Annotated in this window: 55 protein-coding genes, 1 tRNA gene and 3 pseudogenes (1 of these 59 only partly in view); 19 read left to right on the top strand and 40 right to left on the bottom strand. The window is 69.8% G+C overall.

Going from position 1 to position 56,442, the window contains the following annotated elements; all coding sequences use genetic code 11:
* The 7 genes and pseudogenes from PV682_RS34355 to PV682_RS34385 all read right to left on the bottom strand — a co-directional run.
* Positions 1–171: pseudogene (locus tag PV682_RS34355) on the bottom strand (protein-L-isoaspartate(D-aspartate) O-methyltransferase); the annotation flags it as partial.
* 257 nt (positions 172–428) lie between these two features.
* Positions 429–620: a hypothetical protein gene (locus PV682_RS34360; RefSeq protein WP_319735672.1), complete on the bottom strand. Its 192-nt coding sequence runs from the start codon at positions 618–620 to the stop codon at positions 429–431.
* Positions 621–1,128: 508 nt separating this feature from the next.
* A complete protein-coding gene (locus PV682_RS34365) occupies positions 1,129–1,962 on the bottom strand; it encodes a helix-turn-helix domain-containing protein (RefSeq protein ID WP_319735673.1) in 834 nt (277 codons plus the stop codon).
* Positions 1,959–2,480 carry a DUF6879 family protein gene (locus PV682_RS34370; RefSeq protein ID WP_319735674.1) on the bottom strand — a complete coding sequence of 174 codons (522 nt, stop codon included), beginning with the start codon at positions 2,478–2,480 and terminating at the stop codon, positions 1,959–1,961. Before PV682_RS34370 ends, PV682_RS34365 begins: the two co-directional genes overlap by 4 nt.
* Positions 2,464–2,671: pseudogene (locus PV682_RS34375) on the bottom strand (hypothetical protein). Before PV682_RS34375 ends, PV682_RS34370 begins: the two are co-directional and overlap by 17 nt.
* Positions 2,672–2,916: 245 nt before the next feature.
* A complete protein-coding gene (locus tag PV682_RS34380; protein ID WP_319735675.1) occupies positions 2,917–4,590 on the bottom strand; it encodes a fumarate hydratase in 1,674 nt (557 codons plus the stop codon).
* A 64-nt stretch (positions 4,591–4,654) separates the two neighbouring features.
* On the bottom strand, positions 4,655–5,713 hold the full coding sequence (locus tag PV682_RS34385) for a zinc ribbon domain-containing protein (protein WP_319735676.1): 1,059 nt from the start codon (positions 5,711–5,713) through the stop codon (positions 4,655–4,657).
* A 680-nt stretch (positions 5,714–6,393) separates the two neighbouring features.
* On the opposite strand from PV682_RS34385, the gene PV682_RS34390 reads away from it, so the two are divergent.
* Together PV682_RS34390 and PV682_RS34395 are read left to right on the top strand one after the other, a co-directional pair.
* Complete coding sequence (locus PV682_RS34390; RefSeq protein WP_319735677.1) at positions 6,394–7,092, top strand: DUF1707 SHOCT-like domain-containing protein; 699 nt, start codon at positions 6,394–6,396, stop codon at positions 7,090–7,092.
* A 128-nt stretch (positions 7,093–7,220) separates the two neighbouring features.
* On the top strand, positions 7,221–7,595 hold the full coding sequence (locus tag PV682_RS34395; protein ID WP_319735678.1) for a WhiB family transcriptional regulator: 375 nt from the start codon (positions 7,221–7,223) through the stop codon (positions 7,593–7,595).
* A gap of 90 nt (positions 7,596–7,685) precedes the next feature.
* On the opposite strand, the gene PV682_RS34400 is transcribed toward PV682_RS34395, so the two are convergent.
* Positions 7,686–7,760: transfer RNA gene (locus PV682_RS34400), tRNA-Leu, on the bottom strand.
* Positions 7,761–7,942: 182 nt separating this feature from the next.
* Between PV682_RS34400 and PV682_RS34405 the strand changes: the two genes are divergently transcribed.
* The 3 genes from PV682_RS34405 to PV682_RS34415 all read left to right on the top strand — a co-directional run bounded on the left by PV682_RS34405 (position 7,943) and on the right by PV682_RS34415 (position 12,439).
* Positions 7,943–9,328: a class II fumarate hydratase gene (locus PV682_RS34405; RefSeq protein ID WP_319735679.1), complete on the top strand. Its 1,386-nt coding sequence runs from the start codon at positions 7,943–7,945 to the stop codon at positions 9,326–9,328.
* 82 nt (positions 9,329–9,410) lie between these two features.
* Positions 9,411–10,115, top strand: a complete 705-nt coding sequence (gene fomD, locus PV682_RS34410; RefSeq protein ID WP_407705789.1) for a cytidylyl-2-hydroxypropylphosphonate hydrolase — start codon at positions 9,411–9,413, stop codon at positions 10,113–10,115.
* 299 nt (positions 10,116–10,414) lie between these two features.
* Positions 10,415–12,439, top strand: coding sequence for a SpoIIE family protein phosphatase (locus tag PV682_RS34415; RefSeq protein ID WP_319735680.1), 2,025 nt, complete (start codon positions 10,415–10,417; stop codon positions 12,437–12,439).
* Between the two features lie 51 nt (positions 12,440–12,490).
* On the opposite strand, the gene PV682_RS34420 is transcribed toward PV682_RS34415, so the two are convergent.
* Entirely contained in the window at positions 12,491–14,878 is a 2,388-nt protein-coding gene (locus PV682_RS34420; RefSeq protein ID WP_319735681.1) for a transglycosylase domain-containing protein, read from the bottom strand.
* Between the two features lie 246 nt (positions 14,879–15,124).
* Between PV682_RS34420 and PV682_RS34425 the strand changes: the two genes are divergently transcribed.
* Together PV682_RS34425 and PV682_RS34430 are read left to right on the top strand one after the other, a co-directional pair.
* Entirely contained in the window at positions 15,125–16,033 is a 909-nt protein-coding gene (locus PV682_RS34425) for an SPFH domain-containing protein (RefSeq protein WP_319735682.1), read from the top strand.
* Positions 15,979–16,266, top strand: coding sequence for a hypothetical protein (locus tag PV682_RS34430; RefSeq protein WP_407705794.1), 288 nt, complete (start codon positions 15,979–15,981; stop codon positions 16,264–16,266). Before PV682_RS34425 ends, PV682_RS34430 begins: the two co-directional genes overlap by 55 nt.
* 63 nt (positions 16,267–16,329) lie before the next feature.
* On the opposite strand, the gene PV682_RS34435 is transcribed toward PV682_RS34430, so the two are convergent.
* Together PV682_RS34435 and PV682_RS34440 are read right to left on the bottom strand one after the other, a co-directional pair.
* Positions 16,330–16,863 (bottom strand): alkyl hydroperoxide reductase, encoded by a 534-nt coding sequence (locus PV682_RS34435; RefSeq protein ID WP_319735684.1) that lies wholly within the window; start codon positions 16,861–16,863, stop codon positions 16,330–16,332.
* Between the two features lie 2 nt (positions 16,864–16,865).
* The gene (locus PV682_RS34440) at positions 16,866–17,420 is read right to left on the bottom strand and encodes a peroxiredoxin (protein WP_319735685.1); all 555 of its coding nucleotides are present in this window, start codon (positions 17,418–17,420) and stop codon (positions 16,866–16,868) included.
* Between the two features lie 114 nt (positions 17,421–17,534).
* On the opposite strand from PV682_RS34440, the gene PV682_RS34445 reads away from it, so the two are divergent.
* Complete coding sequence (locus PV682_RS34445; RefSeq protein ID WP_319735686.1) at positions 17,535–18,503, top strand: LysR substrate-binding domain-containing protein; 969 nt, start codon at positions 17,535–17,537, stop codon at positions 18,501–18,503.
* Positions 18,504–18,637: 134 nt separating this feature from the next.
* Here PV682_RS34445 and PV682_RS34450 read toward each other — a convergent pair whose 3' ends face one another.
* The 3 genes from PV682_RS34450 to PV682_RS34460 all read right to left on the bottom strand — a co-directional run bounded on the left by PV682_RS34450 (position 18,638) and on the right by PV682_RS34460 (position 22,285).
* Positions 18,638–21,013, bottom strand: a complete 2,376-nt coding sequence (locus tag PV682_RS34450; RefSeq protein ID WP_319735687.1) for an ABC transporter permease — start codon at positions 21,011–21,013, stop codon at positions 18,638–18,640.
* Positions 21,010–21,699 (bottom strand): ABC transporter ATP-binding protein, encoded by a 690-nt coding sequence (locus PV682_RS34455; protein WP_319735688.1) that lies wholly within the window; start codon positions 21,697–21,699, stop codon positions 21,010–21,012. Before PV682_RS34455 ends, PV682_RS34450 begins: the two co-directional genes overlap by 4 nt.
* A 61-nt stretch (positions 21,700–21,760) precedes the next feature.
* Positions 21,761–22,285 (bottom strand): PadR family transcriptional regulator, encoded by a 525-nt coding sequence (locus tag PV682_RS34460; RefSeq protein ID WP_109361341.1) that lies wholly within the window; start codon positions 22,283–22,285, stop codon positions 21,761–21,763.
* Positions 22,286–22,450: 165 nt separating this feature from the next.
* Here PV682_RS34460 and PV682_RS34465 point away from each other — a divergent pair.
* Positions 22,451–23,521, top strand: a pseudogene (locus PV682_RS34465) (MFS transporter); the annotation flags it as partial.
* Here the strand turns inward: PV682_RS34465 and PV682_RS34470 are convergent.
* From PV682_RS34470 to PV682_RS34495, 6 genes are all read right to left on the bottom strand, one after another.
* Positions 23,509–25,110, bottom strand: a complete 1,602-nt coding sequence (locus PV682_RS34470; protein WP_319735689.1) for an AI-2E family transporter — start codon at positions 25,108–25,110, stop codon at positions 23,509–23,511. The pseudogene PV682_RS34465 and the gene PV682_RS34470 overlap by 13 nt on opposite strands.
* A gap of 174 nt (positions 25,111–25,284) precedes the next feature.
* A complete protein-coding gene (locus PV682_RS34475; protein WP_319735690.1) occupies positions 25,285–25,965 on the bottom strand; it encodes an aggregation-promoting factor C-terminal-like domain-containing protein in 681 nt (226 codons plus the stop codon).
* 386 nt (positions 25,966–26,351) lie between these two features.
* Positions 26,352–27,677 (bottom strand): PhoH family protein, encoded by a 1,326-nt coding sequence (locus tag PV682_RS34480; RefSeq protein ID WP_319735691.1) that lies wholly within the window; start codon positions 27,675–27,677, stop codon positions 26,352–26,354.
* 323 nt (positions 27,678–28,000) lie between these two features.
* On the bottom strand, positions 28,001–28,774 hold the full coding sequence (locus tag PV682_RS34485) for an isoprenyl transferase (protein WP_319735692.1): 774 nt from the start codon (positions 28,772–28,774) through the stop codon (positions 28,001–28,003).
* 548 nt (positions 28,775–29,322) lie between these two features.
* Positions 29,323–30,114, bottom strand: a complete 792-nt coding sequence (locus PV682_RS34490) for a methyltransferase domain-containing protein (RefSeq protein WP_319735693.1) — start codon at positions 30,112–30,114, stop codon at positions 29,323–29,325.
* Between the two features lie 74 nt (positions 30,115–30,188).
* The gene (locus PV682_RS34495; protein WP_319735694.1) at positions 30,189–31,028 is read right to left on the bottom strand and encodes an LLM class flavin-dependent oxidoreductase; all 840 of its coding nucleotides are present in this window, start codon (positions 31,026–31,028) and stop codon (positions 30,189–30,191) included.
* A gap of 56 nt (positions 31,029–31,084) precedes the next feature.
* Here PV682_RS34495 and PV682_RS34500 point away from each other — a divergent pair, with 56 nt between their 5' ends.
* On the top strand, positions 31,085–31,447 hold the full coding sequence (locus PV682_RS34500; RefSeq protein WP_319735695.1) for a DUF192 domain-containing protein: 363 nt from the start codon (positions 31,085–31,087) through the stop codon (positions 31,445–31,447).
* Between the two features lie 35 nt (positions 31,448–31,482).
* Here the strand turns inward: PV682_RS34500 and PV682_RS34505 are convergent, their stop codons facing one another.
* The 15 genes from PV682_RS34505 to PV682_RS34575 all read right to left on the bottom strand — a co-directional run bounded on the left by PV682_RS34505 (position 31,483) and on the right by PV682_RS34575 (position 44,046).
* Positions 31,483–32,088: an OmpA family protein gene (locus tag PV682_RS34505; protein WP_319735696.1), complete on the bottom strand. Its 606-nt coding sequence runs from the start codon at positions 32,086–32,088 to the stop codon at positions 31,483–31,485.
* 8 nt (positions 32,089–32,096) lie between these two features.
* The gene (locus PV682_RS34510; protein ID WP_319735697.1) at positions 32,097–32,672 is read right to left on the bottom strand and encodes a hypothetical protein; all 576 of its coding nucleotides are present in this window, start codon (positions 32,670–32,672) and stop codon (positions 32,097–32,099) included.
* Positions 32,673–32,698: 26 nt separating this feature from the next.
* Positions 32,699–33,343, bottom strand: coding sequence for a pilus assembly protein TadG-related protein (locus tag PV682_RS34515; protein WP_319735747.1), 645 nt, complete (start codon positions 33,341–33,343; stop codon positions 32,699–32,701).
* Complete coding sequence (locus tag PV682_RS34520; protein ID WP_319735748.1) at positions 33,340–33,507, bottom strand: Flp family type IVb pilin; 168 nt, start codon at positions 33,505–33,507, stop codon at positions 33,340–33,342. Before PV682_RS34520 ends, PV682_RS34515 begins: the two co-directional genes overlap by 4 nt.
* 121 nt (positions 33,508–33,628) lie before the next feature.
* Entirely contained in the window at positions 33,629–34,372 is a 744-nt protein-coding gene (locus PV682_RS34525; RefSeq protein WP_319735698.1) for a response regulator transcription factor, read from the bottom strand.
* 17 nt (positions 34,373–34,389) lie between these two features.
* Positions 34,390–35,628 (bottom strand): sensor histidine kinase, encoded by a 1,239-nt coding sequence (locus tag PV682_RS34530; protein ID WP_319735699.1) that lies wholly within the window; start codon positions 35,626–35,628, stop codon positions 34,390–34,392.
* Positions 35,629–35,636: 8 nt separating this feature from the next.
* Positions 35,637–36,524 carry a DUF5936 domain-containing protein gene (locus tag PV682_RS34535; protein ID WP_319735700.1) on the bottom strand — a complete coding sequence of 296 codons (888 nt, stop codon included), beginning with the start codon at positions 36,522–36,524 and terminating at the stop codon, positions 35,637–35,639.
* 16 nt (positions 36,525–36,540) lie between these two features.
* Entirely contained in the window at positions 36,541–37,485 is a 945-nt protein-coding gene (locus PV682_RS34540; RefSeq protein ID WP_319735701.1) for a type II secretion system F family protein, read from the bottom strand.
* An 11-nt stretch (positions 37,486–37,496) separates the two neighbouring features.
* A complete protein-coding gene (locus PV682_RS34545) occupies positions 37,497–38,834 on the bottom strand; it encodes a CpaF family protein (RefSeq protein ID WP_055723558.1) in 1,338 nt (445 codons plus the stop codon).
* A complete protein-coding gene (locus PV682_RS34550; protein WP_319735702.1) occupies positions 38,831–39,196 on the bottom strand; it encodes a TadE/TadG family type IV pilus assembly protein in 366 nt (121 codons plus the stop codon). Before PV682_RS34550 ends, PV682_RS34545 begins: the two co-directional genes overlap by 4 nt.
* A gap of 1 nt (position 39,197) precedes the next feature.
* Positions 39,198–39,581 (bottom strand): TadE/TadG family type IV pilus assembly protein, encoded by a 384-nt coding sequence (locus PV682_RS34555; protein WP_109361352.1) that lies wholly within the window; start codon positions 39,579–39,581, stop codon positions 39,198–39,200.
* Between the two features lie 5 nt (positions 39,582–39,586).
* On the bottom strand, positions 39,587–40,831 hold the full coding sequence (locus tag PV682_RS34560) for an AAA family ATPase (RefSeq protein ID WP_319735703.1): 1,245 nt from the start codon (positions 40,829–40,831) through the stop codon (positions 39,587–39,589).
* A 10-nt stretch (positions 40,832–40,841) separates the two neighbouring features.
* Positions 40,842–41,549, bottom strand: a complete 708-nt coding sequence (gene cpaB, locus PV682_RS34565; protein ID WP_319735704.1) for a Flp pilus assembly protein CpaB — start codon at positions 41,547–41,549, stop codon at positions 40,842–40,844.
* Between the two features lie 48 nt (positions 41,550–41,597).
* Positions 41,598–42,512, bottom strand: a complete 915-nt coding sequence (locus PV682_RS34570) for a hypothetical protein (RefSeq protein WP_319735705.1) — start codon at positions 42,510–42,512, stop codon at positions 41,598–41,600.
* 220 nt (positions 42,513–42,732) lie between these two features.
* Positions 42,733–44,046, bottom strand: a complete 1,314-nt coding sequence (locus PV682_RS34575) for an Nramp family divalent metal transporter (RefSeq protein ID WP_319735706.1) — start codon at positions 44,044–44,046, stop codon at positions 42,733–42,735.
* A 198-nt stretch (positions 44,047–44,244) separates the two neighbouring features.
* On the opposite strand from PV682_RS34575, the gene PV682_RS34580 reads away from it, so the two are divergent.
* Positions 44,245–45,597, top strand: coding sequence for a M14 family metallopeptidase (locus tag PV682_RS34580; protein WP_319735707.1), 1,353 nt, complete (start codon positions 44,245–44,247; stop codon positions 45,595–45,597).
* A gap of 4 nt (positions 45,598–45,601) precedes the next feature.
* On the opposite strand, the gene PV682_RS34585 is transcribed toward PV682_RS34580, so the two are convergent.
* Positions 45,602–46,123, bottom strand: coding sequence for a hypothetical protein (locus PV682_RS34585; RefSeq protein WP_319735708.1), 522 nt, complete (start codon positions 46,121–46,123; stop codon positions 45,602–45,604).
* Between the two features lie 84 nt (positions 46,124–46,207).
* Here PV682_RS34585 and PV682_RS34590 point away from each other — a divergent pair, with 84 nt between their 5' ends.
* Complete coding sequence (locus PV682_RS34590) at positions 46,208–47,473, top strand: type III PLP-dependent enzyme domain-containing protein (RefSeq protein ID WP_319735709.1); 1,266 nt, start codon at positions 46,208–46,210, stop codon at positions 47,471–47,473.
* Positions 47,474–47,534: 61 nt separating this feature from the next.
* Here PV682_RS34590 and PV682_RS34595 read toward each other — a convergent pair whose 3' ends face one another.
* Entirely contained in the window at positions 47,535–48,422 is an 888-nt protein-coding gene (locus PV682_RS34595; RefSeq protein WP_055718659.1) for a S1 family peptidase, read from the bottom strand.
* 168 nt (positions 48,423–48,590) lie between these two features.
* Between PV682_RS34595 and PV682_RS34600 the strand changes: the two genes are divergently transcribed.
* The 4 genes from PV682_RS34600 (at position 48,591) to PV682_RS34615 (ending at position 52,859) form a co-directional block, all read left to right on the top strand.
* A complete protein-coding gene (locus PV682_RS34600) occupies positions 48,591–49,802 on the top strand; it encodes a pyridoxal phosphate-dependent aminotransferase (RefSeq protein WP_319735710.1) in 1,212 nt (403 codons plus the stop codon).
* 98 nt (positions 49,803–49,900) lie between these two features.
* Positions 49,901–50,305: an SCO4983 family protein gene (locus PV682_RS34605; protein ID WP_319735711.1), complete on the top strand. Its 405-nt coding sequence runs from the start codon at positions 49,901–49,903 to the stop codon at positions 50,303–50,305.
* A 708-nt stretch (positions 50,306–51,013) separates the two neighbouring features.
* Positions 51,014–52,150 (top strand): NucA/NucB deoxyribonuclease domain-containing protein, encoded by a 1,137-nt coding sequence (locus PV682_RS34610; protein ID WP_319735712.1) that lies wholly within the window; start codon positions 51,014–51,016, stop codon positions 52,148–52,150.
* A gap of 130 nt (positions 52,151–52,280) precedes the next feature.
* On the top strand, positions 52,281–52,859 hold the full coding sequence (locus PV682_RS34615) for a hypothetical protein (protein WP_319735713.1): 579 nt from the start codon (positions 52,281–52,283) through the stop codon (positions 52,857–52,859).
* A 24-nt stretch (positions 52,860–52,883) separates the two neighbouring features.
* Here the strand turns inward: PV682_RS34615 and PV682_RS34620 are convergent, their stop codons facing one another.
* Entirely contained in the window at positions 52,884–53,099 is a 216-nt protein-coding gene (locus PV682_RS34620; protein WP_319735714.1) for a DUF397 domain-containing protein, read from the bottom strand.
* Positions 53,092–53,886, bottom strand: coding sequence for a helix-turn-helix domain-containing protein (locus PV682_RS34625; RefSeq protein ID WP_319735715.1), 795 nt, complete (start codon positions 53,884–53,886; stop codon positions 53,092–53,094). Before PV682_RS34625 ends, PV682_RS34620 begins: the two co-directional genes overlap by 8 nt.
* A gap of 115 nt (positions 53,887–54,001) precedes the next feature.
* On the opposite strand from PV682_RS34625, the gene PV682_RS34630 reads away from it, so the two are divergent.
* Genes PV682_RS34630 through PV682_RS34640 form a run of 3 tightly spaced genes read left to right on the top strand, consistent with a single transcriptional unit; the run spans position 54,002 to position 54,589 of the window.
* Positions 54,002–54,202, top strand: a complete 201-nt coding sequence (locus PV682_RS34630; RefSeq protein ID WP_319735716.1) for a hypothetical protein — start codon at positions 54,002–54,004, stop codon at positions 54,200–54,202.
* Positions 54,199–54,411: a hypothetical protein gene (locus PV682_RS34635; RefSeq protein ID WP_319735717.1), complete on the top strand. Its 213-nt coding sequence runs from the start codon at positions 54,199–54,201 to the stop codon at positions 54,409–54,411. Before PV682_RS34630 ends, PV682_RS34635 begins: the two co-directional genes overlap by 4 nt.
* Positions 54,398–54,589 (top strand): hypothetical protein, encoded by a 192-nt coding sequence (locus PV682_RS34640; protein WP_319735718.1) that lies wholly within the window; start codon positions 54,398–54,400, stop codon positions 54,587–54,589. Before PV682_RS34635 ends, PV682_RS34640 begins: the two co-directional genes overlap by 14 nt.
* A 266-nt stretch (positions 54,590–54,855) precedes the next feature.
* On the opposite strand, the gene PV682_RS34645 is transcribed toward PV682_RS34640, so the two are convergent.
* Positions 54,856–56,442, bottom strand: the 3' portion of a protein-coding gene (locus PV682_RS34645) for a phosphoenolpyruvate carboxykinase (GTP) (RefSeq protein WP_319735719.1). 228 nt of this gene lie beyond the right edge of the window; 1,587 of the gene's 1,815 nt are visible here — the last part of the coding sequence; the start codon falls outside the window, past its right edge; its stop codon occupies positions 54,856–54,858.

Raw genomic sequence — 56,442 nt, forward strand, 5'->3', positions numbered from 1 at the left:
AACGCTCTGCCCGGTCTCCATGTCGAACGGCCAGATGAGTTCCGGGAGGAACGGCGCGCGGGGCACGGCGGCGAACGAGGGCGCCCAGTCCGAGGACAGAGCACCCCCTGACATGAGGACACGCCCCAGCTCTTCCCAGCCGGGGCGCTCCTGGTGTGCGTGGTCAGTCACTCAACAGCCCTACTTCTTAGGCGGGTTGGGGACACCGGGATCACCGTCCGGGATAGGCGGGGCGGGCGGACCGGGCCAGGGTTCGCCGGGCAGGCACTCATGCGACACAGGTAGTGCGCCACCCCTTCCGAATAATTCTCTTCAGGAATCCGGAAGAGGTGGAGAACAAGGGGACGGGAAGCCCCGGGCCACAATCCACGCCACGACCAAAACCCATACGGCCGCAGCGAGGACAACCACGACGGTGCACGCGGTCCTCACGCGAGTTCCAGCGTGGACGGCCGCGCCTCCCACTCAATACCGCCGCCTTCGGGCCGGACCCATGCCACAAGTTCCGGTTTCCGGTACGCGGGAAGCATCTTCTCGTCCACATCCTCATAGACGGCCTGAAGGATGCCCGTGCGTACGCCGTCCGTGACCGGCTTCCCGATGTGCTCGACGGTGACCATCAGTGGCCCCTCTCAGGCTTGCAATCTGGGCAGTCCTCGTACGGGCAGGGGGTGAAAGTCGGCATTGGGAGTTCGATCTTCCCCGTGGCTTCGTCGAGCCAGCCGCCGTACGCGGTCCACCAATCCACCCTGGCCGCTGCTTCAGGCTCTTCGGAACCGTCCAGAAGCCGAACCGACTGAGGGAGGCCAAGGGCGCTCACGCGGGCGTTCCTGCCCGGGGTCATCAGGACGCCCTCTTGGGGCACTTGACGTGCCGGTGCAGAGTCAAGGGTGTGTCGGACGCCCGATCGATGGCCCCGCGCCGTACCGGCTCATCCTGACTGAGCGGTCTCAGACAGGCGGAGCATTTCTGTCCGACGGGCGGGTACGTCGTGTACTCCCACCGTCCCGCGTCTGCCGATGCTGCCGCACTCATCCCGTGGCCTTTCCCCTCGACTCCCTCTCGTCTCGGTAATGGTGCCGGGGTGCGTGCATCGGCATGAGTTTTATTCGCGTTGTTGGTTAAAGATCATGAACGGCAGGATGCCGACCACTCAGAGAGCTTCACCCTGGCCCCTTCCCCGAACAGTGCGCAGCCTTCATAAGTGGAGAATTCTTCGGCGTAGGTCCGTATGTCCCTCGGGTCGCGAAATACCATGACGCCAGTTGATAGCTCTGCCGTAGCCAACTTGTCGTCGTAAATGGTGAAGGTGTTCAGTGAGCAGCCCGGCAACTGGACATCGAGAGGGATCACCCTGAGACGTACGTTCGGCAGATATGTCAGTGATGTCAGCCGGTCAAGCTGAACTGCCATTGCATCGGAAGGCAGGAACGGGGAGCGTGCCGCCTGCTCGGTCAGAATAAACGTGAAACTCTTCGATCGGTCGTAGAGCACTTCCTGTCTTTCCAGTTTCTTCGCAACAGCCTTACTGCGGTCTCCGGGAATATGGGCGAGGCTGGCTCGAATATACTCTGGCGTCGAAAGCAGAGCAGTGATCATTGAAAGAAGAAAAAATCGGAACTCTGTAGAAGACGCTTCGAGTCCCGCCAACTCCCGCTGTTTCTTATCGAGTCCTTTTCTGCGGAGTCCTCTCGCATCCTGCCATTCGGTGTTGGCCCTGCGGGCAAGCGAGGCCACCTCTTCCACCACTTCGGGTGATGCGTCGAGAGCGGCCAAAAGGGTCTCGATATCGAGGAGACTCGGTCGCGCCTTGCCGTTCTCAATACGGCTCACCTTCGACTGAGACATGTTGCACCGCGCGGCCAGCCGATCCCCGGAGAGACCGGCCGCCTTGCGTAGGTCTCGGAGCGTGGTTCCCAAATCCTGCCAGGACTGGCCCAACTCCTCGGGCTCGAACGTCACCCCGTCACGCGCTCCGCGTATTCGAGGTAGGGTACTGAATCGGCTACGGCGATTCGCTGGTACTCGATGAACGGGGCAAGGTCACCCTCGTACAGTTCCCGGCCGATCTGTGTTCCGTCCTCTTCATAGTGCATGAGGACGACTGTCGAGCGATCGAACATCCAGAAGTCTTGAATCTCTGGAAGGGGGTTCTCCCGCTCAGTCACATCGAGGATTCGAATGTCTTCCCCGACAGGGGCCTGATGGCGGTAGTAACGCTCGAACTCGAAACGCAGGTAGTCGGAGAGCGGTCGAGTCAAGATGTGCACTCTCCCGACGCTTCCCCCAGATGCCTTACGCTGCCGGATCATCTCCGTCCATGAATCCTCGTACGGCCCTGGGAATCGCTCTCCCGCCATGAACCGCGAGAACTCCTCGGCCTCTTGCGGAACGCGGTAAACAGGCAGGGTTTCCAGTCGCCACGCTTCCGTGTGGAACTCTCGGAACTTGGCCTGCCAGTCGTCACCATCCAAGAACACGAAACGCCTCCCGAAGTACGCTCTCCGGAATCTCCACAAGCCCCTCCCCATCCGGGGGGAGTGAACCCGTTGAACATGTCGCCCTGCACTACGAACGATCCCTTCTCGGTGCGGTACACATTCGGGCAGTCCCCCTGTCCGCACTCGCCGTTGCCGTTTCCGGTGAGTCGAGTCAGTCCCTCGCGTGCCATTGCGGAACCCCCCTGATTCGTGGCCCCGGTTGGGCCGTCGAGTACGAAGGCACGAGGGGCTGTGTCAGAGCTTCTATGCGTACACGCGACTATGCGCGTTGTTGCATAAAGCCGGTCCGGGCAAGGTGTGGCTCCCGCCCAGTCTCAGCGTGCCCCGACGCGGCAACAGGGGTTCCCCAGCCGGAAGCAACAGAGCCCCCCGACGCCACGCCGGAGGGCTCTGAACGGGCCTGCTTGAGACTGCGTCAGCCGAGCCCAGGCCCCCGTACCGGAATCGTCGTGAACGTAGGCGCGGGCGCCGGGTCCTGGAAGAAGTCGTTGCCCTTGTCGTCGACGACGATGAACGCGGGGAAATCCTCGACCTCGATCTTCCAGACCGCCTCCATGCCGAGTTCCTCGTACTCGACGACCTCGACCTTCTTGATGCAGTCCTGGGCGAGGCGGGCGGCGGGGCCGCCGATGGAGCCGAGGTAGAAGCCGCCGTGGGTGTCGCAGGCGGCGGTGACCTGCTGGGAGCGGTTGCCCTTGGCGAGCATGACCTTGGAGCCGCCGGCGGCCTGGAACTGTTCGACGTAGGAGTCCATGCGCCCGGCGGTGGTGGGGCCGAAGGAGCCGGAGGCGTAGCCCTCGGGGGTCTTGGCCGGGCCGGCGTAGTAGACGGGGTGGTCCTTCAGGTACTGCGGCATCTCCTCGCCCGCGTCGAGCCGCTCCTTGATCTTCGCGTGGGCGATGTCGCGGGCGACGACCAGGGGGCCCGACAGGGAGAGCCGCGTCTTCACCGGGTACTTGGTCAGCTCGGCGAGGATGTCGTCCATCGGCTGGTTGAGGTCGATGCGGACGACGTCGTCCTCGTCGGCGGAGAGGTGCTCGTCGGTGGTGTCGGGCAGGAAGCGCGCCGGGTCGGTCTCCAGCTGCTCCAGGAAGACGCCCTCGGCGGTGATCTTCGCGACGGCCTGCCGGTCGGCGGAGCAGGAGACGGCGATGGCGACGGGGCAGGAGGCGCCGTGGCGCGGGAGGCGGACGACGCGGACGTCGTGGCAGAAGTACTTGCCGCCGAACTGCGCGCCGATGCCGATCTTCTGGGTGAGCTCGAAGACCTTCTCCTCCAGCTCCTTGTCCCGGAAGCCGTGCCCGAGCGCGGAGCCCTCGGTGGGGGCCTCGTCGAGGTAGTGCGCGGAGGCGTACTTCGCGGTCTTGAGGGCGTACTCGGCGGACGTGCCGCCGACGACGATCGCGAGGTGGTACGGCGGGCAGGCGGCCGTACCGAGCGAGCGGATCTTCTCCTCCAGGAACTTCATCATGGAGGCCTCGTTCAGGACGGCCTTGGTCTCCTGGTAGAGGAAGGACTTGTTGGCGGAGCCGCCGCCCTTGGCCATGAAGAGGAACTTGTAGGCGCCGCCGTCGGTGGCGTACAGCTCGATCTGCGCGGGGAGGTTGGAGCCGGTGTTCTTCTCCTCCCACATGGTGAGGGGGGCCATCTGGGAGTAGCGCAGGTTGAGGTTCAGGTACGCGTCGTAGATGCCGCGGCTGAGGGCCTCCTCGTCGCCCCCGCGCGTGAGGACGTTCTGGCCGCGCTTGCCCATGACGATCGCCGTGCCGGTGTCCTGGCACATGGGCAGGACGCCCGCCGCCGCGATGTTCGCGTTCTTGAGGAGGTCGAGGGCGACGAACTTGTCGTTGGAGGACGCCTCGGGGTCGTCGACGATCCGGCGCAGCTGCGCGAGGTGCGCGGGGCGCAGGTAGTGCTGGATGTCGTGGATGGCCTCCTCGGCGAGCTTGCGCAGCGCCTCGGGCTCGACCTGGAGGAACGTGCGCCCGTCCGGCCCCTCGACGGTGGAGACGCCTTCGGAGGTCACCAGCCGGTAGGGGGTGGTGTCCTCTCCCAGGGGGAGCAGATCGGTGTACGCGAACTCAGGCATCGACGCCCATTCCTCACTTGATGGTCTGCGGCGGGCCGCCATTGGCAAGCGCTCACCAACGTCTCTAATCAGCTAAGCGATCGTATGTGATCCACGAGTCGCGGGATCGGTCGGATCGTTTCCCATCGTGGCACCCAGTGCTGTCCTGTGTGACCGGTGTCGGCCGGTGTCGGCCGGTGGTGGGTGTGCTGATCGTCGTCACGTCCTGGTGCCGGTGGGCTGCGCGGGGCAGTTTCCTCCGGTCCGTCGGTGCGTGTCCCTCCGGACGCTTGCCCGCCTGGCCCGAAGGCCGGGTGGGGGAGGGTGCCCTGCGTCGCCTGGGCGCGGGGCGTGCAGTCGAGTGCCGGGTGGGGCCGGTCTTCGACCGGTCCTTCCGGCGGATCGTGGGGGTGGTCGGGGTGACCACGGCCAGGGCTTCGAGGCTGTCGACGGCCGACCGGATGACGAGGGTGTTGCTGCCCCTGTCGGTGAGGGCTCTGGTCTGGTGGGTGAGGCCGCGTGCGGCGATGCGGCGCCAGGCTCCGTGGTCGCGGTCGCCCTGCCGGCCGCAGCCGGGGCAGAGGGCCCGTTTCCAGCCCGGAACACGTGGCCGGTCGGGGGCTTTGCGGTGCCGCAGCGGGGTCAGACAGCGCGGGCACAGCTGGGAGGTGTCGCGGGCCGGGACGGTGACCACGGCCATCCCGGCCTCGGCGGCCAGATGCCGCACCCGGTCGGTGATCCGGCCGCGTATCTGCTGGGAGAGCCGGGTGTTCATGGTCCGGTCCATGCCCCGGGCCTCCATCGAGCGCAGGTCTTCGACGTGGATGACGCTCGCCCCGGCGGCAATCGCCTGGTCGACCGCCCAGCGGGCCGCCGACCACGCCAGAGCCTCGTTGAGATTCGAGCGGCGTGCGGACACGTGCCGGATCTCGTCGGCCAGGACGGTGTGCCGGACGGTCAGCGGATGCCGGTCGTCGCCGCCGGTGAGCCGCTGGTAGTGGTCGGCCTTGGTGTGCGGGTTCTCCGACAGGCGCCGCAGCCGGTGCTGCTTGGCGAGGACTCCGGCGGCCCGGAACTGCGCCCCCGCGCCGAGTCCGGTGATCCGCCCGTCCGGGTGGAGGCGTACGGCACCTGCGCTCAGCAACGTGTTCAGCCCTCAGTCCACGCCCAAGGCGATCGTGTGTCCGGTGCGAGTGGTCTTCGGGACGGCGTGCGTGTGGGCGAGGTCGGCACGTACGCGGCCCTGGTGGACCCGGAACGGCACGCGCTGGGACCGTCGGCGGCAGCGCGATCGGGCAGGCCACCCACGTCCAGTCCCGGTACGAGACGGGGGCGGGGCGGGTGGGGAGCTGGAGGCGCAGGAGGGCGTGGCCGGGGTGGTCGGTGCGTTCGATGGCGGCCTGCTGTCCGTCGCACGCCGACAGCGGCAGCATCCGTGCGGTGCGGTGCGGGAGTTCGAGTGCGAACACGCCCGCCGGGAGCCGCCTCACGCACCGCATCCCACCCGGCAGCGGTACGCCGGGCCGGATCAGCGGGCCACGTGGCCAGGACACCGGCGGTCGGACCGGCACGCCAGGCCGCCGACCGCAGCATCCGTCCGGCCTGTTCCTGCGCCATCCGCACGATCCGGTCGTTGACCCGCACATCGGTCGCACGGGTGCCGGTCACAGACGCGGCACCACCAGACAGCGGATCACTGCGGTTTCCCAAGGAGGCCGGTGAACCTGGCCACTGACAACGCCCAAGTGAAGCAAGGCTTAGTTCGATGATAATGAAAATCCCGTAGGGGTGTCGCGATCTATCGTGTTTCGCTACGCTGCTGTCGTGGACCTTCAGAAGCACACGCCGCCACAGACCGCGCCGCCACAGCCCGCCCCGGCCCCCACCGACCTGCGCGCCTCCGACGCCGACCGCGACCGCGTCGCCGACATCCTCCGTGACGCCCTGGCCGAGGGCCGCCTCACGGCCGACGAGCACGCCGAGCGCGTCGAGGGCGTGCTCGCCGCGAAGACGGTCGGCGAGCTGGAGGTGTTCGTCCAGGACCTCCCGGCCCCCGGCCAGGGCCGTACGGCGCCCCCGCCCCGCCCGGCGGGCCCCGCGCTCCCGGCCGACCCGGACGACAACATCGTCGCCGTCTTCAGCAGCGCCACCCGGCGCGGGCGCTGGCGCGCGGGGCGCCGTATCCACGCGTACGCGGTCTTCGGCAGCGTGGAGATCGACCTCAGCGAGGCCCTGTTCGAGTACCAGCAGGTCGTCGTCAAGGCGTACGCGGTGTTCGGCAGCGTCGAGGTCCGCGTCCCGGAGAACGTCTCGCTGCGCGGGAACGGCGGCGGCATCCTCGGCAGCTTCGAGGTCGACACGATGGACTCCGGCGAGCCGAACGCGCCGGTGGTGCATCTGGACGGCTGGGCGGTGCTCGGCAGCGTGGAGGGCAGACCCCGGCGCGGGCGCCTCGTCGCGGACATTCTCGATCGGGTTCAGCGCAAGGTGGATCGCGGTTTGCACAAGCATCTGGACCGTTGACGCTCGTGAAGGGGTGTGAAACCCGCGGTTCGGAACTCAGTGCATAGGTGCGCGTACAGCGGGTAGGGCTTGCTGCATCGCCTCTCGCAATCGTCTCTCGCTCGCGAAGCCGTCGTCAGGAGTAGACCGTGCTGCAACCGCCGCATTCGTCCCTGGTAGCTGCCGTTCCGGCCCAGCGGGTGCCCGTGCGGGACCAAGACGCCCCATGGCATACGGAGGCGGTGTGCCGTCGCGACGAGGCCGGACTGTTCTTCGCCCCCTCCAAGGAGCCCACCGCGGCCCGCCTCTCCCGTGAGGAGGCCGCCAAGCGCGTCTGCGCCCGCTGTCCGGTCATGGTCCAGTGCCGCGAGCACGCGCTGCTCCAGCCGGAGCCGTACGGCGTCTGGGGCGGGCTGACGGCGGCCGAGCGCCGCGTGGTCCTCGCGCGCAGGCGCCGCAGGGAGCTGGAGCTGAAGAAGGCGGCCCGGGCGGCCGACAACACCAGGGTCGCGCAGGCGGGTTGACGCCGGGAACCGGCGCCCTCCCCGGACGGACGTACCGGCGGAGGGCGCTTCTCGCTGCCCCGGGGGAAGAACCCGGGGGAAGAAATAGGGGGCGGGGCGGCCGGATTCGAACCGGCGTCCTCCGAGATGCTGTCGCGGCGCATTACCTCTGTGCTACGACCCCGCCTTGGAGACAAGGTTACGGGGGCGGCGGGGGCCGGCGCACGGGAATAACGGGGCGGCGGGCGTGGAGACGGCCGAGCACCGCTCCCGGCCCTGCCCGGCACCGTTCCTGTCCCGGCTCACCGGATCGAGTGAACGTTCGCCGCTCCAGGAACAAGTGAGCGACCCCGTTCGCTGTACGGGACATGAGCGACTACCGCATCGAGCACGACTCCATGGGCGAGGTCAGAGTCCCGGCGCACGCGAAGTGGCGGGCCCAGACGCAGCGGGCCGTGGAGAACTTCCCGGTGTCCGGGCAGCGGATCGAGCGCGCGCACATCGAGGCGCTGGCGCGGATCAAGGGGGCCGCGGCGAAGGTCAACGCCGAGCTCAAGGTGCTGGACGCGGACATCGCGGAGGCGATCCAGGGGGCGGCGCGGGAGGTCGCCGAGGGGAAGTGGGACGAGCACTTCCCGGTGGACGTGTTCCAGACGGGGTCGGGGACGTCGTCGAACATGAACACGAACGAGGTGATCGCGACGCTGGCGACGGAGCGCCTCGGCAAGGACGTGCACCCCAACGACCATGTGAACGCCTCGCAGTCGTCGAACGACGTCTTCCCCTCGTCGATCCACATCGCGGCGACGGCGGCGGTCACGCACGACCTGATCCCGGCCCTTGAGCACCTCGCGGCGTCCCTGACCCGCAAGTCCCAGGAGTTCGCGGACGTCGTCAAGTCGGGGCGCACGCACCTGATGGACGCGACCCCGGTCACGCTGGGACAGGAGTTCGGGGGGTACGCCGCACAGGTGACGTACGGCGTCGAGCGCCTGCGCGCCTCGCTCCCCCGGCTCGCCGAGCTCCCCCTCGGCGGCACGGCGGTGGGCACCGGCATCAACACCCCGCCCGGCTTCTCGGCGGCGGTGATCGCGGAGGTGGCCCGGGCGACGGGCCTGCCCCTCACGGAGGCCCGCGACCACTTCGAGGCGCAGGGCGCGCGGGACGGCATCGTCGAGACCAGCGGGCAGCTCAGGACGATCGCGGTCGGCCTCACGAAGATCGCCAACGACCTGCGCTGGATGGCGTCGGGCCCGCGCACGGGCCTCGCGGAGATCTCGCTGCCCGACCTCCAGCCGGGCTCCTCGATCATGCCGGGCAAGGTCAACCCGGTGATCCCGGAAGCGGTGCTGATGGTCGCGGCGCAGGTCACGGGCAACGACGCGACGGTCGCGGCGGCGGGCGCGGCCGGCAACTTCGAGCTGAACGTGATGCTTCCGGTGATCGCGAAGAACGTCCTGGAGTCGGTCCGTCTCCTCGCGAACGTCTCGCGCCTGCTCGCGGACCGCACGGTCGACGGCATCGTCGCGCACCGCGAACGCGCGCGCGAGTACGCCGAGTCGTCCCCGTCGGTGGTGACGCCGCTCAACAAGTACATCGGGTACGAGGAGGCCGCGAAGGTCGCCAAGAAGGCCCTCGCGGAGCGGAAGACGATCAGGCAGGTGGTCGTCGAGGGCGGGTACGTGGAGAGGGGGGACCTGACGGTCGAGCAGCTCGACGAGGCGCTGGATGTCCTGCGGATGACACACCCGTAACCAGCGGTGACGCGTCTTTAAGTTCGCGAGAACCCTGACCGAAGCCACAGCGCTGCTTGGCCCGGGCACCTAATATCTGGTCATGGCAGACGAGGGAGCGGTGAGCGGCGTGAACGGTTCGGTGACGGGCGGGTCCCCGCCGGTCCGCTGGGCACCGGGCACCCCCATCCTGTGGCGCTACCGGGCGAACGGCGCGGAGGACTTCCACATCGCCCGCCCCGTCACCGTCGTCCGGGACGACGCCGACCTCCTCGCGGTCTGGCTCGCGCCCGGCACGGAGTGCGTGAAGCCGGGCCTCGCGGACGGCACCCCGGTGCACCAGGAGCCGCTGGAGACGCGGTACACGAAGCCCCGTACGGTCCAGCGGGGCCGCTGGTCCGGGACCGGCGTCCTGAAGCTCGCGCGCCCCGGCGAACCCTGGTCGGTGTGGCTGTTCTGGCAGCCGGGCTGGCAGTTCAAGAACTGGTACGTCAATCTGGAGGAGCCGCTGGCCCGTTGGGCGGGCGGCGTGGACTCCGAGGATCACTTCCTCGACATCTGCGTACATCCGGACCGGAGTTGGGAATGGCTCGACGAGGACGAGTTCGCGCAGGCGCAGCGGGTCGGGCTGATGGACGCCGGGCAGGCCGCGCGGGTGCGCGCGGCGGGGCGCGCCGCGGCGGAGGTGATCCGCGCCTGGGGGGCGCCGTACCGGGACGGCTGGGAGAACTGGCGCCCGGATCCGTCCTGGAACGTCCCCGTTCTGCCGCGGGACTGGGACCGTACCCCCATGCATGCTTCACCATGAGACCCTTGATGCGCCCCGGGACGGCAACCGTAGGATCGTCGTCCGGAAGGGCAGTGCGGCAGTAACTCCCGGAGCAGACACCAGGTCTGACCGAACGTCACCGAGGGGCGGCAGGACGTGAGCGAGGGGTACGAGGGCAACACCGGTACGGGCGGCGGCCAGTCGTCCCCCGGGGAGTCGGAAACAGCCTCCGGTCACGCCGGTTTCCCGTTCCGCGGAGACGTATTCCGGGTATCGGATTTTCTGCGGGACCGACTGCGCGTACGGCGCGCAGCCCCGGACGGACGGATTCGACACGCGTGACGGAGCACCCGACCTCCTTCGAACGCCCTCAGGGCGCCGACCCCGCGGATCCCCGCGGGGCGCTCCTGCGTTCCCCGGCGCTCACGCCGGGCACCGCGGCACTGGAGACACCGCCGTACGACACGGGCGGTGACGGCAAAGGCGACATGGGCAAGGATCCCGAGCACTCACAGCCGGTGGCCGCCGAACCCGACGCGCACCGCCCCCGCCCCGCGCCGGAGTCCATCCCCGCGCAGCCGGGCGGCGAGGTGCCGCAGGAGCGGCGCAAGGGCGGGGGCCTGCCGCCGGGCCAGCCGACGCCGATGCGGCGCGACGGGGACCGGCTCAGGTTCGTCGGCGCGGCCACCCGGCGCATCGCGCGGGGCATCGACCTCGACGAGATCGTGATGGGCCTGTGCCGGGCGACCGTGCCGACGTTCTCCGACGCGATCCTCGTCTACCTGCGCGACCCGCTGCCGGTCGGCGACGAACGCCCCACCGGGCCCCTGGTGCTGCGCCTGCGCCGCACCGACCGCATCCCCGAGGAGCGCGACTCGGAGGCCGGGTTCATCATCCCGGCGCCGCTGCCCGAGCCGCCGGAGATCTCCGAACTGTCGTCCGCGATCGCCGAGTTGTGCGAGGTGCGGCAGGGCGGGGCGCTCGCCGAGGTGCTGCGCGGGGTGCGGCCGGTGTTCGCGGACGCGCCCGCCGCGCGCGCCGCGCTGCCGGAACTCCTCGGCGAGGACAGCCAGTTGGTCGTCCCCGGCGGCCAGCGCGCGATCCTCGCCCCGCTGCGCGGCCGGCGCCGGGTGATCGGCGCGACCGTCTTCATCCGCCGCGCCGACCGCTTCCCCTTCGAGCCGGACGACCTCCTGGTCGCCGCCCAGCTCGCCACGCACAGCGCGCTCGGCATCGACAAGGCGGTCCTGTACGGCCGCGAGGCGTACATCGCGGACGAGTTGCAGCGCACGATGCTCCCCGAGCACCTCCCGCGCCCCACGGGCGTGCGCCTCGCCTCCCGCTACCTCCCCGCCGCCGAGACGGCCCGCGTCGGCGGCGACTGGTACGACGCGATCCCGCTGCCCGGCAGCCGCGTCGCCCTCGTCGTCGGCGACGTCATGGGCCACTCGATGACGTCCGCCGCGATCATGGGCCAGCTCCGGACGACGGCCCAGACGCTGGCCGGGCTCGACCTGCCGCCCCAGGAGGTCCTGCACCACCTCGACGAGCAGGCCCAGCGGCTCGGCCAGGACCGCATGGCGACCTGCCTCTACGCGGTGTACGACCCGGTGTCGCACCGCATCACCGTCGCCAACGCGGGCCATCCGCCGCCCGTCCTGCTGCACCTCGGCGGCCGGGCCGAGGTCCTCAAGGTGCCGCCGAACGCGCCCATCGGAGTCGGGGGAGTCGACTTCGAGGCCGTCGAGCTGGACGCACCGGCCGGCGGGACGCTGCTCCTGTACACCGACGGGCTCGTGGAGTCCCGGCTGCGGGACGTCTGGACGGGGATAGAGGCCCTGCGCGAGAAGCTCGCCGCGACCGCGCAGCTGACCGGGCCCGACCATCCGCCGCCGCTCGAAGCGCTGTGCGACGAGGTGCTCGACATGCTCGGTCCCGGTGACCGGGACGACGACATCGCGCTGCTCGCCGCGCGGTTCGACGGGATCGCGCCCAGTGATGTCGCGTACTGGTTCCTGGAGCCGGAGGACGCGGCACCCGGCCGTGCGCGGCGGCTCGCGCGGAGGGCTCTGGCGCGCTGGGGACTTGAGGAACTCAGCGATTCCGTCGAGCTGTTGGTGAGCGAGGTCGTCACCAACGCCGTGCGGTACGCCTCCCGGCCGGTGACGCTGAGGCTGCTGCGGACCGACGTCCTGCGCTGCGAAGTCGGGGACGACGTACCGCAGTTGCCCCGGTTGCGGAACGCGCGCGCGACCGACGAGGGCGGGCGGGGTCTGTACCTCGTCAACAAGCTGGCGCGGCGGTGGGGGGCTACACGGCTCTCCACCGGCAAGGTCGTCTGGTTCGAGCTCAACCGGAGCTGAAGAACGCGGGGCGCCCGGCACTTTCTTCAAGTGCCGGGCGCCTTCCGTCTGTTACTGGCCTTCTCTCGGTTCGAACGGGTTCCCCCCGCCCGTCCCCAGCGTGTCCCCGCCCGTCGGTGTCGGGGTCGGGGTCGGCGTGGGAGTCGGGGTCGGAGTCGGCGTCGGGGACGAGGACTTCGAGGGCGACGGCGACGGCGACGAGGACTTCGAGGGCGACGGGGACGGCGACGGCGAGTTCGAAGGCTGCGGCGACGGGCTCGGCGACGGCGTGGCCGTGACCGTCGGCTGGACGGCCGCGCCCTGCGTGGTCTTCAGGTCGAACTTGGAGACCTTGGAGGAGACCCCGAACGTGTAGTCGGCCCAGATCTGCGCCGGGTAACCACCACCGTTGATACGGCCCTTGCCGGGGATGAGCCCGGTCGCGCCGGTCAGGGTGACCTGCGGGTGCGGCGGCTTCGCGGACTCGCCGAAGAGGCCGACCGACGTCACCAGGTCCGGCGTATAGGCCGTGAACCAGGCGGACTTGTTGTCGTCGGACGTACCCGTCTTGCCCGCGACCTTCTGCCCGTCGCGGTTGGGGTTGTCCCGTACGGACGTCTTGGCCGTACCGTCGTCGACCACGCCGGTCAGGACGGAGGTGACCGTGTCGGCGGCCTCGCGGGTGATGACCTGTTCGCCGATCGGGTTCGGCTTGATGGTCATCGTGGAGGACTCGGCCTCCTCGATGATCGCCGGGGTGACCTTCTTGCCGTGGTTGTCGAGGGTGGCGTAGACGCCGGCCATCTGGAGCGGGCTCGCGCCCATCGTGCCGAGGGTCTGCGCGGGGACGGCCTTGAGGTCGGTGGTGTCCATGCCCAGCGCCTTGGCCGTCTCCATCACCTTGTCCATGCCGACGTCCACACCGAGCTGGGCGAACACGGAGTTGATGGACTTGTTCATCGCCGTCTGGATGGTGACCGGGCCGTAGTCCTCGTCGTCCTCGTTCTCCGGCGCGAAGCCGATCGCGCTGCCGACGACGGGACGCTTGCTGGTGCCGTCGTAGATGGAGTTCACGTTGATCGTGTCGCCGTCCTGGGTCTTCGCGTCGTGCGCGAGGGCGGCGGCGAGGATGACGGGCTTGAAGGTGGACGCCGGCTGGTAGTCGGTGCGGGTCGCGTTGTTGAGGTAGTGCTCCAGGTAGTCCGTGCCGCCGTACATCGCGACGACCTTGCCGGTCTTCGGGTCGACGGACGCGGCCCCGGCCTGGACGTCGCCGTCCACGGAGCGTTTCTTCGGGTCGAGCTTGCTGGTGAGCTGCTCCTTGACGGACGCTTCGAGGGCCGCCTGCTTCTTCTTGTCGATGTTGAGGGTGATGGTCCAGCCGCCCCGGGTGACCAGGGCGTCGGCCTCGGACCTGCTGGCGGCCCGGCCGGTGGCGACGAGCTGCCGGGAGAGTTCCTTCTTCGCCGCGTCGACGAGGTAGCCGACCTGGCCCTTGTTGCCTGCGGCCGGCTTGGGGTCGAGCGGGATGGGGAACTTCATGGCGTCGCGCTTGGTCTTGTCCAGCCACTTCTGGCCGACCATGTTGTCCAGGACGTAGTTCCAGCGGGCCTGCACGAGCTTCTTGCCGGTCGGGGTGGCCGCCGCCCAGTCGTACTGGCTGGGGGCCTGGAGGAGGGCGGCGAGGTAGGCGCCCTGTTCGACGGAGAGGCGGTCGGCGTCGACGTGGTAGTACGCCTGGGCTGCGGCCTGGATGCCGTACGCGCCACGGCCGTAGTAGCTGGTGTTGATGTACCCCTCCAGGATGTAGTCCTTGGACTTCTGGCGGTCGAGCTTCAGGGAGATGACGATCTCCTGGAGCTTGCGGGTGACCGTCTGTTCCTGGGTGAGGTAGTAGTTCTTGACGTACTGCTGGGTGATGGTCGAGCCGCCCTGCGCGCCGCGCCCGGCGACGGTGTTGAGGATGCCTCGGGCGGTGCCCTTCAGGTCGATGCCGGAGTCCTGGTAGAAGGTCTTGTTCTCGGCGGCGACGAAGGTGCGCTGGACGTCCTTGGGGATCTTGGAGAGGGCGACGTTCTCGCGGTTGAGGTCGCCGTCGCGGGCGAGGACCGTGCCGTCGCTGTAGCGGATGACGTTGCTCTGCTTCAGCGCGTCGGCGTTCCCCTCCGGGATCCCGATCATCATGTACGCGGCGATGAAGGCGCCGATGGTGAGGAGGCACAGGCCGAGGAACGTCCCCAGGATCTTCTTCCAGGTGAACATCCTGCGTATGAGGCTGCGGCCGTCCTTTTTCTTACCGCTTTTTTGCGCCGCGCGGCGCGCCGCCGCACGACCGCCGGGTATCGGCTCCGGGGCGGCGCCCGCCGGTATCGGCGCCTCCGGACCCCGCTCCGAGCGTTCTTTGGGCGCCGCGCGGCGGCCACCGCGCTGTCGCGCACGTCTGTCGTCCGCTCGTCCCATGAGTCCGCTCGCTCCGCTTCCGTCTCGGCAGGTCAGCTCAGAAAACTAACATCGCTCTCTATGACAAAGGTCCGCCGATGCGGACTCTTACGGGCGTGATACTGAGCACCCGGACACAACGGCCCCCGGGATCACACCCGTTCCTCCCCAACGTTTTCGACGCTTCCGTACGCCCAAGGGTTGCCGCGAGCCAAAAAAGTGATATCACTTAGCTAGACCAACGCTAGTGACCTCGGGGGACAACCCATGACTGAACAGACCATGACGGACAATCCGGTACGAGAGTTCCCGGCGCACAGCGTCGGCGGCGGGCTCGCCCTGTCGCTCGGGCTGCTGGGACTGTTCGGCGGCATCGGTACGGCGGTCTCGGCGGCCGGCGTCACGGCCGTCGCCGCCAAGGCCGTACTCGTCGCCGGCGGCATCGTCATCGCCGTCGCCGCGCTCTTCACGCTCTGCGGGCTGAACATGATCGCGCCGGGCGAGGCCCGCGTCGTGCAGCTCTTCGGCCGGTACCGGGGGACGCTGCGGGACGACGGGCTGCGGTGGGTGAACCCGTTCTCCTCCCGGGCCAAGATCTCGACGCGGGTGCGCAACCACGAGACGCCCGTGCTGAAGGTCAACGACGCGTACGGCAACCCCATCGAGCTGGCCGCCGTCGTCGTGTGGCGGGTCGAGGACACCGCGCAGGCCAGCTTCGAGGTCGACAACTACCAGGAGTTCGTCTCCACGCAGACCGAGGCGGCCGTCCGGCACATCGCCATCGAGTACCCCTACGACGCCCACGACGAGGGCGGCCTCTCGCTGCGCGGCAACGCCGAGGAGATCACCGAGAAGCTCGCCGTCGAACTGCGCGAGCGCGTCGACACCGCCGGCGTCCAGATCATCGAGTCGCGCTTCACGCATCTCGCGTACGCTCCTGAGATCGCCTCCGCGATGCTTCAGCGGCAGCAGGCGGGCGCGGTCGTCGCGGCCCGGCGTGAGATCGTCGACGGCGCGGTGGGCATGGTGGAGGCGGCGCTGGCCCGCATCACCGAGCAGGACATCGTGGAACTCGACAACGAGCGCAAGGCGGCGATGGTGTCCAACCTGATGGTGGTCCTCTGCGGGGACCGCGCGCCCCAGCCCGTCCTCAACACCGGGACCCTCTACCAGTGACCTCCCCCTCTCCCGGCGAGCGCCGGCCGCAGCGCAAGCAGGTTCTGCTGCGGCTGGACCCGTCCGTCTACGACGCGCTGGCCCGCTGGGCCGGTGACGAACTGCGGTCCGCCAACGCGCAGATCGAGTTCCTGCTGCGCAAGGCGTTGCAGGAGGCGGGGAGGCTGCCGGGGGGTGCGGGGCCGCTGCCGCGGCGGGGGAGGCCGCCGGGGTCGTCGGGCGGGCGGGAGTAGCGGCTCCGCCACCCCGGACGCGCACGACGGCGGCCCCGCTCGGCAGGGCCACCGTACGCGTGTTCAGTCGCCGAGGATCTCTTCCGCCTCCAGCGTGACGCCGACCGCCTGGATCACCGAGGCGATCTTGAACGCCTCCTGGACCACCTCGCGGCCGACTCCCGCCTTGCGCAGGACCTGTTCGTGGGAGTCGAGGCACAGCCCGCAGCCGTTGACCGCCGACACCGCGAACGACCACAGCTCGAAGTCGGCCTTCTCGACGCCGGGGTTGCCGATGACGTTCATGCGCAGGCCCGCGCGGAGGTTGCCGTACTCGTGGTCGGAGAGCAGGTGCCGGGTGCGGTAGAAGACGTTGTTCATCGCCATGACCGCAGCCGCCGACTTCGCCGCGCGATACGCCTCAGGCGACAGCATCTCCCGTGCGTCCGGGGCGAGTTCGCGCAGGACGATGGGTGAGCGGGAGGCGATGGCCGTCGCCAGGACCGTACCCCACAGCTGCTGCGGCGGGAGTTCGGAGTTGGCGACGACCGAACTCAGGTTGAGGCGGAGGTCCTTGGCGTAGTCGGGTATGCGGGACTTGAGGGTGTCGAGGCTCAACGTCACTCACCCGCCAGGAGCTTGGCCGGGTCGAGGGTCGCCTCGCCCTGGGTCCAGTTGCAGGGGCACAGCTCGTCGGTCTGGAGGGCGTCCAGCACGCGCAGCACCTCCTTGGGGTTCCGGCCGACGGACCCGGCGGTGACCATCGTGAACTGGATCTCCTTGTTGGGGTCCACGATGAAGACCGCGCGCTGGGCGAAGCCGTCCTCGCCCTCGATGCCGAGGTCGCGCATCAGCTCGTGCTTGGAGTCCGCGAGCATCGGGAACGGCAGGTCGCGCAGGTCGGCGTGGTCCTTGCGCCAGGCGTGGTGGACGAACTCGGAGTCGCCGGAGAAGCCGAGGATCTGGGCGTCACGGTCGGCGAAGTCGTCGTTGAGCTTGCCGAACGCGGCGATCTCGGTGGGGCACACGAAGGTGAAGTCCTTGGGCCACGCGAAGACGACCAGCCACTTTCCCTCGTACGACTTGTGGTGGATCGTCTCGAACTCCCTGCCCTTCTCCAGCGAGACACAGGCGGTCAGTTCGAACTCGGGGAACTTGTCACCGACAGTGAGCATGAGCGCTCCTTGTAGCGAGAGGGTCGAGAGGGTCGGACGACGCAGATGCTTGCACAAGGTGCATTAATTAGGGAAATAGCTACACTCGGGAGTGTTGATCGGAGGTGGCTATCAGTGACCGTGGGTAATGCCGGGGCCAGAAGGCGCCAGCCCAGTCTGGCCCAGCTGAGGGCGTTCGCCGCAGTCGCCGAGCACCTGCACTTCCGGGACGCGGCGGCGGCGATCGGCATGAGCCAGCCCGCGCTGTCGGGGGCGGTGGCCGCGCTGGAGGAGGCCCTGGGGGTGACGCTCCTGGAGCGGACGACGCGCAAGGTGCTGCTCTCCCCGGCGGGCGAGCGCATCGCGGTGCGGGCGCGGGCGGTGCTCACGGAGGTCGGGTCGCTCCTCGACGAGGCGGACGCGGTCCGGGCGCCGTTCACGGGGGCGCTGCGCCTCGGGGTGATCCCGACCGTCGCGCCGTACCTGCTCCCCACGGTCATCGACCTGGTGCACGGCCGCTACCCGGCCCTCGACCTCCAGGTCCACGAGGAGCAGACGGCGAGCCTCCTGGACGGCCTCACGACGGGCCGCCTGGACCTGCTGCTGCTCGCGGTCCCGCTGGGCGTGCCCGGCGTCGTCGAACTCCCGCTGTTCGACGAGGACTTCGTCCTGGTGACCCCGCTGGACCACCCCCTCGGCGGCCAGCAGGACGTCCCCCGCGAGAAGTTGAAGGAGCTGAACCTCCTCCTCCTGGACGAGGGCCACTGCCTGCGGGACCAGGCCCTCGACATCTGCCGCGAGGTCGGCCGGGGCGACACCCCGGTCACGACGACGGCCGCCGGCCTCTCCACCCTCGTCCAGCTCGTCGCGGGCGGCCTCGGCTGCACGCTGCTGCCGGGTACGGCGGTGGCGGTGGAGACGGCGCGCAATCCGTACCTGCGGGTGTCGGCGTTCGCGGCTCCGGCGCCCTCGCGGCGCATCGCCCTCGTGACGCGGACCGGGGCCGCGCGGGCGGGCGAGTACCGCGAACTGGCGGCGGCGTTGCGGGAGTCGCTGCGGCCGTTGCCGGTGCGGACGGTCGGGGCGGCCAGGACTGTGCCATGAACAGCTTGCCGTAAAAGGGAATCGGGCGAGCAGGCCCCCCGGCCCGCTCGCCCGAGGGCGGCCCCTGTTTCCCCACGCCGCCCCGTACCGGTCCCCCGTGGCCCGCCCAAGGTGCCCACGGGGAACCGGAGTCGCTACTCCGTGCGCAGTCCGTCCGGCCGCAGCAGCCGCAGCAGCGGCGGCAGGCTGAGCAGCGTCACCACCAGGACGACCCCCGCCGCGATCCCGGTCATCGTGAAGACGCCGGACCAGTCGACGTGGATGCGTTCGCCGGTCATGCCGAGCAGGATCGCGCCGAGCGCGATGCCGATGCCGGCGGCGAGGACCAGGCCGAGGGCGATCGGGACCGCCGTCTGCCACAGGACGGACAGCGACAGGGTCCGGCGCCGGGTGCCGAAGGCCACCAGCGCGGAGAGCAACTTCCGCCGCTCACGCAGCTGTTCGAGCTGCGAGACCAGCAGGCTCGCGCCGATCAGGCCGAGGACGCAGGTCGCGCCGACCAGGAGCCCCGTACGGATCTTGTCGTACTCCTCGGACACCTTGCTGCTGTGCCACATCATCGGGTCGGACGCCGGGTCGAGGCGCGCCGCCGTGTTGCGGACCAGGTCGGCCGCGTCCGGGACGGAGTCGTCGAGGGTGATGTAGACGCTGCCCCAGGCGGTCTTCGCCATCTCCTTCGGCATGGCCTTCGGCGTGATCAGCACCCCGTAGTGCCGGTCCCCGGTGGGGTCGTCGATGGGCTGCGCGGGCTTCAGGACCGCCGGTACGGTCCACGCCGCCTGCTTCCTGCCCTCGTCGTCCACACTGAAGTAGACGGGCCGGCCGGCCTTGAGGAGGCCCTCGTCCTTGGCGCCCACCTCGTCGTCGGAGCTCTCGTAGGTGCCGTCCTCCCTCGCGACCCGGAAGACGTCCCCGTCGGTGCAGGACGGCAGTTGGGCGACCTCCTTCAGGCTCGCGCAGTTCCCGAGCGTCACCCGGACGTAACGGCCGCCCCCGTTCTCGGAGTTGAAGTACGCCCGGTCGCCGACGTAGGTCGTGGCGAACCCGGCGGCCTGCTTCACGCCCTTCGTCCGGTCGAACGCGGCCTCGTAGCCGACGAGTTGGTCGAACTGCGCCGACACCTGCATCGCCGCGCGGGTCGTGTCCTGCCCGGTGTCCTCGGTGTAGTCGCCGCTCACCCCGGTGAACAGCATCTGGAGCGCGATCGCGCCGGCCACCGCGACAGCGACCCCGTTGACCATCCTCGCCGCCAGACCGCTGCTCAACTGGAGCCGCCGTACGGCCAGTTGCCAGGCCACCCCGCCCGAGCCGAGCCGGGCGACGGCCGTCTCGACCAGCCACGGCAGCAGCGCGGTCACGCCGACCAGCAGCAGGAGGACGCCGGTGACGACGAGGTACTCGTTGAAGGTGCCGCCGCTGCGGCCCTGGCCGATCATCGGGAAGAGCAGCCCGGCCCCGGCGACCGGCAGCAGCAGCCGCCACCACAGGCGGCGCCGCGAGGGGCGCGCCGTACGCACCACGCCGAGCGGTTCGATGACGACGCCGCGCAGCGTGAACAGGGTGACCCCGACGGCCGCCGCGGGCACCGCGACGACCACGAGCAGGGTCAGCAGCGGCGAGGGCGCCAGGTCGCGGGACTGCACGCTGATCTCCATCAGCTCGACCTGGCCCGCGAGTTGACGGCCTATCAGGAAGAGCACGGCGCCGACCCCGAGCCCGAGGAGCGCCCCCGCGAGCGCCTCGCCGGCCGCGATCCGCCGCGTCATCAGCCCGTCCGAGCCTACGAGCCGCAGCGCCGCGAGCCGTTTGTCGCGCCGCTCGCCGCCGATGCGGACGGCCGCCGAGACGAACACGCCGACGGGCACGAGCAGGACGACGATCACGATGACCGTGAGCAGGACGAGGATCGGGTCGGGCGCGTCCGGCGACTGCGGCTTGTCGGCCCTGCCCCACTTGTCCAGCCGTATGACCTGCCTCTGCCGGTCCTGCTTGTCGAGCCCCGGCAGGGTCAGGTAGTACGACAACTCCTGCGAACCGACGATGCCCTGGTCACCGATCGTCCCCGCGATCTCGTACGGCAGCCGCTCGCGCAGCAGCTTGCCGGAGCCGGAGTCCAGGAGCTCCTTCAGCTTCGGCGAGACGACCATCGTGCCGGCCTTCGGGTACTCCTTCACGCCGGGCGGCAGCGGGGCGCGCGGGCCCTCCGGCTCGACCAGGCGTCCGCGCACCGACTTCTCGCGGAACGTCGTGTCGGCGCGGATCACCAGGACCGTGTTGTCGCCCTTCTTCGGCGCGGTCTCGGAGTTGTACGACCAGTCCGAGCGGGCCTCGTCCCGCGCGTCGCGTGCGCTCAGCGCGTGCGGGACCGCCGCGGCGAGCAGCAGCAGCGCCACGCCCAGGCCCACGCCCGCGGCCGTCAGCAGCGCCCTCGACCAGCCCTCGCGGCCCCCGGCGAACGCGAACCGCATCCCCATGGCGAGGTCCCGGGACCATGATCTCGCCTTGTTCATACGACGCGCTCCATGTCCCTCGACCGGCCGTCCCGGACGACGATCTCGCGGTCCGAGTAGGCGGCGACCCGTGCCTCGTGGGTGACCAGGACGACCGCGGCGCCCGTCGTGCGGGCCGCCTCCGTCAGCAGCTCCATCACGCGCTCACCGTTCAGGGAGTCCAGCGCGCCGGTCGGCTCGTCCGCGAACAGGACACGCGGGCTCGTCACCAACGCCCTTGCCACCGCGACGCGTTGGCCCTGGCCGCCGGAGATCTCACCGGGGCGCTTGCGGGACAGGTCGTCCACCTCAAGGCGCTCCATCCAGCCCAGCGCCGTCTTCTCGGCGGCCCTGCGGGACGTGCCGTTCAGCCGCAGCGGCAGGGCGACGTTCTCCACGCACGTCAACTCCGGTACGAGCTGGCCGAACTGGAACACGAACCCGAACTCCGAGCGGCGCAGCGCGCTTCTGCGGGCGTCGTTCATCGTCGCCATCTCCTGGCCGTCGTACATGATCGACCCCGAGTCGGGCGTCACGATCCCCGCGAGGCAGTGCAGCAGCGTCGACTTCCCCGACCCCGAGGGCCCCATCACGGCGACGACCTCACCGGGGTGGATGGAGAACTCGGCGCCGTCCAGCGCCATGGTGGGGCCGTACGCCTTGCGGAGATCCTCCGCGGCGAGGAGGGAACCGGCGGGAGCGGTCACGGGGCCACCGTCCTTGGTATCGGGGTCGGATGAATGGTCGGGGTCGGCCGGGCGGTCGGGGTCATCGGGTCACTGCCTCGCGGAGTTTCTCCAGCCTCGCGGCGGTGAGTTCGAGCCAGCGCAGGTCCGCTTCCAGGTGGAACAGGGCGTGGTCGCAGACGAGTTGGTCCGCGAGGTCGCCCTTGCGCTTGCGGTCGGTCAGGATGCGCATGCTGCGCAGGTGCTCCGAGCGCTGCGTGTCGAGGATGTCGGCCGCGTCGCGGTTGGTCAGCAGCGCGAGGACGACCTTCGTGTACAGCGTCGACTGGAGGTACGGCTCCGGCTTCTCCGGCGTCGCCAGCCACCGCTCGACGTCCGTGACGCCGGCGCCGGTGATCGCGTACCGCTTCCGCTCGGGGCCGTCGCCGGCCTCGATGCCGTCGACCTCCACGAGGCCGTTCTTCAGCAGCCGCGACATCGTCGAGTAGACCTGGCCGTAGTGCAGCGGCCGGTCGTGACCGAACTTCTCGTCGAACGCCCGCTTCAGGTCGTAACCGTGACGGGGTCCGGACTCCAGGAGTCCCAGGAGGGTGTGACCGATGGACATAGGGAGGACTGTACATGCGGTGTATACGTGGTGTGTATACGCGGAGTGTGTAGGCCCTGACCTGCGGTTTGTTCCCGCAGGTCAGGGCCGATTGTCACAGGTTCGGAACAGGGTCCCCACAGCGGGAACAAGGCGGGCCAACCAGTCAATCCGGTTGCCGCCCCCCTGTTCGCGCTCCTCGCCGGTGCGTGGGTGGACCGGTGGCGGAGCCGTACGGTGCTGGTGCTCACCGATGCGGGGCGCGCGCTGGTGCTGGGGGTCGCCGGGGTCGCCGGGGGCTTGGGGTGGTTCGGGGTGCCCGGTCTGTTCGTGCTCGCCTTCGTCGTCGGGACGCTGTCCGTGTTCTTCGACGTGGCATATCAGGCGTCGCTCGTACGGCTGGTGGAGCGCGGTCACCTCGTGCGGGGCAACAGCGCGCTGGAGGGCAGCCGGTCCGCGGCGCAGATCGGGGGGCCGGCGCTGGGAGGTTCGGCGGTCTCCCTGCTGGCGGCGCCGGTCGTCTTGGCCCTGGGCGCCGTGTGCTTCGCGCTGTCGTTCCTGTCGATCCGGCGGATACGGCGGGCCGAGCCGATCCCCGGCAGGCCCGGCGGAATCCGTGCGGGCCTGCGGTTCGTCGTCCGGGACCCCACCCTGCGAGCGGTCTGCCTCGCCTCGGCCGCGTTCCAGTTCTCCTTCGCCGCGGTGACGACCGTCCACCTCCTCTTCCTGCCGAGAGAACTCCACCTCTCGGGGACGGTGATCGGGCTGGTCCTCGCCGCGCCGGGGCCGGGCGCCCTGCTGGGTTCCCTGCTCGCCGCCCGCCTCCCGCGCCGGTTCGGCCACGGCCCCGTACTCGTGTGCGCGGCGCTTCTCGGGGACGGCGCCTTCCTCTGCGTACCCGCGCTGCACGGCTCCTGGGCCGCGACGGTCCCCGTGCTCCTCGCGGCCGGTTTCGTCCTCGGCCTCGGCGGACAGCTCGTGAACGTCACCGTCATGGCCGTACGCCAGTCCGTCACCCCGGACCAACTACAGGGCCGGGTCGCCACGACCATCACCTTCGTCGGACTGGGGCTCGCCCCGCTCGGCTCGCTCACCGGAGGGTTCCTCGCGGAGGCGTGGGGGCCGCGGACCGGGCTGCTGGTGACGGCCGCGGCGATGCTGCTCTCGCCGCTGGTGATGGCGCTGTCGCCGCTGGCGCGGCTGGGGCGGGAGCTGCCGACCGGCGCGCCGTACGGCAGCCCCGCTCACCGCTGTTGAGCGAGCCCCTCGTCCTCCTCGAACTCCTCCTCCAGTTCCCGCTGTTCGGCCGCGTACCGGCGCAGGTACCCCACGACCGTGTTCGTCACCGCCACCAGCGGCACGGCGACGACCGCTCCGCCGATGCCCGCGACGATCCCGCCCGCCGCGACGGAGAGGACGACGGCGAGGGGGTGGACGCTGACCGCGCGGCCGAGGATGAAGGGCTGGAGGATGTGACCCTCGATCTGCTGGACGGCGAGGACGACGGCGAGGGTCATGACGGCGGTGAAGGGGCCCTGGGTGACCAGGGCGACCAGGACCGCGAGGGCGCCGGAGGCGACCGCTCCGACCAGGGGGATGAAGGAGAACAGGAAGATGAAGACGGCGAGGGGGACGGCCATGGGGACGTCGAGGAAGTAGATGCCGAGGCCGATGAAGATGGCGTCGATCAGGGCGACGACGACCGTGCCCCGGACGTACGCCGTGAGGGTCGCCCACGCGCGAGGCCCGGCGCCGGCGACGCCCTCACGGGCCGCCGCGGGGACGATCTTGAGGGTCCACTCCCAGATACGGCGGCCGTCGTAGAGCAGGAAGAGCGTGGAGAACGCCGCCAGCAACACGCCCGTGAGGGCCTCGACGATGACCGTCACGCCCTCCAGACCCGCCGACGTGATCTCGTCCGCGTTGTCGCCGACCGCGTCGCGCAGGTTCTTGGCGATCGCGTTGATCTGTTTGTCGGTGACGTGGAAGGGGCTGTCGAGGAGCCAGCGCCGCAGGTCGTCGATACCGGACTGGATCTGGTTGGACAGGTCGTCGATGTTCTCCATCACCTGCCAGGTGACGAACCACCCGAGCAGCCCGATGACGACGAACCCGAGGACGGCGGTCAACGCGGTCGCGAGCCCGCGCGGCACCCCCCGCCGCTTCAGCGCGGCGACGGCCGGTTCGAGCAGCGCGGTCAGCAACAGGCCGATGACGAAGGCGAAGACGACGAGCTGGACCGCGCTGATGACCCGCATGAGGATCCACACGGTCCCGGCGAGCACGAGCAGCCGCCAGCCGGCCTCGGCAGCGACCCGCACCCCCCAGGGGACGGCCTGCGCGGGGTCGGTACGCAGGACGGGCGGACGCGCACGACGGCGCGCGGGACGCGGAGCGACGGACGCGCCGGAGAGCCCCGAGACCTCTGAGCCCCCCGAAACATCTGAGGCTCCCGAAACTCCCGGGGCCCTCGAAGCTTCCGGGGCCTTCGAAACTCCTGAGGCCGAAGGACTCGGCTTAGCGGGCGGGCCGGAGACCGGATCAGCGGACGGCTCAGGCACCGCGTCGGCGGCCGGCCCGGAGATCGCGTCGGCGGGTGGATCCTGGTCCCCGCCGGGCCGCGGCGCCGGTTCCCCTCCCGCCCGTGCCTGCGGATCCGCCTCGGCCGTCGGCTCGACGCTCGACGCGGCGGCCGGGGCCGGGGTCTGCCGCACGCGAGGGCGCGGCTTCGGCTCGTCCAGCACGCCGCCGTCCCGCTCGACCTCCGCGCGCCGCTCGTCGAGGCGCTCGCCGACCTTGGTGAGACCGGCGCCGAGCCGGCCGAGCCACCCTGGCACTCGCGACATGATCCGTTTCCGTCCCTTTTCCCGGGTCCTCCCGGTTCTTGCCACCACTCCTCCCCGGGAGCCGCGTCGAAACAGACCGTACAGGGCAACAGCCCCTCCCCTAAGGACGGGGAGGGGCTGAAGGAGGTTGAGAGGAACGCCCCGCGAAAAGGAACGCCCTGCCGGAACCGGCGCCTAGTACCAGTTGTTGGCCTGCCAGAACGACCAGGCGTCACAGGGGCTGCCGTAACGTTCGTTCATGTAGTTCAGGCCCCACTTGATCTGCGTCGCGGGGTTGGTCCGCCAGTCGGAGCCGACCGAGGACATCTTGGAGCCGGGCAGCGCCTGGAAGAGGCCGTAGGCGCCCGAGGAGGCGTTGACGGCGCGGTAGTTCCAGCTCGACTCGTGGTCGACGATGTTCGAGAAGCACTGCCACTGGCCGCCTGCAACCATCTGGCGGGCCATCGACTGGATGTCGGAGATGGAGTAGGAGCTGAGGACCGGGAAGTCGCCCTTGGCGGCCTTCGCCTTGGCCTCGGCCTCCGCCTTGGCCTTCGCCGCCTCTTCGGCGGCCTCCTTCTTGGCGATGGCGACCTCGGCGGCGGCCTTGCGCGCGGCCTCCTCGGCACCCTTCTTCGCGCTCTCGTCCGCGGCCATGGCCTGGTAGGCGGCCTGCTGCGTCAGGGAGGCGGTCTGGACCTCGGCCTGCTGACCCACGGGGATGTCCGCGAGGAGCATGGCGTCGTCCGCCGTCGTCTGTGCGTCGGTGTTCTGCTGCGCGGCGACGCTGCCCGAGGCAACGCCCACGACACTTCCGACGGCGGTGACCGCGGTGGCCGAAGCCACTGCGAACCCCCGGACCGAGACCCGGCTCACACGGTTTCCTTCCAGCATCGCCCGCTTCGGTGACCCTGGCGGACGCGATCGTGCCCCTGGCGCTGGCCTCCAACTACGGGGTCACGGGAAGCGCTGGCCCACCGGCGACCCCGTATCGGGGGGCGCCTTCTGGTACTTGGGCGGCGTACGACGGCGTATGTGAAGTTTGGGACGCTGCACCGCTGGGGGTACAGCTGTGTCGCACGCGGGGCCTGACAGAACCGAGACTCTGCCGTAACAAGCCGCCGATGACAATTCCGAGTTGGGTGTGAAAGCTCACATCGGCTGTGGGGCAAGGGATTTCGGCGAACGCTCACACACGGGGGCGCCGCCCCGCTAGGCTCTCGGCCTTTGCGGGGCGGCGCCGAACGGCCGTCCGAAGACGGTCAGATGCTGCCGTCCTCCAGCATTTCGGTCACGAGCGCGGCGATCTGGGAGCGCTCGGAGCGGGTGAGGGTGACGTGCGCGAAGAGCGGATGCCCCTTCAGCTTCTCCACCACGGCCACGACACCGTCGTACCGGCCCACCCTCAGGTTGTCGCGCTGGGCGACGTCGTGGGTGAGGACGACACGGGAGTTGGCGCCGATCCGGGACAGGACCGTCAGCAGGACGTTCCGCTCCAGGGACTGGGCCTCGTCGACGATGACGAACGCGTCGTGCAGGGAGCGGCCCCGGATGTGGGTCAGGGGGAGCACTTCGAGCATCCCGCGCGCGGTCACCTCCTCGATGACCTCGCGGCTCGTGACGGCCGACAGCGTGTCGAAGACGGCCTGCGCCCACGGGCTCATCTTCTCGGCCTCGGAGCCGGGCAGGTAGCCGAGTTCCTGGCCGCCGACCGCGTACAGCGGGCGGAAGACCATCACCTTCTTGTGCTGGCGGCGCTCCAGGACCGCCTCCAGGCCCGCGCACAGGGCGAGCGCGGACTTGCCGGTGCCGGCCCGGCCGCCCATCGACACGATCCCGACGTCCGGGTCGAGCAGCAGGTCGAGCGCGATGCGCTGCTCGGCGCTGCGGCCCTTGATGCCGAACGCCTCGCGGTCGCCGCGTACGAGGCGGATGTTGCCCTCGGGGGTGACCCGGCCGAGGGCCTTGCCGCGCTCGGACTGGATGGTGAGGCCGGTGTGCACGGGGAGGTCGGCGGCCTCGGGGACGTACACGTGTCCTTCCTCGAAGAGGACGTCCACCTGGTCGCCCGGCAGGGTCAGTTCGGACATGCCGGTCCAGCCGGAGGAGTCCGTGATGGCGAGTTCGGCGCGGTACTCCTCGGCGAGGAGGCCGACCGAGGACGCCTTGATGCGCAGAGGCAGATCCTTCGAGACGACGGTGACGTCGTACCCCTCGGCCTGGAGGTTGCGCGCGACCGCCAGGATGCGGGAGTCGTTGTCCCCCAGGCGGTAGCCGCTGGGCAGGATGCTGGGGTCCGAGTGGTTGAGCTCGACACGGATCGAGCCGCCCAGTTCCCCGATCGGGATGGGCGCGTCCAGGCGGCCGAACTTCACCCGGTAGTCGTCCAGCAGGCGCAGCGCCTGGCGGGCGAAGTAACCGAGCTCGGGATGGTGCCGCTTGGCCTCCAGTTCGGTGACCACGACGATCGGGAGCACGACTTCGTGCTCCTCGAAGCGGGTCATCGCGGACGGGTCGGCCAGCAGGACGCTGGTGTCGAGAACATAGGTGCGCCGGTCGGACTTGTGGCGCTTTGTGCTGGTCACCACGGAAGGACGTACCCCCTCGGATGAGGTCGGGGAGCGACGGAGTGGAGCTGGACCGGTACCGGGCCCGTTTGCACGGGCCGGAAACCGGCCCTCCACTGCTTCGTCCGTGCCGTGACCGCACGGTCGGGCTGGTGCAAAGGGCCTCCCGGGCGGACGGCCCCGTGCCGTCCGCTGAGATCCGACACCCGTGGGTCGGGTGTCGACCTGCTTGGCTTATGCCCTCTAATTTGCGCCGTCATGCCACGGCGGAGTACGGCGCCTTGGTGAACAGCTTGTTACGCCTGTGGTGGGAGGCCCGGAAAGCGGTTGCCGACCTGCCTCGGTCAGCCGCCGAAGCGGCGGTGGCGGGCCGCGTAGTCGCGCAGGGCGCGCAGGAAGTCGACCTTGCGGAAGGCGGGCCAGAACACGTCGCAGAAGTAGTACTCGGAGTGCGCGGTCTGCCAGAGCATGAACCCGGACAGCCGCTGTTCGCCGCTGGTGCGGATGACGAGGTCGGGGTCCGGCTGGTCGCTCGTGTAGAGGTGGCGGCCGATCATGTCGATGTCCACGGACCCGGCGAGCTCGTCCATGGTGACGCCCCGGTCCTGCGCGTCCTGGAGCATCGAGCGGACGGCGTCGGCGATCTCCTGCCGGCCGCCGTAGCCGATCGCGACGTTCACCAGTATTCCGTCGACGTCCTCGGTCGCCTGCTCCGCCTCTTTCAGCGTCAGCTGCATCTGGTCGGGCAGCAGGTCCTTCGTGCCGACGTGGTGGACCCGCCAGCGGCCGTCCGCCGCGAGTGTCCGGACGACGTCCTCGATGATGCCGAGGAGCGGGATCAGCTCGTCCTTCGGGCGGTCGAAGTTGTCCGTCGACAGGAGCCAGAACGTGACGACCTTCACATCCGTCTCGGCGCACCAGCCGAGGAACTCGGACATGTTGTCGGCGCCGGCGCGGTGGCCGTGGACGGTCGTGGAGCCCGCCGCCTTCGCCCAGCGGCGGTTGCCGTCCATGATGACGCCGATGTGCTTGGGCACCTGGGTGTGGTCGAGGTGGCCTTCCACCCGGCGTGCGTAGAGCCTGACCAGCAGGCCGCGCAGTTTGTCGCGCAGGATCACGTGATGTTCAGCCCCTCCTAAACGGCGGTCCCCGCAGGCGGGGAGCTTACCCCCAGGGGGAGTTGAGGCGCCTAATCCGGGGTAGGGCTCTCTGATTGCGTCCGCGCGGGCGGGGGTGCGCGATCACGCCCGGGGTCGGCCCAATAAAACGGGCCGGTCCGTGGGGGGGGATACGGACCGGCCCGAGGGGGGGTTTCCACCATAACCCTTTGTGAGGGATGGCGCGTACATCGGCGCCGAATTATTACTCTCCGGAGTTGCGCGGCGACGCCGTTCCGGGGGCGGAAGCCCTGTTCGTGGGGGTTTCGTGGCCTGAAAACGCGGGTGTACGGGGGTCCCTCGCACGGGGGAACGCGGCGCGCGGCGTCTCCTTGACGAAGGCGCCACCGCGCGGTCCCCTCCACTGCGCGGTGACGCCCACGCAGCTTTGCTCGCGCGAATTGCCGTGGCCGAATCTACGTGATGCCGGGGGATCGGAGCACCTGTTCGCGATAACGATGTGGAAACCCTGTGGAGATCGGGGAGGCCCGGCGACGGTTCCCGGCCATTTATCCGGCGACCGGTCTGCGCGCCTCGATCAGGTGCCGCGCGCTGTACGCCACGAAGGGGCCATCGGCGGTGATGCGGGCGTGCAGCGCCCTCAGCTCCGCCTCGTACCGGGCGGACGTGAAACCGGGGACCATCCAGACGACCTTGCGCAGGAAGTGGACGACCGCGCCGATGTCGTGGAACTCCATCCGCAGGCGCTCCACCCTGAGGTCGGTGACCTCTAGCCCCGCCTTCCGCGCCGCCTCCGCCTCGGCCTCCGGGTGCCGGTCGCGGCTCACCTCGTCCGGGAGCGGGCCGAGGAACTCCTCCACCAGCTCGAACGCGCTGCGGTGGCCCACGTGTTGGGCGAAGTACGTGCCGCCCGGGGTGAGGACGCGGGCGATCTCCGCCCAGGGCGGGCGTACCGGGTGACGGCTGGAGACGAGGTCGAACCCGGCGTCCGGGAAGGGCAGTTCGCCGTCCTCGCCGGGGCGTACGACCACCACGCCCCGGGGGCGCAGGAGTTGGGCCGCCTTCGCCGCGTTCGGGGCCCACGCCTCCGTCGCCGCGAGGACGCGCGGCGGGGTCGCCGTACGGCCCAGCGCGAACTCCATGACCTCCCCTCCCCCGGTGTCCAGGTCCAGCGCGGCGTCCGCGGCGTCCAGGCGGGCGGCGAGGGCCGGGGCGTAGCCCCAGGAGGGCCGCGCTTCGGTGGCCCGGCCCTCGAACCAGGAGAAGTCCCAGCCGTCGGTGGGGGCGGCGTCGGCTTCGGCGACGAGGGACGCGTAGGTGGCTTCGTCGGTGTCGGTCATACGGGGATGGTGGCAAGGGGGTGGGCGGGGGTGCCGCTGATTTTCTCGCCACCGGGCTTCCACGGCACCAGGTTCTACGGCACCAGGGGGCGTACCTCCTGTGCCGTGAACCTCAGGAATCCCTCCGGGTCCGGGTCGTCCGGTGTCGGGAGGAGGACGACGCTGTCGGCGCCGGCCTCGGCGTACCGGCGTACCTCCGCCGCCACCGTCTGCGCGTCCCCGGCGACGCCGACCCCCGTCAGGTGCTGCTTCTCCAGCTCGCGGGCGAGGCGCGGGGCCGCGTCCTCGCCGGTCGCGGCGAAGACGTACACGACGACGCGGTGCCCGGTCTTCGCGGCGGCGCGGATCTCCCGTACGCGGTCCGGGGTGGCCGACTCGTTCAGTACGGTGCCGTCCGCGATCCGGGCCGCGAGGCGGAGGGTGCGGGGGCCGATGCCGCCGATCAGGATCTCGGCGGGGGCCGCCGGGGGCCAGCCGAGGGACACGTCGTCCAGGGTGACGTACGTGCCCTCGCGGGTGACCCGCTCGCCGTCCAGGAGGGCGCGCAGGGCGCCGGTGTACTCCGTCAGGAGCGTCAGCGGGGAGTCGGGGCGGGCGCCCACCTGGGCCATCCAGTCCTGGACGCCGTGGCCGATCGCCAGCGACACGCGGCCCGGGAACATGCGGTGCAGGGCCGCCGTCTCCATCGCCGTCAGCGCGACGTTCCTGAGCGGGACCGGGAGCAGGCCCACGCCGATGCGGATCCGGTCCGTCCACGCCAGCGCCGCCGCTGCCGCCGTGAGGCCGCCCTGGAGGAAGCAGTCCTCCCACAGCCAGAGTTCGTCCAGTCCCGCCTCGTCGGCCAGGCGTGCCGCCGACTTCAGGCGTTCCGGGGGGAGTTGGGGGCGGAGGATGGCACCGAGGCTGATCGTCATGGGGACTTACTATCCACAGGGCCGGGTGGCTACAACTCCTTATCGGGAGGCGCGTGATGGGACGCTGGCGGGACGGGCACGGGGTGCTGGTCGTGCACGGGGCGCCTCCGGCGCGGGTGCCGCTGGAGATCGCCTCGTCGTACCGGGCCCGTACGAAGGGGCTGCTGGGGCGGTCGTCCGTCGAGGGGGCGTTGCTGTTGTCGCCCGCGTCCGGGATTCATACGTTCCGGATGCGGATGGCCATCGATGTGGCTTATCTGTCCCGGGACTTGAGGGTGCTGGCCGTGCGGACGATGGTGCCGGGGAGGCTGGGGCTGCCCCGGGTGCGGGCCCGGCATGTGCTGGAGGCGCAGGCGGGGGCGATGGCCGGGTGGGGGGTCGTGGCGGGGGTCCGGGTGGAGGTGGTCGAGGGGGCGTGACCTGGGTGTGGGGGTGTCGTTGTGAGCAGGCCCCCTCAGCCCTCCCTCGGGAACGTGATCTCCACCCGGCGGTTCTTCTTGCGGCCCTGTTCCGTCGAGTTGTCCGCGATGGGGTACTGCTCGCCGTAGCCTCGGACGTCGAACGTGAGGTCCGGGTCGTTCAGTTCGTCGTCCAGGACCGCCTGTACGGCGTTCGCGCGCTGGCGGGAGAGGACGTCGCCGTGCGCCGAGGAGCCCAGGTCGTCGGTGAAGCCGAAGACTCTGATACGGGTGGCGTTCTGCTTCCTGATCTCCTCGGCGATCGCCGCGATGCGGGAGCGGGAGGTGGGGGTGATCTTCGAGCTGTCCTTGCCGAAGAGAACCTCCGCTTGCAGGGCGAACTTCACGTCCGCGTTCGTGTCCTCCCTGCGTTCGTCGCCGGTCTGGTCCTCCACGACCTGCTTGATGTCGAGCACCTTCGCCGCAGCGAGGGTTCCCCCCTGCGGAAGCTTCAGGTCCGGGTCGTTGGGGTCGACCTGGACGGGGGCCGAGGCGGAGGGCTCGGTGCCGGGCGGGACGCTGGGGTCGTCGGTGGCTCGGGCGGGGGTGGTGAGGGCGAGGAGGAGGGCCGTGAGCGTGAGCGTCGTGCGTGCGCGGGTCATGGGCGGGCTCAGCCGGTGATCGGGAGGGGGGCGGAGGCGAAGGTGGGGAGCTGGAAGGTGACTTCCTTGGTGGCCTCGGGGGGTGCGGGGAACTGCATGAAGACGGCCAGGGTCTCGCCGGCTTCGAGGGAGGAGAGCCCGGTCGTCGCGAGGGGGCGGCCGTCCGTGTCCCGCAGGACGTAGTACCGCTTCTTGGCCTGGCCGTCGACGAGGGTCGCGCCGCCGAGGGACATGCCGTGGCGCATGATCTCCGTTTCGTCCCCGCGCACGCCCGACGGCACGAGCACGTTCTTGGCGCCGTCGTTCTTGAGGACGCCGTTCACTGTGACGAACCCGCCGGAGTCCCGGTCTGCGGAGGTGATCTGGAGCATCAGCCCGCTCGGCCCCTTCATCTCCGCGAGGGGCGGCTCCTCCGACCCCTCCTGCGGTCCCGGCTTCGACCCGCCGGTGGAGGCGGGCGCCGACGCCTCGGGCTTCTTGTCGTCACCGCCACCGCCACATCCGGCCACGCCGAGGGCCAGACCGGCCGCGACGGTCAGCGCGACCACTCCCCTGCGGGCCTTAGCCGTGAACCGAATGCTCATGCCTCTGCTTCCTTCGCGGTTGTGTCTCACTCGACCAGATGGACGTCGAAGAGGTCCTGCGGTTCCGGGAGACGGAGGTTCTGCGGGTCCAGGGGCCAGTCGCCGCCGTCGCAGTGCAGGACGGGCAGTTGGATCGGGGGAGTTCCACCACCGCCCGGCGTCTCGCCGCCCTCGTCTCCCGTGGGAGTGGGGGTAGGCGTGGGGCTGGGGAGCGCGTCGAAGCTGCACACCGAGTCGATCACCGCCGCGGCATGGGCCGTCGACTGGTAATCCTCCGAGCCGGGGACGATCGAGTCGCCGACAGACTTGTTCGTCTCCACCTCGACCGAATACCGCATGTCGCCGGGCAGGCAGGACATCGTCCGGGCGTCGTTCGCCTCCGCGAGCTGGTAAGCGCGCCAGCAGGTGTCGCCCGACCCGACGCCGTTGAAGATGCCGTCCCATTTCGTCGGGTCGAGGACGTTGTCCACCCAGTCACCGGCGAGTTCGTCACGGGTCTCCTGGGCCGCCGCCAGCGCCGCCGCGTCGGCCGCCGCCTGGGCGTCGCCCCGGTTGGCTCCCGCCTGGCCGACCGCGAGGTACGCGAACGCGAGAAAGAGCAGGCCCGCCACCACCATGATGTAGATGGGGAAAGCCTGCCCGGCGTCACCTCGCCCGCGGGCCGGCGTCAGCCTCCCGTGACCCTGCTGATCTGGTTGCGGATCGCGTCGAAGATCGTGCTGCCGATATCCGTCCCGGTGATGGCCAGGACGATCGCCACGACGACGGCGATGATCCCCAAGTACTCCACCGCGGTCTGCCCCTTGTCGCCCCGCGGTTTCCGCACGTTCTTCATCAGCCTGTCCTCCGGTCGCAGCGCCGCGCTCCCCGTGTTCCGGCGCAGCGTAGGCCGTGGGGGAAGCGGATGGGGAGGGTCCGGGGGCCCAAAGGTGGGCCCAAGAGAGGGGGCGCATCGGTCAGCTCACCCCCTGGACAGGCGGGGGTGCGGTGCCGAGCCATTTGGCTGTCGCCTCGGCGCGGCTCGTGCTGTGGAGTTTCGCGAAGATCCGGTTGATGTGGTTCTTGACGGTCTTCTCGCTGATGAAGCAGGACACGGCGATCTGCTGGTTCGACATGCCGGACGCGATGAGGTCCATGATCTCCGCCTCCCTCGCACTGAGCCGGAACCGGCCCCTGCTTGCGGAAGACTGTCCCACAAGTGGTTGCACTTGTGAAAGTCCTTTGCTGAAAGTGCCTGGATAATGGGGAGTTGGGGAGGGGCTGTCGTGTGCAGTCGCACTGTCGGCCGGGGGGCTCCACAGCCCCTCCAGCACCGCGGTCGCGGCGGTCGGCGTCAAGTGCGCACGCCCCCGCACCACATCACGCACGGCCTGCACCAACTGCTCGGCCCCGAACTCCCCGTGCACGAGATACCCCCGCGCCCCGAGCCGCAGGGCGTCCCGCACGGTCGCGGACTCCCCGCTGTAGGTCAGCATGAGGACGGCGCAGACCCGCACGAGCCGGGGCAGCGCGGCGAGCCCGTCGACCTCGGGCATCCGGACGTCGAGGAGGACGACGTCGGGCCGGTGGAGCTCGGCGAGTTCGCACGCCTCGCGCCCGTTCACGGCCTGCGCGACGACGTCGATGCCCCCGGCCCCGCCGAGCAGCGCGGCGAGCCCCGCGCGGACCACGGGATTGTCGTCGGCCACGAGAACCTTCATCCTGCGAGCCCCTTCCGTCACGCCGCCCCCTTCTCGAACTGTCCCACCCGCAGCGGGAGTCGAAGCTCGACGCTCACTTCGGTCCCCGGCCCGCCCCGCCCGATCCGCAGCCGCGCCCCGAGGGCCACGGCACGTTCACTCATCCCGAGCAGCCCGAAGTGCCCGGCCCGCCGCAGCGCGTCGAGGCTGGTGCCGGGCGGCAGCCCCTTGCCGTCGTCGTGGACGGTGACGCGCAGGACGTCCCCGTGCACCCCCGCGCTCACCTCGACGCGACTGGCGTCGGCATGCCGGTGCGCGTTGTCGAGCGCCTCGGCGGCGATGGTGAGCAACTCCCGCGCGACGAAGGGCGGTACGGGTACGGCGCTGCGCTCACCGGTCGCGCGATAGGTCGTCGGCAGCCCGGTGCGGGTCGCGAAGTCCGTCGTCCGCGAGGCGAGTTCGTCGAGCACGTCCAGCTCCTCGCCCGCCCCGAGCCGCAGGTCGGTCAGCAGTTCCCGTGACTCCCCGGCCGCGCGCCGGGCGGCGCCCGCGATCGACTCGGCCTGTTCGCGCACGGGTTGCTCGGCCCCGGCGGCCAGCGCCTCGGCGGCGAGGGCGACGCCGTACAGGGACTTGGCGAGGGAGTCGTGCATCTCCCGGGCCAGGCGGTCGCGTTCGGCGGCGACGGCCTCGGCGGCGGCGAGGCGGGCGCGGGTCTCGGCGAGCGCCTCGGTGGCCTCGCCGAACCTCAGCATCAGTCCCCGCAGGGCGGAGCCGAGCGCGCCGGTGATGACGCAGAAGCCGGGGAGCAGCAGCCGTTCGGCGACGGAGGCGCCGGAGCGGGCCGCCAGGGTCGTATGGACGAGCAGCAGGATGAGCCCTTGCAGGGAGGCGAAGCAGGCGGCGCCGCGCCAGCCGTAGAGGATCCCGGCGAGGAGGGGGGTGCAGACGCTGACGTACGCGAGGGTGGTGTCGGGGCCCGCGGAGACGAGCAGGAGCGAGCCGAGGAGGGTGTCCGCCGCGAGGAGGGTGGGGTGTCTCAGGAGCAGCGGGCCGAAGCGTTCCCAGTCGCGCAGGAGGGCGTACGACACCATGAAGGTGACGACGACGGCCGTGCCGACGAGGCGGACGCCCACGCCGGGTGAGGCGTTGAGGAGCGCGGAGGGCGCGGCGAGGGCGATCATCGCGAGGCGGAAGCCGAAGACCTGCCGGGACAGGGCCTGGAGGGCGTTGACCTGGAGGGCGAGGGGCGCCCCCGTCCGCTTCGACACCCCCATGTCCGCGCCTACTTCCCCGTGATCGTGCCGAAGTCGGTGCCCGACCCCAGCAGCAGTCCGGCGCCGAGGAGGAGCATCGTCGCCGGGACCATGAACGTGGTGATCATCAGGGTGGCCCGGGGGACCGCGCGGGCGGCCTTGCGGCGGGCGTTCTGGGCGTCGGTGCGGCGCATGTCCTTGGCGATGGAGACGAGGGTGTCGACGATGGGGGCGCCGAGTTCCTCGCCCTGCTGCAACGCCGTGACGAACATGGCGACTTGCTCGGAGTCGTTGCGTCGGCGCAGTTCCGCGAAGGCTTCGCGGCGGCTCATGCCGAGGTCCATCTGGCGCAGGGTGATGCGGATCTCGTCGGCCCAGGGGCCCTCGTAGCGGGTGGCGACGCGGTCGAGGGCCTGGCGGAAGCCGAGGCCCGCGCTGACGACGACGGCGAGGACGTCGAGGAAGTCGGGGAGGGTGCGTTCGATGACGTCCTTGCGGACGCGGATCGCGGACCAGATGCCGACCTCGGTCCACACGGCGCCGAAGGCGAGCATCAGCAGCGCGATCAGGGGGTTGCCGCGCAGGAAGAAGATCAGCGCCCCTACGGCGCCCAGCGTGCCGTAGACGGCGCGGCGGGCGGCGTAGCGGTCGATGGTGAGGCCGCCGGGGTTGCCCGCGAGGTCGATGCGGCGGCGGTACTTGGCGACGAGGCGGGGGCCCATCAGGCGCAGGACGGCGGGCGCGTACCGCATGCCGAGCCGGTCGACGACGGAGTCCACCGCGCCGGTCCGGGTCGCGCCGACCTCCAGGGCGAGGGCGAGGTCGGGGGGCAGTTTGACGTCCGCGCGGTACATGCGGATGCCGGTGAAGGCGCCCCACACGGAGGCCGCCATCAGGAGGGCGAGCAGCAGAGCCATGTCCAACTCCCCCCGCTCAGACGTCGATCCGGGACATGCGCCGGATGAGGACGAAGCCGACGGCGTACAGGCCGAAGGCGATGAGGACGGCGGCCTGGCCGAGCGGCGAGCCGGTCATGCGCTCCAGGGCCCCCTCCTTGACGCCGTCCATGAGGAACAACGAGCCGACGCCCAGGAGGGGTACGGCGTACGCGGTGAGGTTCACCTGCGAGAGCTGGGTGCGGATCTCGCGCCGGGTCTCCTTGCGCTCCTCCAGCGTCTCGGTCAAGTTCCGCAGGGCGCCCACGACTTGGCCACCGGCCTTGTTGGAGAGGACCAACGTGGTGACGAGGACGACGAGTTCGCGGGACGGCAGCCGGTCGGCGAGTTCACCGAGGGCGTCGTCCATGGACTGGCCGACCGCCAACTGGTTGGCGACCTTGGCGAGTTCCTCCCCGGCGGGCGCCTCCAGCTCCTCGGCGGCCATCCCTATCGCGGTGCGCAGGGCGAGGCCCGCCTGGGTGGCGTTGGCCAGGATGCGGGCCAGTTCGGGGAGTTGGTTGATGAACCGCTCGATGCGCTTCTGGCGCTGCCAGTTGAGGAACTGGACGGCCGAACCGACCGCGACGAGAGCGGCGATGGGGCCGAAGAAGGGGGCGAGGACGGCCTGGGTGACCAGCCAGAGTCCGGCGACCGCGCCGAGCAGGTAGGCGGTGAACTCGCCCGGGGTGACGTCGAGTCCGGTCGTCGCGAGCCGGCGTTCCAGCGAACGGCCCAGGCCGGTGCGGCGGATACGGCGGTCGAGGTCGCGGAAGCGGCGGCGGCGTCCCGGTGGCGGCAACTGGCCGGTGTAGGAGAGCCGGTCGACGAGGGCGGCGCGCTGGGCGCGGCCGGTGGCGTACGCGTGCAGGCCCGCGACGGCCAGGGTGAGGGCGAGGACGGTCAGGCCCGTCGTGAGCGTGGTGAGCTGGTCGAGGTCCATGGTCGTCCTGCCTAGCGTGCTTCTCGGATCGCGAGTTCGGCCGGGGTCTGGGCCACGCCGAACGCCTGCGGGATGGGCTGGCTCGCCATGTAGAGGCGGTCGGCGGTGCGGCGCGGGAGGGGGAAGTAGCGGAAGCTGCCGTGGATGCGGCCGTCGGAGGACATCGGCAGGGCGTCGAAGCGGGCGGCGGTGGCCAGCCGGTACGGTTCGCCGCCGTGGCTGTCGAGGAGCGCGATCTCGGTGATGCGGCGGGCGCCGTCGGCGAACCGGGTGAGCTGGATGATGACGTCGACGGCGCTGTTGATCTGGTCGTGCAGGGCGACGAAGGGGACCTCGACGTCGGACATCGAGGCGAGCGTCTGGAGGCGGGTGAGGGCGTCCTCGGCGCTGTTGGCGTGGACGGTGGCGAGCGAGCCGTCGTGGCCGGTGGACATGGCCTGGAGCATGTCCAGGGACTCGCCGCCGCGGACCTCGCCGACGACGATCCGGTCGGGGCGCATGCGCAGGGAGTTGCGGACCAGGTCGCGGATCGTGATGTGGCCCTTGCCCTCGACGTTCGGCGGCCTCGACTCCAGCCGTACGACGTGCTGTTGCTGGAGCTGGAGTTCGGCGGAGTCCTCGATGGTGATGATCCGCTCGCCCTCGGGGATCAGTCCGGACAGGGCGTTGAGGAGGGTCGTCTTGCCGGTGCCGGTCGCGCCCGAGACGATCACGTTGAACTTGGCCTGCACGAGGCCCGCGAGCAGGAACAGCATGTGCTCGTCGAGGGAGGTGAAGCCGACGAGTTCGTGGAGGGTGAAGGAGCGGGGGAAGCGGCGGATCGTGAGGATCGGGCCGGTCAGGGAGAGCGGCGGGATGATGACGTTGACGCGTTCACCGGAGGGCAGGCGGGCGTCGACCATCGGATTCGACTCGTCCACGCGGCGGTTGACCGTCGAGACGATGCGTTCGATGGTCTGCATGAGCTGGTCGGCGGAGGCGAACCGCAGCGGCAACTGCTCGACCCTGCCGCCGCGTTCGACGAATATCGCGTCCGGCCCATTGACCATGATCTCGGTGACCGAGGCGTCTTCGAGGAGCGGCTCCAGGATGCCGAGGCCGAGCGCCTCGTCGACAACGCGCCTGATCAGCCTGGCGCGTTCGGACGTCGACAGGACCGGGCCCTCGCGGCTGATGATGTGGCCGAGGACGCGTTCGAGCCGGGCCCGGCGTTCGGCCGCCGCGAGCGACGTCATCTCGGCGAGGTCGATCTCCTCCAGGAGCTTCGCGCGGTACGTCGCGACCAGGTGGCCGTCCTCGCCCCGGCTGCCGTTCTCCTCGGGCGTGCTGATCCGTGCCCTGAGGCTCATGGGGACTCCGTTCGCTGGTCGTTCGGCATGGTCGCGGTCCGCTGGGCGGGGCCGAAGTCGCCCCACCCGAAGAACACGGACGGAATGTCGACGGAGGAGGTGACCCGGACGTCGTCCCCGAGGTCGGCGGCGACGCAGCTGGCGTCCAGCCACGAGCTGACGGCGTCCGCGCACGCCTGACCGGCCGTCCCGGCCTCCCTTGCCTCGCTCCGCGCCCCGGCCCGCGCCGCCGTACCGGCCTGCTGTCCGGCGTACGCGATGATCCCCAGTTGGACGACGGCCATGCCGACGAGCAGCAGGATCGGCAGGAACCCCAGGTACTCGATGGCGACCTGGCCCCGGTCTCCACGGCGCTTGTTCATGTCAGGGCCCGTTCCATTCCTCGACGGCCCCCGCGTGTCCCTCGACCTGGAACGGCACCGAGAGAACTCCCGGGAAGAGGATGGGGACTTGCAGCCGGACGGTCGCGGTGACGAACCCGGACCCGCCGCAGTCCACCTCCGCGCCCCCTTGCCAGGCGCCCGGCAGATCCTCGGTCCCCGCCTGCTCGCACGCCCCCACCCGGGCCCCGGGGTCGGCGACCGCCCCCGCCCGCACGGCCGCGTCGGCGGCGTTCCCGGCGAGCGTGAACGTGTAACCCACCAGCACGCACTGCCAGATGGCGATGAGCGTGACGAGGATGACGGGCAGCATGCCGGTGAACTCGATGGCGACCTGGCCCCGGTCGCCGGTCAGACGGCGTCTCATCGCGCTCACTCCTTCCGCCGCCGCAGCCCCGCCGACCCCCGGTCCCCGCCGCGTGCCCGGCGTCCCTGCGGGGTCTCCGGGGCTTTGGCGAGGCCGAGTTCACCGGCGAGGGCCCACAGGGCCTGGCGTACCGGGCCCTTGGGGTCGAGGGCGTGCAGGCGGCCCGAGTCGACGGCGGCCTGCAACTCCTTGAAGTGGGCCGGAACCGCCGTGGTGGCGAGGGCTGTTCCGGTGATCTTCTGGATCAGGCCCGGCTGGATCTCGGTGGCGCGGGAGTGCCGGTTGACCACCACCGTCGTCTCCTCGGCCTTGCGGATCTGGAGGCGGTCCCACATGCGGACGGTGCGTTTGGCGCCCCGGACGGACACCACGTCGGGGGTCGTGACCAGCAGCGCCGTGTCGGCCGTCTCCACCGCCGCCGCGCTCGCGCCGCTGAGCTGGGCGCCGCAGTCGACGACGACGACCTCGTAGCGGGCGCGCAGCGCGCCGACGATGTGCCGGGCCGCCCGGTCGGTGACTTCCTCGCCGCGCTCCCCGTCGCCGGGGGCGAGCAGGAGGTCGACGCCCGTGTCGTGGCGGAAGACGGCCTCGGCGAGGATGCGGGGGGAGATGTCGGTGATCGCGGCGAGGTCGACGACCGAGCGGCGGAACTGGACGTCGAGGTAGGAGGCGAGGTCGCCGGTCTGGAGGTCCAGGTCGCACAGGGCGGTCGTACGGCCCGACGCCTGGGCGGCGAGGGCGAGTTGGATCGCCGTGAGGGTCGTGCCGACGCCGCCCTTGGCGCCGCTGACGGTGACGACGGTGCCGCCGGGGCCGGTGAACACGTCGGTGGAGCCGCCGAGATGGCGCCGGACGCCGGTCGACCACTGGGCGACGGCCTGGACGCGGGTCGCGAGGTCGTCGTAGGCGAGGGGGAAGGTGATGAGGCCGCGCGCGCCGGAGTCCATGGCGGCGGAGAAGAGGCCGGGGGACGCGTCGGTGGTGACGAGGATGACACCCACCGCCGGGAAACGCAGGGCGACTTCACGGACCAGCTCCAACGCCGGTACGGGGCCGATGCGTTCGTGGACGACGACGACCTCGGGGAGTTCGTCGACGGACTCGGCGGCCAACCGGGCGAGTGTGTCGACGAGTTGGGTGGAGTCGGTGACCGGCGGAACGGGTTCCGCGTCGGGCAGCTGGCTCAGCAGGGAGACGAGGGAGCGGACCGCGTCCGCGTCGCCGACGGCCGGGAGGATCCTCGTGGGCATGGTCGGCCTCTCACTTGTCCGTGGCGAGCTGGTAGGTGCGGTCCTTCTCCGGGACGGCCGTGCCGGTGCCGGGCGCGACCAGCGCGAGGCGGACCCGCTTCGCGAACGACTCGGCGTACGTGATGCGCTGGGCGTCGAGCGTGGAGAGGGCGAAGGTGATCGGCACGGCCTGGGTGGGACCGGCGGAGCGCTCGTCGCGGTCGGGTTCGAGGGCGGTGAGCTTGCCGACGTCCAGGACGCGCGCGTTGGTGACGATGATCTTCGAGACGTCCGGGTCGGCGTCGCGGGCGCCCTCGAAGGTGGCGTACACGTTGACGGACGCGCCCGCCGTGATCTTCCCGGCGACGCCGGTCGCCGCGTCGATCATGATGGCGACCTCCTGTTCGCCGGGGCGCAGCGCGGGCTGGTCGACGACCATGTCGCTCTGGAGGAGGGAGCCGGCCTTGAGGGTCGTGACGGCGATCTTGCCGCGGATCGCGGCGAGGTCGGTGACGGCGTTGTCCGACAGCCACCGCTTCGGCATCGAGATCTTCTCGAACTGCCCGGCGGACAGGGCGGTGTAGGGCGCCACGTCGCTCTTGACCTGGTACGCGGCGACCTCGGGCCCGACCTTCGACTTCACGTCGTCGACGACGGACAGCACACCGGCGAACGCGCCGAGGGCGGCGAGGACCGACAGGAGCAGAAGGATCACGCCGCGGCGCTGACGGGAGTTCATGAGCCGTGCAACCTCGTTGGGGGGTCGGGTCCAGCGGACGGGGTCGGGTCAGCCTGCCGGGAGCGCGTGGCGGGGACCGCCGGTGGTGAGCGCGCGGACCGGTTCGGCGGGGACGGGTGGCGGGGTTGCGGAGCAGAAGACGCAGCGGTCTCCGATGACGTCGACACCGCACCAGTGGCACACCGACTGCCGTACGGAGGTGACGAGTTGGTACAGCACCGACAGGTCCGGCAGATAGGCGCAGAACTCGACGAGCTTGCCGGTCCCCCACCACGCGGCGGACTCGGCGGGCAGCGGGGTCTCGCGCAGGCCCTGGGTACGCCAGGCCGGTGCGAGGGTCTCGGTCACCCACTCGGCGGGGAGCTGTCCCCTGGCCAGCAGCAGCCACGTACCGAACTCGGGCCCGGGGACGGTCACTCCGGGTCCGGCCTTCACCAACTTCGGCTGGGGGTGGGCGAGTACGGCGAACTGGCTGCCGGGGACCCAGGAGCGGGCGTGCGAGGTGAGGGTGACCGGGATGTGATCGAGGCGGGCGACCGAGCCGAGCAGGGCGCCGGCGTGGATGTAGTGGGTGAGGAGCCGTCCTGCGGAGGCGAGGACGCCGGGGCTCAGGTCGCAGGAGGCGAGCTGCCTCAACTGGCGGGCCAGCACGGCGAGACCGAGGGGCGGGAGGTCGGGCTGGAGCAGGGCTATCCGGTCGCTCTCCAGCAACGAGCGGACCGTGTGCAGCCGTTGGACGACGGCGGCGGGGGCGGCCTTGGCGCAGACGACGACGAGATGGCCGTAACTCTCCACGACGCCCTGCACCGTGGCCACGGCCTGTTCCAGCGGCTGGCGTTCGATGCCCTCCAGCACGACGGCGGGCACCGTACGCTCGTCCTGCGCCGGCAGTGCGAGACCCGCACCGGTCACCGCAATGGCAGTTGGCACGCGCAGCTCCCCGATTCCCGCGACCCGGCGCATCGGCGTTACTCCGGTGCACCGGGATGACTTCATTGCGTGACTACCTCAGCACTGTAACCACGCCTCACCACCGGGAGAACAGCTTTCGTGAGCCGGTAACGAACTCTTCTCCGGAGCTCCACCGGCCAACTGCCCCCAAACCGCCGCAACTCACCTCCACGCACCCTCCACAAACGGAGTGCGCGCCTTCCTTGCAACAGGGCCCCCGGCTCGGAAGAGCTCAGAAGAATTCAGACCACGGCTGGTCCCACACCTGCTTCGCGCACAGCACGACGAACAGCACCCCGGCCACCGCCAGCATCCCGTTGCTGAGCCACCCGTTGCGCCACTCGGCGGGCGTGCGGCGGGAGTTGAGGAGCCAGATCAGGGTCAGCGCGAGGAACGGCAGGAACGCGGCGCCCAGCACCCCGTACAGGATGATCAGCCGGAACGGCTGGCCCTGGAACAGCAGGACGATCGGGGGGAACGTCAGCCAGAGCAGGTATGCGCGAAACGGCCACGACCGCTCGCGGGCGCCGGACGCGATGTCCTCGGCCGTGGCCGCGCCGTCCGTGCGCAGCCGGGTCACGAAGTCCGCGAACATCAGGCTCACCCCGTGCCAGACGCCGATCAGCGAGGTGTACGACGTCGCGAAGAACCCGATGAGGAAGAACGTGGCGGTGGCGGAGCCGTACTCGGCCTCCAGGATGTCCCCGAGCTGGACAAGTCCCTTGTCCCCGCTGGCGATCGCGATGTTCGCGGAGTGCAGCAGCTCGGCCCCGACGAACAGCATCGCGACGACGAAGATGCCGGTCGTGGCGTACGCGACCCGGTTGTCGAGGCGCATGACCTTCATCCACCCGGAGTCGGTCCACCCCTTCGCGTTGACCCAGTACCCGTACGCGGCAAGGGTGATGGTGCCGCCGACGCCGCCGATCAGGCCGAGCGTGTTGAGGACGGAGTCCTTCTCGTCGGGCAGGACGGGGAGCAACCCGGCGAGCGCGTCGGGGATGTTGGGGGTGACGCGGATCGCCAGGTAGACGGTGACGAGGAACATCACGCCGACCAGCACCGTCATGACCTTCTCGAACACCGCGTACTTGTTGAACCAGACGAAGACGAGTCCGGAGAGACCGCAGGCGACGGCCCACCACTTGAGGTCCATGACGTCCGGGAACAGCGCCTGGAGGGGCAGCGCGCTGGACGACATCGCCGCCGCGCCGTACACGAACCCCCAGATCACGGCGTACACGCCGAAGAACCAGAGGGTCCAGCGGCCGAGGCTCGCCCAGCCGTCGAAGAGGGTGCGGCCGGTGGAGAGGTGCCAGCGTCCGGCGGCCTCGGCGAGGGAGATCTTCACCAGGCAGCCGATGACCGCGGCCCACAGGAGGGTGTAGCCGAAGTTGCTGCCCGCGATGAGCGTCGCGACCAGGTCGCCGGCGCCGACACCGGTCGCCGCGACGACGACTCCGGGTCCGATGTGGCGCCAACCGGCCTTGCGTGGAACGGGGGTGGAGGGGGCGTGGGTCGTGGGGTTTCCCGTGGTGTCCGCCATGAACGTCAAGGATGCGCCAAGTCTCGTATACGGCAAGGGGGCGCGCGCGATGCCTGCCCATGAGGCGCCCTTGACCTGCTCATGCCATTGACCCGACCATGAGCGACACGCCGCACAGCCCGTACACAGCAAAGCTCCCCTGCTCCACCCCCACCCCTCCGGACAATCCGGACGGACCTGGAGACACAAGGAGACCTCATGCGCCTTCGCATCCGCGGCTCGAACCCCCGATCGGGCAGACGCACCGCCGCACTCGCCGCCCTCCTCGCGCTGACGCTCGCCGCCCCCGTCTCGGCCTCGGTGACCAGCGCGTCCGCCGACAGCGCCGCCACGGCCGCGCCGGCCTCGGACGACATCCGGCAGTACGAGATCCACGTCCACAACAACACCTCGCCCGTGCGCACGGCGATCATGCGGGCCGGGGTCAGCATCGACGAGGTGGACTCCGAGACGGTCGTCGTGTCGGGCAGCGGCGCGCAGATCGAGCGGCTGCGGGCGGCCGGGTACGAGGTGACCCCGCTCGGCGGGGCCCCCGACCGGCTCGCGGCGGACGAGCTGCGGCTCTTCGACTTCCCCTCGGCGGACTCCCGCTACCACAACTACGCCGAGATGAACGCGGAGATCGACCAGCGGCTCGCGGCCTACCCGGGCATCATGAGCAAGCGCGTGATCGGCAAGTCGTACCAGGGCCGGGACATCTACGCGATCAAGATCAGCGACAACGTGGCCACCGACGAGGCCGAGCCGGAGGTGCTGTTCACGCACCACCAGCACGCGCGCGAGCACCTCACCGTCGAGATGGCGCTGTACCTGATCCGCGAACTCGGCGCCGGGTACGGCAGCGACTCACGGATCACGAACATGGTGAACGGGCGCGAGATCTGGATCGTCCCCGACCTCAACCCGGACGGCGGCGAGTACGACATCGCCACCGGCTCGTACCGCTCGTGGCGCAAGAACCGGCAGCCCAACTCCGGTTCCAGCGCGGTCGGTACGGACCTCAACCGGAACTGGAACTACCGCTGGGGCTGCTGCGGCGGCTCCTCCGGCTCGACGTCCTCCGAGACGTACCGGGGCGCGTCCGCCGAGTCCGCGCCCGAGGTGAAGGTCGTCGCCGACTTCGTGCGCAGCCGGGTCGTCGGCGGGGTCCAGCAGATCAAGTCGGGGATCGACTTCCACACGTACAGCCAGCTCGTGCTGTGGCCGTTCGGCTACACGACCGCCGACACCACGACCGGCATGACCACCGACGACAACGCGGCGTTCAAGGCCGTCGGGCAGAAGATGGCCGCGAGCAACGGGTACACGCCGGAGCAGTCCAGCGACCTGTACATCACCGACGGGTCGATCGACGACTACCTCTGGGGTACGCACAAGATCTTCGCGTACACCTTCGAGATGTACCCGTCGTCCGCGTCCGGCGGCGGCTTCTACCCGCCCGACGAGGTGATCGAGCGGGAGACGTCGCGCAACCGGGACGCGGTGCTGCAACTGCTGGAGAACTCCGACTGCATGTACCGGTCGATCGGCAAGCAGGCGCAGTACTGCTAGTCCCCTAGTCCTCTTCCGGTTCTTCCGGCTGGGCGTCGTCCTCGAAGTACGCGTCGAGGACGGCGTCCAGTTCGCGCTCCCAACCCGGGAACACGGAACGGGACTTCGCCTCGATCTCGATCGGGTACCAGCGGCGGTCGGGCGTGTGGACGGTGATCGTGAACCGCTTGCCGAAGCGGGTCGTCTCCGTCTCCACGGCGCCGATCTCGTCCCACCGGAACTCGCAGTTCTGGTCGTCGAGGGCGAGGCGGACGCCCTTGTGGTCGGCGACGAAGGAGGCGCGGCGGTCGGACGCCTCGAAGACCGGGCCGTCGGCCGGCGCCTCGGGCTCGGATGCCGCCTCGGTCTCGGGTTCCGCCTGGGCTTCGGGTTCCGCCTCCGCGACCGCTTCGCCCTCCTCGGGCACGGCGTCCTCAGGCTCCTTCGCGGGCTCCGCCGGTACGGGCGCGGTGAGCCCGGGGATGAAGGCCGGGTCGAAACCGGCACCCTCCAGGGGCTTGCTGCTCGATCCTATGCGCTGGTCCACAGCGGGCAGTATGGTCGACGATCCTGTGCCGCACACAGCCGACCCTCACTTCGTTATACGACAGAGCTACGACCGGGAGTGTCCTTGCCCCGCCCCTCGGCCCTGGCCGACCTCGCCGCCGAACGCCTCGACCACCGCTTCAAGGGCCTCCCGCCGGACGCCGCCGGCCGCAGCGTCGCCGAGCTGACCGCCGAGCGCCGCAACCTCTTCACGGGCGGCTTCCCCACCCCGGTCCTCACCCTCTCCGCCGAGCGCCTGACGCACAACCTCGCGCTCCTGGAGTCGTACACGGCCCGCCACGGCCTGGCCTTCGCCCCGCACGGCAAGACGACGATGGCCCCGGCGCTCTTCCACCGCCAACTCGCCCACGGCGCCTGGGGCATCACCCTGGCGATGCCCCACCAGGTGCGCGTGGCCCGCGAGTTCGGCATCTCCCGGATCTTCCTGGCCAACGAACTCGTCGACGCGGCCTCCCTCCGCTGGCTCGCCGCCGAGCAGGACGCCGACCCCGGCTTCCGCCACATCTGCTACGTCGACTCCGTACGCGGCGTCGAACTGATGGACGCGGCGCTCCAAGAGGCGGGCGCGGTACGGCCGTTGGAGGTGGTCGTCGAACTCGCGGCGGGCCCCGAGGGGCGCACCGGCGTGCGTACGGGGGCGTCAGTCGTCGCCGACGCGGTCTCCGAGACGCGCACGCTCCAACTCGTGGGCGTGGCGGGGTACGAGGCACAGGTGCCGGACGCCACAGCCGACGCCGTCCGTTCCTGGACGCGGCAACTCGTCGCGCTGGCCGTCGACTTCGACCGCGAGGGGCGGTTCGCCGGGCCGGAGATCGTCGTCAGCGCGGGCGGCAGCGAGTGGTTCGACGCTGTGGCGGACGTCCTCGCGGAGATGCCCGAACTGTCGGCGCCCGTACTGAAGTTGCTGCGCTCGGGGGCGTACGTCACGCACGACCACCTGCACTACCGCGACCGCACACCCTTCAACCGGGTCCCCGAAGAGGGCTCCCTGGAACCGGCGTTCAGGCTGTGGGCGCAGGTCGTGTCTCGTCCTACGGAGAGGCAGGCGTTCATCAACGCGGGCAAGCGGGACGTGGCGTACGACCTCGGGCTGCCGGTCGTGGAAGTGATCCGGCGCGCGGGCAACGAGCGTACGGCTGACGGCATTTCGGTGAGCGCGCTCTCCGATCAGCACGCCTGGCTGGAAACCGGACCCGGTGTGGATCTGGAGGTCGGTGACTGGGTCGGGCTCGGGCTGTCGCATCCGTGCACGACGTTCGAGAAGTGGCCACTGATCCCGGTGGTGGAGGCGGACGGCACGGTGGCCGAATACGTACGGACGTTTTTCTGAAGCCGTGTCGCGGGGCGGCCCGTCACAGTCCCGTGGGACGGGCCCCCGTACACGAACTCCGTTACGGCTTCGGCAGGATGCAGCCGCTCGCGTTCAGGTTGAGCTGGTTGCCGGTCGTGAAGCAGGCCGGTATCTGGTACGTCTCCTGGGCGTAGTTGATGCCCTTGCGGACCGTCACCGTGCCGGACTCGGTGACCTCGCACGGGTTGTTGACGGTGCACTGCGCGCCGTCCTCGTTGCCCGTGTTGTTGACGGCGACGACGTTGCCGGTGGCCTGGTCGACGACCGGGGACCCGGAGGTGCCGCCGATGGTCTGGCAGGCGGAGGTGTAGCGGACCGAGTCCTTCCAGGTCCAGTCGCCCTCCTTCAGCCGGTAGACGAAGCCGTCGATGTTGCAGCTGTACAGCCGCTTCCAGTACCCGGAGGCCACCGTGATCGCCGTACCGGCGGTCGGGTGCGTGTTCTGGACGGTGAGCGGCGAGATCCCGTAGTTGTTGCGGATCGTCGCGTAGGTGCTGGTCAGCTGGTAGATCGAGACGTCCGTGTCGGTCATCGTCGCGTACGCCAGCTTGCTCGCCCTGAGGGTGGCGACCTGGGTGCCGGAGGAGTTGAGCAGGCCGAACGTGCGGCTGGACGCCTGGTTGACGATGACCTGGCCGGGGGCCGGGAAACCGGAGGTCAGGCAGTGGCCGTTGGACATGACCAGCGCCGGGTCGGTGTCGAGCGAGTTCGGGAAGCGGATCACCGAACCGGAGCAGTTGCTGAGCGCGACGGTCCCGGCGAGGGTGACGGCCTTCAGCGCGGGGGCCGCTTCGGCCTGCGTGGCGGCCGGCGCGGTGGCGATCTTGCCGACGGTCGCGGCCGACGCGTCCGGCGCGGCGACGGCGGGAGCCGCACCCACCCCGGCCAGGGCCAGGGCGAAGAACGCGGCGACGAGAGGCTTTCTCATGTGGGGGTCCCCTCTGGTGACTGGATGCTGCTGACTGGATGTTTGTCATGCACATAATCAACATCCGCACCGCTGGGAACAAGCGGTCGTTTTCAGCCGGGCATCTTTGACCCCCACGTGGCGCAAAACACGCCCCGGGTCCGGTAACCGGGCCGTAAGCTCCCTGACATGCAGGTGATCCAGTCCACAAAGCTCGCCAACGTCTGTTACGAGATCCGGGGCCCGGTCCTCGAAGAGGCAATGCGGCTGGAGGCGGCAGGTCACCGCATCCTCAAGCTCAACACCGGCAACCCGGCCGCCTTCGGCTTCGAGTGCCCGCCGGAGATCCTGGAGGACATCCTCCGCAACGTCTCCACGGCCCACGGCTACGGCGACGCGAAGGGGCTGCTGGCCGCCCGGCGCGCGGTCGTCATGCACAACCAGACCCTCGGCATCGAGACGGACGTCGAGCACGTCTTCGTCGGCAACGGCGTCTCCGAGCTGATCGTCATGGCGATGCAGGGCCTGCTGGACGACGGCGACGAGGTCCTCGTCCCCGCCCCGGACTACCCCCTGTGGACGGCGGCCGTGTCCCTCTCCGGCGGTACGGCCGTCCACTACCGCTGCGACGAGCAGTCCGACTGGATGCCCGACCTCGCCGACATCGAGCGCAAGGTCACCGACCGCACCAAGGCGCTCGTCATCATCAACCCCAACAACCCGACGGGCGCGGTGTACGACGAGGAGATGCTCCGGGGCCTCACGGACATCGCCCGCCGCCACAACCTCCTCGTCTGCTCCGACGAGATCTACGACAAGATCCTGTACGACGGCGCCACGCACACGGCGACCGCGGCCGTGGCCCCCGATCTCCTCACGCTCACGTTCAACGGCATGTCCAAGGCGTACCGCGTCGCCGGGTACCGCGTCGGGTGGATGTCCATCTCCGGTCCCCGCGCGCACGCCGACTCCTACATCGAGGGCCTCACGATCCTCGCGAACATGCGGCTGTGCGCGAACATGCCGGGGCAGCACGGCGTGGTCGCCGCGCTCAGCGGACGCCAGTCCATCAACGACCTCGTGCTGCCGGGCGGGCGCCTCAAGGAACAGATGGACACGGCGTACGAGCTGCTCACGCAGATCCCCGGCGTCACCTGCGTCCGCCCCAAGGGGGCGCTCTACCTCTTCCCGCGCCTCGATCCGCAGGTCTACAAGATCAAGGACGACCGGCGGATGGTCCTCGACCTGCTGCGCCAGGAAAAAATCATGGTCGTCCAGGGCAGCGGCTTCAACTGGCCCGAACCCGACCACTTCCGGGTGGTGACGCTCCCGACGGCCGCCGACCTGAAGGACGCGGTCACCCGGATCGGCCGCTTCCTGGACGGATACGCCCAGCACTGACGTTCAGTGACGAGCCGGGGTCACTTTTGTAGTGCCGCCAACTTTAGACAGAATCTAAGCTAGGATGGCTTCCTGTCAGAGCACAGGAGGCCACCCTCATGTACGAGCCGATCCGCACGAAGTCGGTCCACAGCACGCCCGTGCACGCCTCCGACGTCCCCCACCGCACACGCGAGGAAGAGCTGGACATCCAGCTCGCGGGCCACCTCTCGGCACTGCTGGCCGTGACCGATGAGTTGAGGGCCCACGCCTCGACGCCGGACCTGGAAACGGCCGCGAACAAGCTGGCCCACCAGGTCACACGCCTGCGCGGCGGCCGAGTTCCCCTGCGCTCCCACACGGACGCCGCGAGCCACTCCCCCACCACCCTGCACCGACGGGCCCACGCCCTCGCCGGCCGCGCCCTGGTCGTCGCCGCGTCCCGCGCGGACACGACGTCCGCGATCCTGGCGGCCCAGCGCATGGACGCCCACACGGCGGCCCTGGGTATCGCCGCCCACTGATTCCCCCCACGGGGTCCACCCCCGAACGGCCCCGGCCCGCGCGCACCCGCAGCGACGCGCGGGCCGGGTGCCACTTTTGCGGGCCGGTGAGCTTCCGGGGCCGAAGCCGGGGAATCCACGGGCAACGCCAACGCCACAATCACCACACCGACTACCAGAATGCGTCCGCCCCCCTGCTTATTTGCACGCGAGCACACAGCCTGCGATCTTGATAGCCCGATCAAGGCAGGAGAGGCGGCAATCGGACAACCTGCCGTCCGCCTACGGGGACTTCCTGTCAACTGCACGCCATTTGCTCGCTAAGTGCACGTAGGCAAGAAGTCACTTCAGGATGAGCATCCCCTCTGCCGCTGTCAGCGATACCGCAGTGACGGACCAGCGCACGACGTGCTGTCGACTGGACGATGAAGCGGCGCTCGCCCCGTGGGGTACGCGGTCGGGCTGTGCGACACACCACATCGACTGGCGTGTATTCACCGCCAGACAGAGAAGACCTTTGACTCCTGCATTCCGTGGCGTTTCGGTGGGGCGCGTGTGCATCCACGCTCACACTCTTCGTCGAGGGGATCCCTGGTGCAGAAGTTTCGGAAGAGATACTGGTCAGAAGTGGTTGCCGTAGCTTCGACACTGGCTGCGCTCGCTGCTCCCGCCGTCACAGACACGGGTGGCGGGAGCCATCAGGACGAAATGGGCGCAGATTCCCACGTTGTGCGCCTGATCCCAGAGATAACTGCCGGTTCCGACCAGCCCGCAAGCAAGGCCGGCAGCAACCGTATCTCCGATTCAGTGGAGAGTTGCACGGCACCTGACGAGAACGGTCATGGAATATGCATCGAGCGCAGCACCCTCAGCGGCTTACCACCCCTACCAGGCAGCGAGACCGACCAACCCTTAGCCGGGGTGGCGCCCCCTCAATGGTGCGAGGACGCCCAGAATCGGCTGCTGGCCACGCGTACGCAAGCCTGCCGGATCGATGCACTCGTCTACCGGACATGGAAAGAACAGAACGGCACCAAGACCCAAACCGGTGGGGTCGAGATCATTGTCATCAACTACAGTTACGGCAGCACAAGTGAATCTCGGATAGCCCACCAAGTCGATATAACCGCCCCGAAAGGGTGGGGTGCCGCACTGTCAGGCTCCTATATCGGCAGCGCAAGGGATGGCGGTGCCTGCACAAAAGAGAGTGGTTCGTTCCCGACTAAGCCAATCCAACCCCTGAACAAATGGCATACAGGCGAGGCATTCTTCGCCTCAGCGGCAACCGCGCCCGGCGCAAGGGGAGAATGCATCACGGGATGGAGCCTGACTTTCTCAACACCGGGATATCCCTCGGCGCACTACGTCGACCCCGCCATCGGCGAATTCCGGTGTGACAACGACACGGCCGGAAGGACGAAACCTGGGTGCGTCGTACCCTGGTACGCGTCAGCTCTGCAATACAGCGCGGCCGTCAACCCCGAACTGGCTTCCCATGTCTCACGAGCGCAGGCGTCCGGACTGCCCGGCGGCACCTTCGAGGCCCCGCTGACCCGCACGACCGACGCAACGGTCATCAACAACAACCGGACGAAGGCGTGCGGTGACGCACCCAGCGTCACGGGAAAGAGCTGCGACGAGTACCCGGTCGCTACCTCCTATCAAGGACTCAGCGCTGGCGGGACACGTCGTAGTTTCAACGGCTGCGGACTCAACAACATACCCACGCAGCAGGGGCCGAACGGCGTCAGCATCTGCATGATCAACGCGAGCGAGAACGACTCCCAGGGCGGACTCAACTCCGGCTTCTACAGGAGCGAGCGCGTTCTCGACAAGGATCCGTTCCGCGTACTCGTCACCCCGTAAGCCTCCACGCCGAACGTCAACCACAATCAGACCGGTACGGGGGCGGCACGCCAAGACCGTCTCAGCCGCCCCCGGCTCGTCAGCAGACAGAACTGCCGCGAAGAGCCAAGCGCGGAACAGGAGGGACCGCATGGACACCCCATGGCATGAAGTCTTCATCGGAGAGGGCACGTTCGGCCTGCTGGACGACGGGGAAATCCCCGTACATTCCGCAGACTGGTCGAACGGGCTGATCGCACCCATGCTCCAAGGCGGAGCCCTCGTCCGTACAGGTATCCATACCGGATCTGTCCGCGTCTGCGTCCAGGCGCAGCGAGAACCGGCGACAGAGATCGACACGACACGGCCTTGGGACGAGATCGTGGAAGCCGGCGTGACCGCCCCCCACGACCGTCTCCGACTCGAATCGCTCGACTTCGGCCCGCCCGACCCGAACGGCCCTCTCAGCGGACGAGGAAGCCGTCACTACCGTGTCCGAGTCCACGCCCGAGGCAGAGAAACAGCTTGGGACAAGACGGCCGAAGCACCCACCGAGGAATACCTGATCCTCGTATGGCCCTCGGAACTCGCGCCCACCCGAACCCTGCTCGCCGGCAACCGCCTCGAACAACAGCAGCAGTCCGAAGCCGATACCCCTCATCCGCCGCGCCTGTCCCCACCAAAAAAGCCCGGGCCAGAGCCCCGCCCCCGGCCCGACGAAACGGTCTGAAGGAATCGCTCGGGGACGTGCGCGTCAGAGCTGCCCCTGCTTGACGGCCTCCAGGAACGAGGTCCAGCCGCCAGCCGGGACGACGAGGGCCGGGCCGGTGAGGTTCTTGCTGTCGCGGACGGGTACGCCGGTCGCGTAGCCGTCCAGGACCTCGACGCACTCGGCGCCGGACGACCCGCTGTACGAAGACTTGCGCCAACCGCTCAGGGTGGACGCGTCCGCAATGCGCTGCTCAGCCATGTTGCCTGTAATCCTTCTCTGCCGCCCTCAACAGGGCTAGGGACTCCTGGAGCGGTTGGGCTTCACTCAAGGCAAGATCGTAGGCCCCCTGGATCTCCTCGACCATGGCGGGGGAGTCATGCACCGTCCCCGTACGCAAGCCCTCGGTATACGCAATGGGTGGCTGATCCGCGAACCACATCAGCATGGCCAGGCCCTCCAGCAATGGGTGCGGAGTCACGCTGAACGACAGCACGTTGACCCTGATCCGACCAGACTCGGCAAGCGCCACGATGTGAGCCAGTTGGTCTGCCATGACCCTAGGGCCTCCGAGGGGACGCCGGATGACCGACTCATCCAACATCGCCCATAGTTCGGGAGTCACCGGGTCCTCCAGCAACTTGGCCCGCTCAAGCCGTGTCACAACAGCCTTGTGACGCTCCTCCTCACTCCGACGGGGGTATCCGGAGTCGATGACAACCCTTGCGTACTCTTCGGTTTGCAGAAGACCAGGGACGTGCGACAGCCCGAATACACGGATGTTCGTCGCCTGCTGCTCCAACTCCCGCGCACGCTCGAACCAGTCGGGAACGTCGCCCTTCTTTCCCGGCCGGAAAGTAGCCAGCACATTCCCCGTACCCAGCGCCAGGTCAAGCCTCTTGGCGTCCTCTTCGCTGGGATAGCGCGTCCCGTTCTCGATCGCGGCGATGTGCGAACGGGACATGATCGCGGCATCCGCCAGCTCCTGCTGCGTCCACCCCTTGGCGATCCGCGCATCCTTCAACCACTCGCCGTAAGTCGTGGCCATAGCATAACTCCCCCTTGTCCCAGCGCTGTTGTAACGAGAATGCCAGTAGCGCGGCCCCCGGAAGGGGTCGTTCCCTGAAGAGGAGGAAACCCCGACCGTCAGGAGATCAACGGCGATGAACAACAGTACGCCGTACCCCCAGGAATTCATCAAGCCCGAAATCATCGACGACTGCGACGACTGCAAGGTGTTCGTCGACAAGTGGTTCCGGCACATGAACCGGAAGAGCGAGAACTACGACCCCTCCGCCGCCAGCGACGCCGCCGTCCTCTGGAAGATGCACGTCACGAACACCCACCCCGGGACGTCGAAGTGACGCCCCCGAACGCCCGCGTGACCGCCCTGGGCGAACCCCAGCTCGTCCAACTCCTCGACGACACCGAGGACTCCGACTGGCGCACCGAGTACGGCGGCACCCTCGACCCCACGACCGGCAGGGTCGAACTCCCCGCCCCCGCCTACACCCCCTGCCCCTACGACAACTGCCCCGAGTGCGCGCGGGAGGAGACCCGTGGTCACCGCTGAACACATCGGCAAGACCGTCACCGACGGCCAACGCACGGGCATCCTCATGGCGTTGCTCACGTACGAGAACCCCGCCCAGCTTCCCGCAGTCCGCCGCTCACAGCTCATGGCGTACGTCCGCCCCGAAAGCGGCGGCATCGAATGGGACACCCCGCCGTCCGAACTGAGGCTCGCATGAGGGCCCTGTGCACCGTCGTGGTAGTCCTCGCGGCGCTGATGTGGGTCGTGACCGTGGCATGGATCGTCGCCGGGGTGACGACCTGAACCGGCGCCCCCGGACACAGCGAAGGCCCACCACCCCCACCCCGTCGGGGCCGACGGGAGGAGCGGTGGGCCCGGCCCCGCACGCCGTTGTGCAGGGCCTCGCCGGTAGTACCGCGGCCGGTTCGTGACGACGCGTCTGGTCAGGGACTGATCGGTGAACCGGCCACGGGGTCAAGGGGGTTAGGCGAGGCGGGACACCAACGCCTCGTACTCGTCCCAGAGTTCCTTCGGCGTGTGGTCGCCGAAGGTGTTGAGGTGGTCGGGCACCAGTGAAGCCTCCTCGCGCCAGATCTCCTTGTCGACCGTGAGGAGGAACTCCAGGTCGGAGTCGGCGAGTTCGAGGCCCTTCGTGTCGAGGGACGCCTTCGTCGGGAGGATGCCGATCGGGGTCTCCACGCCCTCCGCCTTGCCGTCCAGGCGCTCCACGATCCACTTCAGGACACGGGAGTTCTCCCCGAAGCCGGGCCACACGAAGCGCCCGGAGTCGTCCTTGCGGAACCAGTTGACGTAGTAGATCTTGGGGAGCTTGGCGGCGTCCTTGTCCTTGGCGACGTCGATCCAGTGGGCCATGTAGTCGCCCATGTTGTAGCCGCAGAACGGCAGCATCGCGAAGGGGTCGCGGCGCAGCTCACCGACCTTGCCCTCGGCGGCGGCGGTCTTCTCGGAGGCGACGTTCGCGCCGAGGAAGACGCCGTGGTTCCAGTCGAAGGACTCGGTGACGAGGGGTACGGCGGACGCGCGCCGCCCGCCGAAGAGGATCGCGGAGATCGGGACGCCGCGCGGGTCCTCCCACTCGGGTGCGATGATCGGGCACTGCGAGGCCGGGACGGTGAAGCGGGCGTTGGGGTGGGCGGCGGGAGTCTCCGCGCCCGGCGTCCAGTCGTTGCCCTTCCAGTCGGTGAGGTGACCGGGCGTCTCCTCGGTCATGCCCTCCCACCAGATGTCGCCGTCGTCCGTCAACGCGACGTTCGTGAAGACGGAGTTGCCCCACAGCGTCTTCATCGCGTTCGCGTTGGTGTGCTCACCCGTGCCGGGCGCGACGCCGAAGAAGCCGGCCTCGGGGTTGATGGCGTACAGCCGCCCGTCCTCCCCGAACCGCATCCAGGCGATGTCGTCACCGATGGTCTCGACGGTCCACCCGGAGACGGTGGGCTCCAGCATCGCCAGGTTCGTCTTCCCGCAGGCGGACGGGAACGCGGCGGCGACGTACTTCGCCTCTCCCTGCGGCGGCGTCAGCTTGAGGATGAGCATGTGCTCCGCGAGCCAGCCCTCGTCGCGGGCCATGACGGAGGCGATGCGCAGGGCGTAGCACTTCTTGCCGAGCAGCGCGTTGCCGCCGTACCCGGAGCCGTACGACCAGATCTCGCGGGTCTCGGGGAAGTGGGAGATGTACTTGGTGGAGTTGCAGGGCCAGGGGACGTCGGCCTGGCCTTCGGCGAGAGGCGCCCCGAGCGTGTGCACAGCACGCACGAAACGGCCGTCGGTGCCCAGCTCGTCCAGGACGGCCTGCCCCATGCGCGTCATCGTCCGCATGGATACGGCGACGTACGCGGAGTCGGTGATCTCGACGCCGATCGCGGAGAGCTTGGAGCCCAGCGGGCCCATGCAGAACGGGACGACGTACATGGTCCGGCCGCGCATGGAACCCCGGAACACGCCCTGCTCGCCGGTAAAGATCTCCCGCATCTCGGCGGGGGCCTTCCAGTGGTTGGTGGGACCGGCGTCCTCCTCCTTCTCGGAGCAGATGAACGTCCGGTCCTCGACCCG

It is taken from the genome of Streptomyces niveiscabiei, from assembly GCF_033794345.1.
Taxonomy (GTDB): domain Bacteria; phylum Actinomycetota; class Actinomycetes; order Streptomycetales; family Streptomycetaceae; genus Streptomyces; species Streptomyces niveiscabiei.

Bases quoted from the DNA above. Each gene is read 5' to 3' on its own strand.
- PV682_RS34360 (WP_319735672.1), bottom strand. From the start codon at position 620: ATGGTCACCGTCGAGCACATCGGGAAGCCGGTCACGGACGGCGTACGC.
- PV682_RS34380 (WP_319735675.1), bottom strand. From the start codon at position 4,590: ATGCCTGAGTTCGCGTACACCGATCTGCTCCCCCTGGGAGAGGACACC.
- PV682_RS34405 (WP_319735679.1), top strand. From the start codon at position 7,943: ATGAGCGACTACCGCATCGAGCACGACTCCATGGGCGAGGTCAGAGTC.
- fomD (WP_407705789.1), top strand. From the start codon at position 9,411: ATGGCAGACGAGGGAGCGGTGAGCGGCGTGAACGGTTCGGTGACGGGC.
- PV682_RS34420 (WP_319735681.1), bottom strand. From the start codon at position 14,878: ATGGGACGAGCGGACGACAGACGTGCGCGACAGCGCGGTGGCCGCCGC.
- PV682_RS34425 (WP_319735682.1), top strand. From the start codon at position 15,125: ATGACTGAACAGACCATGACGGACAATCCGGTACGAGAGTTCCCGGCG.
- PV682_RS34440 (WP_319735685.1), bottom strand. From the start codon at position 17,420: ATGCTCACTGTCGGTGACAAGTTCCCCGAGTTCGAACTGACCGCCTGT.
- PV682_RS34450 (WP_319735687.1), bottom strand. From the start codon at position 21,013: ATGAACAAGGCGAGATCATGGTCCCGGGACCTCGCCATGGGGATGCGG.
- PV682_RS34460 (WP_109361341.1), bottom strand. From the start codon at position 22,285: ATGTCCATCGGTCACACCCTCCTGGGACTCCTGGAGTCCGGACCCCGT.
- PV682_RS34470 (WP_319735689.1), bottom strand. From the start codon at position 25,110: ATGTCGCGAGTGCCAGGGTGGCTCGGCCGGCTCGGCGCCGGTCTCACC.
- PV682_RS34490 (WP_319735693.1), bottom strand. From the start codon at position 30,114: ATGACCGACACCGACGAAGCCACCTACGCGTCCCTCGTCGCCGAAGCC.
- PV682_RS34495 (WP_319735694.1), bottom strand. From the start codon at position 31,028: ATGACGATCAGCCTCGGTGCCATCCTCCGCCCCCAACTCCCCCCGGAA.
- PV682_RS34500 (WP_319735695.1), top strand. From the start codon at position 31,085: ATGGGACGCTGGCGGGACGGGCACGGGGTGCTGGTCGTGCACGGGGCG.
- PV682_RS34505 (WP_319735696.1), bottom strand. From the start codon at position 32,088: ATGACCCGCGCACGCACGACGCTCACGCTCACGGCCCTCCTCCTCGCC.
- PV682_RS34510 (WP_319735697.1), bottom strand. From the start codon at position 32,672: ATGAGCATTCGGTTCACGGCTAAGGCCCGCAGGGGAGTGGTCGCGCTG.
- PV682_RS34520 (WP_319735748.1), bottom strand. From the start codon at position 33,507: ATGAAGAACGTGCGGAAACCGCGGGGCGACAAGGGGCAGACCGCGGTG.
- PV682_RS34525 (WP_319735698.1), bottom strand. From the start codon at position 34,372: ATGAAGGTTCTCGTGGCCGACGACAATCCCGTGGTCCGCGCGGGGCTC.
- PV682_RS34530 (WP_319735699.1), bottom strand. From the start codon at position 35,628: ATGGGGGTGTCGAAGCGGACGGGGGCGCCCCTCGCCCTCCAGGTCAAC.
- PV682_RS34535 (WP_319735700.1), bottom strand. From the start codon at position 36,524: ATGGCTCTGCTGCTCGCCCTCCTGATGGCGGCCTCCGTGTGGGGCGCC.
- PV682_RS34540 (WP_319735701.1), bottom strand. From the start codon at position 37,485: ATGGACCTCGACCAGCTCACCACGCTCACGACGGGCCTGACCGTCCTC.
- PV682_RS34545 (WP_055723558.1), bottom strand. From the start codon at position 38,834: ATGAGCCTCAGGGCACGGATCAGCACGCCCGAGGAGAACGGCAGCCGG.
- PV682_RS34550 (WP_319735702.1), bottom strand. From the start codon at position 39,196: ATGAACAAGCGCCGTGGAGACCGGGGCCAGGTCGCCATCGAGTACCTG.
- PV682_RS34555 (WP_109361352.1), bottom strand. From the start codon at position 39,581: ATGAGACGCCGTCTGACCGGCGACCGGGGCCAGGTCGCCATCGAGTTC.
- PV682_RS34560 (WP_319735703.1), bottom strand. From the start codon at position 40,831: ATGCCCACGAGGATCCTCCCGGCCGTCGGCGACGCGGACGCGGTCCGC.
- cpaB (WP_319735704.1), bottom strand. From the start codon at position 41,549: ATGAACTCCCGTCAGCGCCGCGGCGTGATCCTTCTGCTCCTGTCGGTC.
- PV682_RS34570 (WP_319735705.1), bottom strand. From the start codon at position 42,512: ATGCGCCGGGTCGCGGGAATCGGGGAGCTGCGCGTGCCAACTGCCATT.
- PV682_RS34575 (WP_319735706.1), bottom strand. From the start codon at position 44,046: ATGGCGGACACCACGGGAAACCCCACGACCCACGCCCCCTCCACCCCC.
- PV682_RS34580 (WP_319735707.1), top strand. From the start codon at position 44,245: ATGCGCCTTCGCATCCGCGGCTCGAACCCCCGATCGGGCAGACGCACC.
- PV682_RS34595 (WP_055718659.1), bottom strand. From the start codon at position 48,422: ATGAGAAAGCCTCTCGTCGCCGCGTTCTTCGCCCTGGCCCTGGCCGGG.
- PV682_RS34600 (WP_319735710.1), top strand. From the start codon at position 48,591: ATGCAGGTGATCCAGTCCACAAAGCTCGCCAACGTCTGTTACGAGATC.
- PV682_RS34605 (WP_319735711.1), top strand. From the start codon at position 49,901: ATGTACGAGCCGATCCGCACGAAGTCGGTCCACAGCACGCCCGTGCAC.
- PV682_RS34615 (WP_319735713.1), top strand. From the start codon at position 52,281: ATGGACACCCCATGGCATGAAGTCTTCATCGGAGAGGGCACGTTCGGC.
- PV682_RS34620 (WP_319735714.1), bottom strand. From the start codon at position 53,099: ATGGCTGAGCAGCGCATTGCGGACGCGTCCACCCTGAGCGGTTGGCGC.
- PV682_RS34625 (WP_319735715.1), bottom strand. From the start codon at position 53,886: ATGGCCACGACTTACGGCGAGTGGTTGAAGGATGCGCGGATCGCCAAG.
- PV682_RS34630 (WP_319735716.1), top strand. From the start codon at position 54,002: ATGAACAACAGTACGCCGTACCCCCAGGAATTCATCAAGCCCGAAATC.